Annotated in this window: 57 protein-coding genes (1 of these 57 running past the window's edge); 40 read left to right on the top strand and 17 right to left on the bottom strand. The window is 61.8% G+C overall.

Going from position 1 to position 55,085, the window contains the following annotated elements:
- From pdxA to lptF, 5 genes are all read right to left on the bottom strand, one after another.
- A protein-coding gene (gene pdxA, locus NKI06_RS10250; protein ID WP_031195193.1) for a 4-hydroxythreonine-4-phosphate dehydrogenase PdxA crosses the window boundary here: on the bottom strand, window positions 1-470 show its beginning. Its footprint begins 559 nt before the window's first position; the window shows 470 of its 1,029 coding nt (coding positions 1-470); its start codon is at window positions 468-470; the stop codon falls past the left edge of the window.
- Between the two features lie 12 nt (window positions 471-482).
- The gene (locus tag NKI06_RS10245; RefSeq protein WP_023695593.1) at window positions 483-1,412 is read right to left on the bottom strand and encodes a peptidylprolyl isomerase; all 930 of its coding nucleotides are present in this window, start codon (window positions 1,410-1,412) and stop codon (window positions 483-485) included.
- 91 nt (window positions 1,413-1,503) lie between these two features.
- On the bottom strand, window positions 1,504-3,939 hold the full coding sequence (locus NKI06_RS10240) for an LPS-assembly protein LptD (protein WP_352985134.1): 2,436 nt from the start codon (window positions 3,937-3,939) through the stop codon (window positions 1,504-1,506).
- Complete coding sequence (lptG, locus tag NKI06_RS10235; protein WP_023695591.1) at window positions 3,939-5,021, bottom strand: LPS export ABC transporter permease LptG; 1,083 nt, start codon at window positions 5,019-5,021, stop codon at window positions 3,939-3,941. The genes NKI06_RS10240 and lptG overlap by 1 nt, the downstream gene beginning before the upstream one ends.
- Before the next feature lie 2 nt (window positions 5,022-5,023).
- Window positions 5,024-6,223: an LPS export ABC transporter permease LptF gene (lptF, locus tag NKI06_RS10230; protein ID WP_023672737.1), complete on the bottom strand. Its 1,200-nt coding sequence runs from the start codon at window positions 6,221-6,223 to the stop codon at window positions 5,024-5,026.
- A 32-nt stretch (window positions 6,224-6,255) separates the two neighbouring features.
- Here lptF and NKI06_RS10225 point away from each other — a divergent pair, with 32 nt between their 5' ends.
- From NKI06_RS10225 to NKI06_RS10185, 9 genes are all read left to right on the top strand, one after another.
- Window positions 6,256-6,549 carry a hypothetical protein gene (locus tag NKI06_RS10225; RefSeq protein WP_155923279.1) on the top strand — a complete coding sequence of 98 codons (294 nt, stop codon included), beginning with the start codon at window positions 6,256-6,258 and terminating at the stop codon, window positions 6,547-6,549.
- Window positions 6,550-6,598: 49 nt separating this feature from the next.
- Window positions 6,599-8,089, top strand: coding sequence for a leucyl aminopeptidase (locus NKI06_RS10220; RefSeq protein ID WP_352985132.1), 1,491 nt, complete (start codon window positions 6,599-6,601; stop codon window positions 8,087-8,089).
- 8 nt (window positions 8,090-8,097) lie between these two features.
- Complete coding sequence (locus NKI06_RS10215) at window positions 8,098-8,547, top strand: DNA polymerase III subunit chi (RefSeq protein WP_023805663.1); 450 nt, start codon at window positions 8,098-8,100, stop codon at window positions 8,545-8,547.
- Window positions 8,548-8,689: 142 nt separating this feature from the next.
- A complete protein-coding gene (locus NKI06_RS10210; RefSeq protein ID WP_352985131.1) occupies window positions 8,690-9,631 on the top strand; it encodes a 3-oxoacyl-[acyl-carrier-protein] synthase III C-terminal domain-containing protein in 942 nt (313 codons plus the stop codon).
- On the top strand, window positions 9,628-10,632 hold the full coding sequence (locus NKI06_RS10205; RefSeq protein WP_352654440.1) for an NAD-dependent epimerase/dehydratase family protein: 1,005 nt from the start codon (window positions 9,628-9,630) through the stop codon (window positions 10,630-10,632). Before NKI06_RS10210 ends, NKI06_RS10205 begins: the two co-directional genes overlap by 4 nt.
- Window positions 10,629-11,453 carry an MBL fold metallo-hydrolase gene (locus NKI06_RS10200; protein ID WP_023727343.1) on the top strand — a complete coding sequence of 275 codons (825 nt, stop codon included), beginning with the start codon at window positions 10,629-10,631 and terminating at the stop codon, window positions 11,451-11,453. The genes NKI06_RS10205 and NKI06_RS10200 overlap by 4 nt, the downstream gene beginning before the upstream one ends.
- The gene (locus NKI06_RS10195) at window positions 11,450-12,706 is read left to right on the top strand and encodes a F390 synthetase-related protein (RefSeq protein ID WP_023685700.1); all 1,257 of its coding nucleotides are present in this window, start codon (window positions 11,450-11,452) and stop codon (window positions 12,704-12,706) included. Before NKI06_RS10200 ends, NKI06_RS10195 begins: the two co-directional genes overlap by 4 nt.
- Window positions 12,703-13,836, top strand: coding sequence for a GNAT family N-acetyltransferase (locus tag NKI06_RS10190; RefSeq protein WP_352985128.1), 1,134 nt, complete (start codon window positions 12,703-12,705; stop codon window positions 13,834-13,836). Before NKI06_RS10195 ends, NKI06_RS10190 begins: the two co-directional genes overlap by 4 nt.
- A gap of 44 nt (window positions 13,837-13,880) precedes the next feature.
- The gene (locus NKI06_RS10185; protein ID WP_352654445.1) at window positions 13,881-14,837 is read left to right on the top strand and encodes a Rieske 2Fe-2S domain-containing protein; all 957 of its coding nucleotides are present in this window, start codon (window positions 13,881-13,883) and stop codon (window positions 14,835-14,837) included.
- A 13-nt stretch (window positions 14,838-14,850) separates the two neighbouring features.
- Here NKI06_RS10185 and NKI06_RS10180 read toward each other — a convergent pair whose 3' ends face one another.
- The gene (locus tag NKI06_RS10180) at window positions 14,851-16,008 is read right to left on the bottom strand and encodes an ATP-grasp domain-containing protein (protein ID WP_031198117.1); all 1,158 of its coding nucleotides are present in this window, start codon (window positions 16,006-16,008) and stop codon (window positions 14,851-14,853) included.
- 182 nt (window positions 16,009-16,190) lie between these two features.
- Between NKI06_RS10180 and NKI06_RS10175 the strand changes: the two genes are divergently transcribed.
- The 5 genes from NKI06_RS10175 to NKI06_RS10155 all read left to right on the top strand — a co-directional run bounded on the left by NKI06_RS10175 (window position 16,191) and on the right by NKI06_RS10155 (window position 19,471).
- The gene (locus NKI06_RS10175; RefSeq protein ID WP_352985126.1) at window positions 16,191-16,805 is read left to right on the top strand and encodes a hypothetical protein; all 615 of its coding nucleotides are present in this window, start codon (window positions 16,191-16,193) and stop codon (window positions 16,803-16,805) included.
- Between the two features lie 7 nt (window positions 16,806-16,812).
- A complete protein-coding gene (locus tag NKI06_RS10170) occupies window positions 16,813-17,661 on the top strand; it encodes a 23S rRNA (adenine(2030)-N(6))-methyltransferase RlmJ (RefSeq protein WP_023684716.1) in 849 nt (282 codons plus the stop codon).
- A 192-nt stretch (window positions 17,662-17,853) separates the two neighbouring features.
- A complete protein-coding gene (locus tag NKI06_RS10165; protein WP_352985124.1) occupies window positions 17,854-18,291 on the top strand; it encodes a MarR family winged helix-turn-helix transcriptional regulator in 438 nt (145 codons plus the stop codon).
- 109 nt (window positions 18,292-18,400) lie between these two features.
- The gene (locus NKI06_RS10160) at window positions 18,401-18,823 is read left to right on the top strand and encodes a VOC family protein (RefSeq protein ID WP_352985122.1); all 423 of its coding nucleotides are present in this window, start codon (window positions 18,401-18,403) and stop codon (window positions 18,821-18,823) included.
- Between the two features lie 201 nt (window positions 18,824-19,024).
- Window positions 19,025-19,471 carry a hypothetical protein gene (locus NKI06_RS10155; protein ID WP_352985121.1) on the top strand — a complete coding sequence of 149 codons (447 nt, stop codon included), beginning with the start codon at window positions 19,025-19,027 and terminating at the stop codon, window positions 19,469-19,471.
- A 96-nt stretch (window positions 19,472-19,567) separates the two neighbouring features.
- Here NKI06_RS10155 and NKI06_RS10150 read toward each other — a convergent pair whose 3' ends face one another.
- Complete coding sequence (locus NKI06_RS10150; RefSeq protein WP_031193538.1) at window positions 19,568-20,191, bottom strand: TetR family transcriptional regulator; 624 nt, start codon at window positions 20,189-20,191, stop codon at window positions 19,568-19,570.
- A gap of 62 nt (window positions 20,192-20,253) precedes the next feature.
- Here NKI06_RS10150 and NKI06_RS10145 point away from each other — a divergent pair, with 62 nt between their 5' ends.
- The 3 genes from NKI06_RS10145 (at window position 20,254) to NKI06_RS10135 (ending at window position 22,689) form a co-directional block, all read left to right on the top strand.
- Window positions 20,254-20,781, top strand: a complete 528-nt coding sequence (locus NKI06_RS10145) for a DinB family protein (RefSeq protein ID WP_023711920.1) — start codon at window positions 20,254-20,256, stop codon at window positions 20,779-20,781.
- 580 nt (window positions 20,782-21,361) lie between these two features.
- On the top strand, window positions 21,362-21,751 hold the full coding sequence (locus NKI06_RS10140; protein WP_023673454.1) for a hypothetical protein: 390 nt from the start codon (window positions 21,362-21,364) through the stop codon (window positions 21,749-21,751).
- A gap of 341 nt (window positions 21,752-22,092) precedes the next feature.
- The gene (locus NKI06_RS10135) at window positions 22,093-22,689 is read left to right on the top strand and encodes a glutathione S-transferase family protein (RefSeq protein ID WP_023814925.1); all 597 of its coding nucleotides are present in this window, start codon (window positions 22,093-22,095) and stop codon (window positions 22,687-22,689) included.
- A 63-nt stretch (window positions 22,690-22,752) separates the two neighbouring features.
- Here NKI06_RS10135 and NKI06_RS10130 read toward each other — a convergent pair whose 3' ends face one another.
- Entirely contained in the window at window positions 22,753-23,403 is a 651-nt protein-coding gene (locus tag NKI06_RS10130) for an outer membrane protein (RefSeq protein WP_023673452.1), read from the bottom strand.
- A gap of 411 nt (window positions 23,404-23,814) precedes the next feature.
- On the opposite strand from NKI06_RS10130, the gene NKI06_RS10125 reads away from it, so the two are divergent.
- The 7 genes from NKI06_RS10125 to NKI06_RS10095 all read left to right on the top strand — a co-directional run bounded on the left by NKI06_RS10125 (window position 23,815) and on the right by NKI06_RS10095 (window position 29,474).
- Window positions 23,815-24,579: an SDR family oxidoreductase gene (locus tag NKI06_RS10125; protein ID WP_027048823.1), complete on the top strand. Its 765-nt coding sequence runs from the start codon at window positions 23,815-23,817 to the stop codon at window positions 24,577-24,579.
- On the top strand, window positions 24,576-26,651 hold the full coding sequence (gene uvrC / locus NKI06_RS10120; RefSeq protein WP_352985119.1) for an excinuclease ABC subunit UvrC: 2,076 nt from the start codon (window positions 24,576-24,578) through the stop codon (window positions 26,649-26,651). The genes NKI06_RS10125 and uvrC overlap by 4 nt, the downstream gene beginning before the upstream one ends.
- A gap of 170 nt (window positions 26,652-26,821) precedes the next feature.
- Entirely contained in the window at window positions 26,822-27,418 is a 597-nt protein-coding gene (gene pgsA / locus NKI06_RS10115; protein WP_352985117.1) for a CDP-diacylglycerol--glycerol-3-phosphate 3-phosphatidyltransferase, read from the top strand.
- Window position 27,419: 1 nt separating this feature from the next.
- Window positions 27,420-27,677 carry a molybdopterin converting factor subunit 1 gene (gene moaD / locus NKI06_RS10110; RefSeq protein ID WP_023673448.1) on the top strand — a complete coding sequence of 86 codons (258 nt, stop codon included), beginning with the start codon at window positions 27,420-27,422 and terminating at the stop codon, window positions 27,675-27,677.
- 5 nt (window positions 27,678-27,682) lie between these two features.
- A complete protein-coding gene (locus NKI06_RS10105) occupies window positions 27,683-28,156 on the top strand; it encodes a molybdenum cofactor biosynthesis protein MoaE (protein WP_023733882.1) in 474 nt (157 codons plus the stop codon).
- Between the two features lie 69 nt (window positions 28,157-28,225).
- Window positions 28,226-28,993: a YbaY family lipoprotein gene (locus NKI06_RS10100; protein ID WP_352985116.1), complete on the top strand. Its 768-nt coding sequence runs from the start codon at window positions 28,226-28,228 to the stop codon at window positions 28,991-28,993.
- Between the two features lie 211 nt (window positions 28,994-29,204).
- Window positions 29,205-29,474, top strand: coding sequence for a hypothetical protein (locus NKI06_RS10095; protein WP_352985114.1), 270 nt, complete (start codon window positions 29,205-29,207; stop codon window positions 29,472-29,474).
- Between the two features lie 80 nt (window positions 29,475-29,554).
- Here the strand turns inward: NKI06_RS10095 and NKI06_RS10090 are convergent, their stop codons facing one another.
- A complete protein-coding gene (locus NKI06_RS10090) occupies window positions 29,555-30,025 on the bottom strand; it encodes a cupin domain-containing protein (RefSeq protein ID WP_352985112.1) in 471 nt (156 codons plus the stop codon).
- Between the two features lie 64 nt (window positions 30,026-30,089).
- Here NKI06_RS10090 and NKI06_RS10085 point away from each other — a divergent pair, with 64 nt between their 5' ends.
- Window positions 30,090-30,545 (top strand): MarR family winged helix-turn-helix transcriptional regulator, encoded by a 456-nt coding sequence (locus NKI06_RS10085; protein WP_352985110.1) that lies wholly within the window; start codon window positions 30,090-30,092, stop codon window positions 30,543-30,545.
- 2 nt (window positions 30,546-30,547) lie between these two features.
- On the opposite strand, the gene NKI06_RS10080 is transcribed toward NKI06_RS10085, so the two are convergent.
- The 3 genes from NKI06_RS10080 to bluB all read right to left on the bottom strand — a co-directional run bounded on the left by NKI06_RS10080 (window position 30,548) and on the right by bluB (window position 32,822).
- Window positions 30,548-31,159 carry a class I SAM-dependent methyltransferase gene (locus tag NKI06_RS10080; protein WP_352985109.1) on the bottom strand — a complete coding sequence of 204 codons (612 nt, stop codon included), beginning with the start codon at window positions 31,157-31,159 and terminating at the stop codon, window positions 30,548-30,550.
- A gap of 133 nt (window positions 31,160-31,292) precedes the next feature.
- Complete coding sequence (gene ndk, locus NKI06_RS10075) at window positions 31,293-31,715, bottom strand: nucleoside-diphosphate kinase (RefSeq protein ID WP_023701900.1); 423 nt, start codon at window positions 31,713-31,715, stop codon at window positions 31,293-31,295.
- Window positions 31,716-32,186: 471 nt separating this feature from the next.
- Window positions 32,187-32,822 carry a 5,6-dimethylbenzimidazole synthase gene (gene bluB, locus NKI06_RS10070; RefSeq protein WP_352462883.1) on the bottom strand — a complete coding sequence of 212 codons (636 nt, stop codon included), beginning with the start codon at window positions 32,820-32,822 and terminating at the stop codon, window positions 32,187-32,189.
- Window positions 32,823-33,105: 283 nt separating this feature from the next.
- Here bluB and NKI06_RS10065 point away from each other — a divergent pair, with 283 nt between their 5' ends.
- The 7 genes from NKI06_RS10065 (at window position 33,106) to NKI06_RS10035 (ending at window position 40,781) form a co-directional block, all read left to right on the top strand.
- On the top strand, window positions 33,106-33,618 hold the full coding sequence (locus NKI06_RS10065) for a DinB family protein (RefSeq protein ID WP_023673440.1): 513 nt from the start codon (window positions 33,106-33,108) through the stop codon (window positions 33,616-33,618).
- Window positions 33,619-34,065: 447 nt separating this feature from the next.
- Window positions 34,066-34,725, top strand: coding sequence for a hypothetical protein (locus NKI06_RS10060; protein ID WP_023684735.1), 660 nt, complete (start codon window positions 34,066-34,068; stop codon window positions 34,723-34,725).
- A 393-nt stretch (window positions 34,726-35,118) separates the two neighbouring features.
- The gene (locus NKI06_RS10055) at window positions 35,119-35,904 is read left to right on the top strand and encodes a GGDEF domain-containing protein (RefSeq protein ID WP_352985107.1); all 786 of its coding nucleotides are present in this window, start codon (window positions 35,119-35,121) and stop codon (window positions 35,902-35,904) included.
- A gap of 421 nt (window positions 35,905-36,325) precedes the next feature.
- Entirely contained in the window at window positions 36,326-37,747 is a 1,422-nt protein-coding gene (locus tag NKI06_RS10050; RefSeq protein WP_352985106.1) for an MBOAT family O-acyltransferase, read from the top strand.
- Window positions 37,747-39,258 carry an alginate O-acetyltransferase AlgX-related protein gene (locus NKI06_RS10045; protein ID WP_023754711.1) on the top strand — a complete coding sequence of 504 codons (1,512 nt, stop codon included), beginning with the start codon at window positions 37,747-37,749 and terminating at the stop codon, window positions 39,256-39,258. Before NKI06_RS10050 ends, NKI06_RS10045 begins: the two co-directional genes overlap by 1 nt.
- A gap of 42 nt (window positions 39,259-39,300) precedes the next feature.
- Window positions 39,301-40,050: a class I SAM-dependent methyltransferase gene (locus NKI06_RS10040; RefSeq protein ID WP_352985104.1), complete on the top strand. Its 750-nt coding sequence runs from the start codon at window positions 39,301-39,303 to the stop codon at window positions 40,048-40,050.
- Window positions 40,051-40,109: 59 nt separating this feature from the next.
- The gene (locus NKI06_RS10035) at window positions 40,110-40,781 is read left to right on the top strand and encodes a class I SAM-dependent methyltransferase (RefSeq protein ID WP_023754709.1); all 672 of its coding nucleotides are present in this window, start codon (window positions 40,110-40,112) and stop codon (window positions 40,779-40,781) included.
- 44 nt (window positions 40,782-40,825) lie between these two features.
- Here the strand turns inward: NKI06_RS10035 and NKI06_RS10030 are convergent, their stop codons facing one another.
- Window positions 40,826-43,834, bottom strand: a complete 3,009-nt coding sequence (locus NKI06_RS10030; protein WP_352985103.1) for a rhamnosyltransferase WsaF family glycosyltransferase — start codon at window positions 43,832-43,834, stop codon at window positions 40,826-40,828.
- 564 nt (window positions 43,835-44,398) lie between these two features.
- Here NKI06_RS10030 and NKI06_RS10025 point away from each other — a divergent pair.
- Together NKI06_RS10025 and NKI06_RS10020 are read left to right on the top strand one after the other, a co-directional pair.
- Window positions 44,399-45,520 carry an acyltransferase family protein gene (locus NKI06_RS10025; protein WP_081730968.1) on the top strand — a complete coding sequence of 374 codons (1,122 nt, stop codon included), beginning with the start codon at window positions 44,399-44,401 and terminating at the stop codon, window positions 45,518-45,520.
- Between the two features lie 253 nt (window positions 45,521-45,773).
- Entirely contained in the window at window positions 45,774-45,938 is a 165-nt protein-coding gene (locus NKI06_RS10020) for a hypothetical protein (RefSeq protein WP_352985101.1), read from the top strand.
- 33 nt (window positions 45,939-45,971) lie between these two features.
- On the opposite strand, the gene NKI06_RS10015 is transcribed toward NKI06_RS10020, so the two are convergent.
- The 3 genes from NKI06_RS10015 to NKI06_RS10005 form a co-directional block, all read right to left on the bottom strand.
- Window positions 45,972-46,274, bottom strand: coding sequence for a DUF982 domain-containing protein (locus NKI06_RS10015; RefSeq protein ID WP_023684743.1), 303 nt, complete (start codon window positions 46,272-46,274; stop codon window positions 45,972-45,974).
- Between the two features lie 166 nt (window positions 46,275-46,440).
- Window positions 46,441-48,522, bottom strand: a complete 2,082-nt coding sequence (locus NKI06_RS10010) for an ATP-dependent helicase (RefSeq protein WP_352985099.1) — start codon at window positions 48,520-48,522, stop codon at window positions 46,441-46,443.
- A 47-nt stretch (window positions 48,523-48,569) separates the two neighbouring features.
- Window positions 48,570-48,737, bottom strand: a complete 168-nt coding sequence (locus NKI06_RS10005; protein ID WP_352985098.1) for a hypothetical protein — start codon at window positions 48,735-48,737, stop codon at window positions 48,570-48,572.
- A 135-nt stretch (window positions 48,738-48,872) separates the two neighbouring features.
- Here NKI06_RS10005 and NKI06_RS10000 point away from each other — a divergent pair, with 135 nt between their 5' ends.
- On the top strand, window positions 48,873-49,025 hold the full coding sequence (locus NKI06_RS10000) for a hypothetical protein (protein WP_023693936.1): 153 nt from the start codon (window positions 48,873-48,875) through the stop codon (window positions 49,023-49,025).
- A 240-nt stretch (window positions 49,026-49,265) separates the two neighbouring features.
- On the opposite strand, the gene NKI06_RS09995 is transcribed toward NKI06_RS10000, so the two are convergent.
- On the bottom strand, window positions 49,266-50,234 hold the full coding sequence (locus NKI06_RS09995; protein WP_352985097.1) for a LysR substrate-binding domain-containing protein: 969 nt from the start codon (window positions 50,232-50,234) through the stop codon (window positions 49,266-49,268).
- A 111-nt stretch (window positions 50,235-50,345) separates the two neighbouring features.
- Here NKI06_RS09995 and NKI06_RS09990 point away from each other — a divergent pair, with 111 nt between their 5' ends.
- The 5 genes from NKI06_RS09990 (at window position 50,346) to NKI06_RS09970 (ending at window position 55,014) form a co-directional block, all read left to right on the top strand.
- Complete coding sequence (locus tag NKI06_RS09990) at window positions 50,346-51,179, top strand: hypothetical protein (RefSeq protein WP_023670267.1); 834 nt, start codon at window positions 50,346-50,348, stop codon at window positions 51,177-51,179.
- 43 nt (window positions 51,180-51,222) lie between these two features.
- Window positions 51,223-52,161 carry a DMT family transporter gene (locus NKI06_RS09985; protein WP_502900584.1) on the top strand — a complete coding sequence of 313 codons (939 nt, stop codon included), beginning with the start codon at window positions 51,223-51,225 and terminating at the stop codon, window positions 52,159-52,161.
- Window positions 52,154-52,387 (top strand): hypothetical protein, encoded by a 234-nt coding sequence (locus NKI06_RS09980; protein WP_352985093.1) that lies wholly within the window; start codon window positions 52,154-52,156, stop codon window positions 52,385-52,387. Before NKI06_RS09985 ends, NKI06_RS09980 begins: the two co-directional genes overlap by 8 nt.
- 167 nt (window positions 52,388-52,554) lie before the next feature.
- Complete coding sequence (locus NKI06_RS09975; protein ID WP_023670270.1) at window positions 52,555-53,001, top strand: Ros/MucR family transcriptional regulator; 447 nt, start codon at window positions 52,555-52,557, stop codon at window positions 52,999-53,001.
- A 135-nt stretch (window positions 53,002-53,136) separates the two neighbouring features.
- Window positions 53,137-55,014, top strand: coding sequence for an ABC-F family ATP-binding cassette domain-containing protein (locus NKI06_RS09970; RefSeq protein WP_352985091.1), 1,878 nt, complete (start codon window positions 53,137-53,139; stop codon window positions 55,012-55,014).
- Window positions 55,015-55,085 lie beyond the last annotated feature (71 nt).

Here is a 55,085-nt window from a genome sequence, read left to right as displayed (position 1 = left end):
GGCGTCACCGTGCCGCCGGTGTGGAGCGAGGCCAGATGCGCCAGATATTCGGTGTGACCGGGAAAGCCGAAGCCGGCATCGTAAAGCGGCTTCTTCGCGATCGGACAGGTGACGACCGCGGCCGCGTGACCGGCAAGGCAGTCGGCGACGGCGCGATCGATGGCCTCGATGATGCCGGCGGCATTGGCCGGGTCGGGCCGGCCGGGATCATCGGTGAAGTGGGCCGCCAGCGGCACCACGGGCAAGGCGTGTTGAAAGACACCAGCCGCTTGGGCCGGCACCGTCTCGGCGATTGCCACCGCCGCGCCGAGCCGGCGCGCCCGCGCGGCAATCAGCGCCGGATCGGCGAGAAGATAGAAGGGCGCGGCACCGGAACCGCGGGCGCTCTGCCACGCGGCAATGGCGATTTCCGGACCGACGCCGGATGGATCGCCGACGCTCAGCGCCAGCGGAAGCTCTGTCTCACGCACGGCTGGGCCGGTTCAGCGCGTAACGATCTTGGCTTTCGCCTTCAGCTCTTCTACATATTTGGCCGAGAGCTCGTCGGCGTTCTTGTCGCCGCTGCCTTCGCTCTGGAACACCATCTGGGCCGCCTTGTCGTCGGAAACCTCGCGCGACGAGCAGATGCCGATGAATTCAATGCCGCGATCGGTCTCGCGCACGGCCGTGGCGCCGCCCAGCTTGGTGGCCTTGATCTGCTCGGCCCAGTCCGGCGGCAGTTGCGGCGCCAGCAATCGGGGGAGGTCGCGAACGGTGACGTCGATCAGGCCCTTGGCGAATTCACGCGTGGTGTTGCAGCCATTGAAGCGGGCGCGCATGGCTTCGGCCTCGCGCTTGCGTTTGGCGAGTGTGGCACTGCGCTCGGCCTTCGGCACCACGAAGATCACCTGCTGCAGCATGTACTCGGTGGCGCTTGGCTTGGCGCCGCCTTTTTCGAGCATGCGCTTGACCAGATCCTGTTCGCTCACCTCCCCGCCGCCGCCGCTGTAGCGTGCGCTCAGCGCCTGGTTCCACGCCATCTGGGAGCGGATGAATTCCTTGAAATGCTCCTTGGTCACGCCGGACTGCGCCATGACACCGTCGAGCTGCTTGAGCTGCATCTTGTTGCTCGAGGCAAAGCGCTGATAGGCAGCCTCTACCTGGGCGTCGGAGATGCGGATGCCGAGACGCCTGGCCTCCGCCATACGCAGCGTCTGGTCGATCATTTCCTGACCCGCGTCACCCTTCTTGCGCTGCAGTTTCAGGAAGGCAGCCCGGTGCGCGATGTCGCCGGTGGTGATCGGCATGTTGTTGACGACATACTTGATTTCACTGGCGAAGGCCGGCGGTACCATCATGGTGACAGAGACCGAGGTCGCCGCCAACAGGAGCGCGAATCCTGCCGAAAACAGGTATTTCCTCATCGAAAGCATCCCAATTCTAGCCCGGTTTTGGCCGATTCCAGCCCGATATTGGCGAAATCCGTGCCCGCTTTATGCGGCAAAACGATGTCGTCAGCCGGCTCTACTGGATGGAGTCGATCGAGCTTTGGGACGAGCCGAAATCGCCGAGCGTGCGGAACGACAGGTTGAAGCCGACATTCTGCGACACTTCCTTGGTGTTGATGTCGCGTGATTCCGAGTACGTCATCAGGTAGGTGAAGCAGGAATCATTGTAGGCAAAGCCGACGCCGTCCTTGACCAGCACGCTTTGTTGCAGGTCGTAGGTGCCGGTGCCGAAGACGCGCCAGTTTTCGGCCAGGTGTGTCGAGGCGCCGAGCGTGACTTCGTGGCGGTCGGTGGTGAAACCATAGAGCGGCTGCGCCTGGATGAAGGCGTATTTGGCGCTCAGCGAAACCGGCAGCCCGGAATAGGCGGCCTTCACCTCGGCACGGCGAACTTCGAAGGTCTGCTCGTCGAAGCGGCCGCTGAGCGAACCGGAGAAGCCGCTCGGGCTGCTGAAGCCGACAAGGCCGACATAGTCGGAGGTCGAAGTCTCCAGGCCGGAATCGGCGCCCGCATTGACCAGATCCGGTGAATCGAACGAGTTGCGCCCGCCCAACTGGTAGGATTGGCCGAAGATCGCGTTGGTGCCCCAGCCATTGTCGTAGGCGCCGGAATAGCGGAACCCGACATTGGCGCGGCTGCCGCCTTCGACGCGGTCGTAGCCGGAGAACTTGTCGCGCTCGAACAGGGTCGTGGCGTCGAAGACGAAGCTCTGTGCATCCTCGTTGGGAACGGCGAGCCCGCCGACATACTGCTCATTCGGGCGCATGAAGAGCTGCGCCATCGGCTCGACGATATGGCTGGAGCCGGTCATCGAGAACAGCACCGGCCAGCGCATTTCAAGTCCGGCGGTCGCCATGTACCGGGCGAAGGAGGACCGCATGTCGTCGGACGCATTAATTCGCGGATCGGTAGCCATCTGATTGATGGCGGCGAGCGAGCCGGAGGAGGCGTTGAGATAGTCGACGTCACCTTGCAAAGCCAGAAGCGGCGTCAGCTGCAGTCCGCCATCGGTGGTGAAGGTGCGCTTCCATTCGGTTTCGGCGGTGAGGCGCCCAGATTCGCCCTCGATGCCGCGCACGCGCTGAACGCCCGGCGGATCGGGGGGGAGGAAAAAGGCCTGATCGAGGTCGTCGCGGCGGATGACACGCACGTTGACGTTCAACGACAGCTGGCCACCGGCCACAGACATGTCGGGTATATATGCGTAATCGAGCGAGGGCAGCACCCAGGGCTGCTTGTCACTGCGCGCGAAGGGATTGCTGTCGGGCGTATTTTCCTGAACCTGGAAGCGCATGGCGCGCACATCGAAATAATTGCGGTCGTTTAGGCCGGTCAGGTAGACCGACGATTGATGCACGGCGTCGTTGTAGCCTTCGATCGTATAGGTACGCGAAAAATTCTTGTCGGTCTGAAGCAGGATATCCCAGCCGAAGTCCCAGCGCGGATTGATGGCGAACTGGCCCTTGGTGCCCATCATGCCGCGGAACTTGTTCGGATCGCCTGCTGGCCCCGAATTGACATTGTAGCCGCCGGGGAAAGCCGCGAAATCACGGAAAGCGCCAGGGTCCTGCTGGTTGATTCCGGCAAGCTTCAGCGTGTATTGGCCATTGTTGAAGCGCTGGCGCCACTCGGCCTCGCCGAGGAAACCCTGCTTGGTGTAGCCGCTGCCAGTAACGGTGAGGTCGTAGGTCGGCGACAAAGCGAAGTAGTAGGGGACTTTGACGCCGACGCCGAGACGATTGTTGTAGCCGATGCTGGGGATCAGGAAGCCGCTTTTGCGCTTGACCGTCGGGTCGGCGATCTCGAACGCCGGCAGATAAGCCAGCGGGAAACCGAAGAATTCGAAATTCGCGTTCTCGAAGCGAACCGTTTTCTTTTCGCCGTTCCAGATGATCTTCCTGGCTTTGATCCGCCAGGTCGGCGCCTTGTCCGGCTTGTCTTCGCAAGGCTCGCAGGCCGTATAGACGCCGTTGTGGAACGTCGTCATCACGCCGCCCATGCGCTCGGCGCTTTCGGCGGCGAAATAGGCCTTTTCGGGCGTTTCGACGCGCAGCGCATTAACGAAACCGTCAGCGAAATCGTCGGTAATGTCGATATGCTGCGAGTTGATCTTGGTGCCGTCGCTGTTGACGATCTCGACATTGCCGCTGGCAACCAGCCGCTTGGTGTTTCGATCATAGACGACGCGCTGGGCGACGAGCTTGTTGCCGCCATAGTCGATCTGGACGCCGCCGATGGCGGTGACCGTCTGGTTGTCGTTGTTATAGACGAGCGTGTCGGCCGCCAGCAGCATCTGGGAGCCGGAGGGAACCTTCGTTGCCACGTCGGTAACGTCCTGCGCCAGCGCAGGGGCCGTCAGCACGCCGCAGGCGAGCAGGCATGCCAAGGCGCTCGCCGAATAGAGGCGCGCCAAACCGGCCTGCCTATGGCTGCGCAAAGCCGCCTCCCTCACTAGCCGTCTTCCTTGTATAGCAGGAATGTCACCCCAAAGAACATAGCCACGACAACCGGAACCCATGCAGCCACGGCTGTGGGCACGAATCCCGCAACGCCGAATGCCTTGACCAATACCGAAACGACATAAAGCAGAAAGCCGGCGAGGACGCCACCCAGAATCATCGTTGCCGACTGCCCCATCCTCGCAAATCGCATTGAAACTGTTGCCGCAATCAGCGTCATGGCCACAAGCAGGAACGGTAACGCCACCAGCGAATCGAACTGCATGGCGAAGGCATTTGCCTTGAGGCCGAAGGAGCGGGCAACCTCAATCTTGCCGGGAAGGTCGTAAAACGGGATGGTTTCGGGGCGCGCCAGCCGTTCCTGCACGAATTCCGGCTTGAGGTTGGTCGGCAACTGGTCGGTCGTTTCGGAACGGATGTTGCCGTCCTTGAACACCTTGACGTCCTGCAATTCCCAGTAGCCGTCGCGCAGAAAGGCCCGGGCCGCGTCCTTGCGCTCGACGATATTGCCCTGCGGATCGAGGACGAAGAACACGGTGTCGGCCATTTCCAGGCCCTGGTTCAGGATGGCGCGGGCGCCGATGATGGTATCGCCGGAGTTGGTTTTCTGGCGGATCCACGGCGTGGCATCGGCCGCCACCGCGTTCGAATTGCCGGATCGCAGCTGGTTTTCCATCTGCTCCGACCATGAGAAGCCATGCGCGGCGATCGGATTGAGCACGCCGACCGACAATATGCCGAATAACAGCGCACCGATGCAGCAGGGCAACAGAAACTGCCAGGCCGACACTCCGGCCGAGCGCGCAATCACCAGCTCGTATTTTCGGTTGAGCGAGACCAGCGTCGCCATCGCCGAGAACAGGCCGACGAACGGCACCGTCTGCAGCATGATCATCGGCATCCTCAGCGCCGAGATGGCGACCGCCGTGCCGTAGGTGAAGCCCGGCAGGCCGGTGATGCGGCCGGACAGCTCGGTGAAGTCGATCAGGAACACCAGCGCCAGAAGGCCGATGAAGAACCAGATCGTGATCGACACGTAGCGAAAGAAGAAGTAGCGGCCCAGGGTCCAGCCCATCGTCAGGCTCCCTGGCCGGATGTGTAGCGCCGATTGAGGCGCAGCTTGAGCGCCGTCCAGCCATCGCTGACGCGGCCGGCGAAATTCGTCATCCAGTCGGCCCAGCTGCCGGGCAGTTCCATGCTTCGCGAGGTGACGATGAACCAGATGGCGACCGCCGAGGCGATGACCGGCACGCCATAGACCATATAGGCGTATTGCGGGATCTTGTCGGCCTTGCCGGCGGCAAAGAAGCCCAGCCAGCGCACGAACAGCGCAATGGCGATGGCTGTGATCAGCGGGTGGATGCGCGCCTCGCGGTGTGAGCGCGCATCGCCTGCGACCGCCAGCGCGATCAGCGCGAACACCAGCGAATAGGACCATTCGGAAAAACGCTGGTCGAGCTCGGCCTTGTAGGCGCCGGGCCTGCGCTGGAAGATCTTGTCGTTCGGATCCGGGTTGAGCAGGTATTGCGTCGTTCGGTCCTTGGGCAGGAGCATGATATCGTTCGCCGCCGACATGAAGGCGGAAAGGTCGAAGGCGTAGGACGTGAAGCGGATAACCGACAGATCGCCGGTCAGCGTCTTGCGATGAATGACGCCGTCATTCATCATCAGCACCTTCTCATCACCCTTTTCGACGACGCTACCACTCTTGGCATAATAGATCAGATTGGCGCCTTCCTCGCGCGAATCGGCCACGAAGATGCCGCCGAGCCGGTTGTCCGGCAGCCGCTCGCCTATCTGCAGGAACAGCCCGTCGTCGATCTTGCGGAACGTGCCTTCCTGGATGATCAGCGACAAGAGATCGGCGCGCGAGGACGCGATCAGCTGGCGGTTCTTCTGCCTGGCATAGGGTTCGACGCCATTGTCGACCGCGAAGGAAAAGACGCTGGCCGCCAGCGCGATCAGCAGGACCGGCCGCACAATCGTCCAGCGCGAGGCGCCGGCGGCGTTGATGACGGCCAATTCCGAATCGGAGTTCATGACGCTGAGCGTCTGGGCCACCGCCACCACCAGGGCGAATGGCACCACGATCGGGATGATGGTGGGGATGATGAGGCCCGCGACCTCGAAAAAAGTCAGCGCCGATTGGCCACTATCGGTGACCAGGTCGATGCGGGCAAGCACCTGCGTCGTCCAGACAATGGCCAGCGTCCAGATCAGCGCAGCGAGAAACACCGCCAGTGCGCGACGCATGATGTAGCGTTCAACGACCTTCATGTAAGGCTTTTCTCGATTTGCCGAACGGCATCATGCCCGCCGACAAGGTAGTCGTCCGGCTGCGGCTGTACAACTGGGTGCGTTTGGCCATTTCTTTCAGGCGGTTCGATCCGATTCTCCGTCCCACATCGCCCGTCCCGCAGGCCGGAGTGTCGGCGGCAATGGATAAGAAAGGGAGAACATCAATGGTTAACAACAGGTTGCGGCAGGAAAGCGGAGCCGTGCCGCGACGAATCGTTATCGATTCCGCTGCGCATATGAGCCCTGATTCCGGCAAAGTCTTGCCAAATCAAGGAAAACGACCAAATGTCGCGCATCTTCCCTGAGAATGCATTTTTCCTGAAAATCTGAGCCGTTTCCCGAAAGCAGGACCTGATGACTTTGAGACCATTGATCGCCTTCGCCAAATTTGCCGCACCCAAAAAGGGCAGCATCTTCGTGCTGGCGGCCGACGATGGTGGTCTTGGCGAACCGGCAAAGGCCTGCGACCCCTCAGGAACGCTGGCGCGGGCGTTTCCGGTGGCGGAGTTTTCCGGAAAATTCGCCGGTGTCGTCGAAGTGCTGGCGCCGCAGGGAACATCGCTCGACCGACTGGTGGCGGTCGGCGCCGGCAAGGTCACCGGCCTCGATGACTTTGCCTGGCTGAAGCTTGGCGGCACCATCGCCGCGTCCCTGCGCAAGGCAGCGGAGGTGGCCGTCATCCTCGATGTGCCGGGCGCAAAGATTGGCGGCAGGCAAGCGGCGAACCTTGCCGCCGGCATCATTCTTCGCAGCTACTCCTTCGACAAATACAAGACCAGGAAAGACAAGGACGATGCCGAGCCGAAGAAACCGGTCAAGGTGACCATCCACACCGCCGATCCCGCCGCGGCGAAAAAGGCCTTCGCCGACGAGGTTGCGGTCATCGACGGCGTGCTTCTGGCGCGCGACCTTGTCAACGAACCGGCCAATACGCTCGGCCCGATCGAATTCGCCGCCCGCGCCAAGGAACTGGAAGCGCTCGGCGTCGAGGTCGAGATCCTCACCGAGAAGGAAATGAAGAAGCTCGGCATGGGCTCGCTCCTCGGTGTCGCGCAGGGTTCGCCGCGCGGCGCCCGGATGGCTGTCATGCAATGGAAGGGCGGCAAGGCCAAGGACGCACCGGTCGCCTTCGTCGGCAAGGGCGTCACCTTCGACACCGGCGGCAATTCTATGAAGCCGGCCTCCGGCATGGAAGACATGAAGGGCGACATGGGCGGTGCCGCGGCCGTCATCGGGCTCATCCAGGCGCTGGCCGCGCGAAAGGCCAAGGCCAATGTCGTCGGCATCGTCGGGCTGGTGGAAAATGCCGTCGACGGCCATGCCCAGCGCCCCGGCGACATCGTCACCTCGATGTCGGGTCAGACCATCGAGGTGCTCAACACCGATGCCGAAGGACGCCTCGTTCTGGCCGACGCGCTGTGGTATTGCAACGACCGCTTCCAGCCGAAATTCATGGTCAATCTGGCGACGCTGACCGGCGCCATCATGGTCGCGCTCGGCCAGCATTATGCCGGCCTGTTCTCCAACAATGACGAACTTTCGGACAGGTTGACGGCGGCCGGCCAGGCGAGTCAGGAGCGGCTCTGGCGCATGCCGCTTGGGCCCGAATACGACAAGCTGATCGATTCCAAGAACGCCGACATGAAGAACATCGGCGGCCGCTATGGTGGCGCCATCATCGCCGCGCAGTTCCTGCACCGGTTCGTCAAGGAAACGCCGTGGGCGCATCTCGACATCGCCGGCACCGCGATGGGCTCGCCGCCGAGCGAGATCAACCAGTCCTGGGGCTCGGGTTTCGGCGTCAGGCTGCTCGACCGGCTGGTGCGCGACAATTACGAGGGATAAGGCAGGGAATGGCCGATGTCCTGTTCTACCACCTGACCGAATCGACGCTGGAGGATGCGCTGCCGGGCCTGCTCGAGCGCAGCATCGATCGCGGCTGGCGAGCCGTGGTGCAGACCGGCACCGAAGAGCGGCGCGACGCGCTCGACCAGCATCTGTGGACGTTCAGGGACGATTCGTTCCTCGCGCACGCGACCGACCGTGAAGCCCATCCGGCCGAACAGCCAATCCTTCTCACCACAAGCGACGCCAACCCCAACCAGGCGCAGATACGCTTCCTCGTCGATGGCGCCGCACCCGCGGATCTCGCCGGCTATGAACGCGCCGTGTTCCTTTTCGACGGTCACGACACGGCCCAGGTAGAAGGTGCGCGGATGCATTGGAAGGTGCTGAAGGAGGCTGGCCACGCGGTCACCTACTGGCAGCAGACGCCGGACCGGCGCTGGGAGCGCAAGGCGTAAGCGCTTTGCCGGCGCGTCTTGAAAACGACGCTGTTATCGCCGAACGATCCGATCTAAGGATTGCGAAAAGCGCAACTCAAGCGGCGGGCTGAGAATGCGGATCAGGATCATCGGAACGGGGCGGGCCGTGCCGGCTCGATGCGTGACGTCGCGCGCCCTCGATGCGCGGCTGGGGTTTGGCGATGGACATTTCGAGGCCGCGACCGGCATCATCGAACGCTATGTCTGCGAGGCCGAATCGCAGGTCGACCTTGCTTGTGCCGCAGCCCGTCTGGCGCTTGCCGATGCCGAACTTGAGACAGGCAGTGTCGATCTGGTCATCGGCGGTTGCGGCGTGCCTTACCAGCCGGCGCCGTCGACGGCGCCGCTGGTCATGCAGCGCCTCGGCCTTGCCGATGGGTCGGCGGCCGCTTTCGACGTCAACAGCACCTGCCTCGGCTTCCTCACAGCCTTCGAGACCGCGTCGCGCCTGATCGAGGCCGGGCAATGCCGGACGGCGCTGGTGTTCTCGTCTGAAATCGCCTCGCGCGCCCTGCCGTGGCAGGACCAGCCGGAAATTGCGGCCCTCTTCGGCGATGGCGCGGCGGCCGCCGTGCTGCAACAGGCAGCCCCTGGCGAAGGTGGGGTGGCGGCCAACCTGATGCGCACCTACCCTTCCGCCTATGAGGCCTGCAGCATCGGCTCCGGTGGCACCCGGTTCGACTTTCATCGTGAGCCTGAGGAATTCGCCCGCCACAGCCTGTTCCACATGGAGGGTAAGGAACTGTTTCGCGTCACGTCACGCCATTTCAACGGCTTTGTAGCGGAGTTGCTCGATCGCGCCGGCTGGCGGCACGACGATGTCGACCTCGTCGTGCCGCATCAGGCGAGCCCTTTGGCGCTCGCCCACATGGCGCGCCAGACCGGCTTCGCCAGGGAAAAGCTGGTCGACATCGCGGCGCGCTACGGCAATCAGATCGCCGCTTCCATCCCCTTTGCGCTCGACGTCGCGCGCCGCGAACAACGCATTGTGCCCGGCGCCAAAGTGCTGTTCCTCGGCACCTCGGCCGGCGTGTCGTTCGGCGGCATGGCGCTGGAAGCATGACCGTGGGACGCGTCCTCGTCACCGGCGCCAGCGGCTTCCTCGGCGCGCATGTCATGGCGCGGCTGGCTGCACTGGGTACACCGGCGCTGGGTCTTGGCAGGGACGCCAAACGCTGCGCGGCGCTCGAAGCCGCTGGTCATCGGGTCGTTCGGCTCGATTTGTCTCAACCATTCGATGCAGCTGCCGCGCGCGCTCTCGACGGCGTCGATGCGATCATCCACTGCGCGGCACTTTCCGCGCCCTTCGGCAGGTTGGCGGATTTCCAGACGGCAAATGTCACAGCTACCCGCAACCTCAGCGATTTCGCGCGCGGGCAAGGCGTGCGCCGCTTCGTCCATATCTCCAGCCCGACGGTCTGTTTCGCCTATCGCGACCAGCTCGGAGTTTCCGAGAATGCGGCCTTGCCCCCTCCGGTCAACCACTATGCCCGCACCAAGCGGCAGGCCGAGGAGATCGTGCTGGCGGCGCCTGAGATCAGCCCGGTGGTGCTGCGGCCGCGCGGCCTCTACGGTCCCGGCGACCGCACGCTGCTGCCGCGCCTGCTGCAGGTGGCACGGCAGCGCCCGCTGCCGCTTTTTCGCGACGGCAAGGCGCGCATCGATCTCACTTATGTAGAGGATGTCGTCGATGCCGTGCTTGCCGCGCTCTCCGCTGGCAGCGCTGCCGAGGGACAGATATTCAACGTCTCCGGCGGCGAAGTGGTGCCGGTCCGCCGCATTGCCGAGGCGGCCTGCGCCCGCGCCGGCGTGCAGCCGCGCTGGCGCAGAATGCCGCTCTGGCCCGCCATGCTGGCGGCCGGGATAGCGGAGACGGTAGCGAATATATTGCCCGGCCGCCCGGAACCGCCGGTGACGCGCTACGGTCTTGGCCTGTTCGCCTATGCGCAGAGCCTCGATCTTTCCAAGGCAGGCCGCATCCTCGGCTGGGCGCCGAAAGTGTCGTTCGAGGAAGGGCTCGATCGCACATTCGGCAAGGCGACGGAAAGCAGGGAGGCTGCGTGAAGATCGTCTTCGCCAACAGCGCCTCTGTCAGCGCAGCCGAGCGCCTGATCCTGCGCGGCGGCAGCTGGGCGAAGGTCAGGCTACGTGTCCGCTACGGCCTGATCATGCATCCGCAGGCCGGCCCCGTACTGATCGATACCGGCTACACGCCGCATGTGACACAAGGCAGCGAGCGCAGCACGGCGCTGCGTCTTTACAGTGCGATCCTCCGGCCCCAGCTCAACGAAGCCGAGCAGCCGCTCGCGGTACTGGCGCGCTTCGGCCTGTCTTTGCAGGATGTGCGCACCGTCATTGTCACGCATTTCCATGCCGACCACATGTCGGGCCTGTCGCTGTTTCCCAACGCTCGGCTTATCGCCAATGACACCGCCTGGGCGCGGGCGAAGGCCAAGACTTCCCGGCAGAATCTGCGCCATGGCGTCTTCAAGGAACTGTTCCCGCCCGATTTCGAGAGCCGGCTCGACGGGCTGTCGTCGAAGCGGCGGATCGAACCTCGCGGCGGCGTGCCAGGCGGCGCCGATCTGTTCGGCGACGGCAGCGTCATCGCAGTCGATCTGCCCGGCCATGCCGATGGCCAGTTCGGCCTTTCGTTCCCAAATCTGGAGCGGCCGCTGCTCTACGCCGTCGACGCGCAATGGTTGTTCGCGGCCCTTGTCGAAAACCGAACTCCCGGTCTGCCGGCAACCCTGCTGGCCGAGGATGCCGCCGCGATCGAGCCGACCAGCGTAATGTTGCGCCGGTTTCTGGCGACCGGCGGCGAGGTTGTTCTTTGTCATGATCCGGCGGTGACGGCCTACGATCTTGCCGGAGAGAGCGCATGAACGGGCCGACGGAAGCGGCCCGTTCGTTTGTGTTGACGCAATGGCTCTCGCGCAAGAGCCGTGAGAATTTCGAACGCTGGCAAGGTCATGCCTTGCGCCGCTTTCTCGACCGCGACCTGCCGCGCGCGCCGTTCTACGGCAAGACGCCGCGTCATCTCGGCGATCTGCCGGTGACCGACAAGGCGACGCTGATGGGCAATTTCGAGCGCTTCAACATCCGCGGCGTCTCGGCCGCCGAGGCCTGGAAGGCGCAGGCAGGCGATGGCCGCATTGGTGAACTGACAGTCGGCGCCAGCACCGGCACGTCGGGCAATCGTGGCCTGTTCATCATTTCCGAAGCGGAAAAATACCGCTGGCTGGGCACCATCCTGGCCAAGGCAGTGCCCGATCTGCTCTGGCGCCGGCAGCGCGTTGCGGTGATCCTGCCGCAAAACACCGGGCTCTACGATAGCGCGCGCAAATCGCGGCGTATCGACCTGCGCTTCTTCGATCTGACGCGCGGTCCGGAGAGCTGGCGCGGCGCTCTCGAAGGTTTCGCGCCGACGGTGATCATCGCGCCGCCGAAGATGCTGCGGCACTTCGCGGCCGAGGGCTTTAGGCTCAAGCCGCAGCGTGTCTTCAGCGCCGCCGAAACGCTCGACCCGGTTGACCGGCCGGTCATCCAGGCATTCTTTGGTCGTCAGCTCGACCAGATCTACATGGCGACGGAAGGGCTGTTCGCCGTCACCTGCCCCCAGGGCGGGCTGCATCTGGCCGAGGATTCGGTGTTCTTCGAGTTCGAACCGGCCGGCGACGGCCTGGTCATGCCGCTGATCACCGCCTTTCGCCGCCGGACCCAGATCATGGCGCGCTACCGGATGAACGATCTGCTGCGGCTGTCCGAAAAGCCATGCCGCTGCGGCTCGCCGCTGCGCACGCTGGACGAGATCGTCGGCCGCATGGACGACGCTTTCCGGCTCGCCTCGCCGCACGGGCAGCTCCTCGTCACGCCCGACATACTACGCAATGCGGTGCTCAAGGCCGACCGGCGCATCGACGATTTCCGCCTGGTCCAGACCGCTGCCGACGTCATCGAACTTAGCCTTGCGCCCGAGCTCGCCGACGAAGCCGCCACTGCCGCGCATGCAGCCGTGCGAACGCTACTGGCCGCGCGCCAGGCGACGGTGAGAGTCAGCCTCCTGCGCAAGAGCCTGCCGCTGGAGACCAGCCGTAAACTGCGCCGTGTAGAATGCCGACTGGGGATGAGGACGTGAATCGGCCTGCCGCATTGCCAGTCGCTCAACTGGACCAGGTTGAAAACAACCCGCGTGAGGTCGAAGCCTTCGTTCAGCTATTCAACGAGGTGCCGGTGCGCGACCTCGTGCGAAATCTGACGGTCGCCGTCGAGGCCCTCGAGATCGCTGGCCGCTTCTTTCCACTGACGCTGAACGACAGAAGCGAGGCGCCGAACTGCTATGTCTGCTGCCCGTCCAGCGCCTATATCGACTACGCCATCGACGAGACCCGCAATTTCGTCTCGTCGCCCATGCTGCAAAGAGCGATCCGCATGTTGATTGGCCTGTGCGCGCCGCTGGTCAGGATGAGCGGCCTCGACCATCAGGTTCAGGTCAACAACTGGCTCTATTCGACCAATCCGGTGCCGCTGCTCGATCGCAACGCGGTCGCTGCGATCCGCGACGATCTCACGGCGCGTTTTCCCGATCGCGCTGTTCTCATCCGCTCCCTGAACGAGATCGCCGATCCCTCGACAATCGCAGCGCTGAAGGCGGAGGGTTTTCGAATGCTGGCGGCGCGGCAGATCTACATCTTCGCCGGCCGCGGTTCGGCCATGACCAACGACATGAAGCGCGACCGCAAGCGGCTGCCCACGACGCCTTTCGAGCAGGTCGGCAATGGCGACTTCACCGAGGCCGACTATGCGCGCGCCGAAGCGCTCTACCGGATGCTCTATCTCGACAAATACACGCCGCTCAACCCGCACTACACCGCCCGCTATATCGGCGAGACGCACCGTCGCGGCATCCTGCAACTGGCAGGCCTGCGTCGTCCCGGCGGTGAACTGGTCGCCGTCGCCGCTTTGTCTCAGAACGGCAGGACACTGACGCAGCCCATCGTCGGCTACGACACCGGCCTCCCGGTGAGCGAAGGCCTTTACCGCATGATGATGGCGCTGGCTCAGGATCATGCGATGGTGCACGGCCTGTTCTTCAACATGAGCGCCGGTGCCGCCGCCTTCAAACGCTTGCGCGGCGCCGTGGCAACAGTGGAGTACAACGCCGTCTATGCCGGCCATCTTCGGCGCCGCCAGCGCGCTGCAGTGCGTATCATGGAATCTGTGCTCGCGAAGATCGGCATCCCTCTGCTTAGGAGATTTGAACTTTGAGCGAAGCCCGGCAGCAAAAAGACAAAGACTATTGGCAGGCGGTAGTGCGGTCAGTCGATATCAAAGGCAAGCCGAAGCGCATCCTGTTCGATGGCACGCCGCTGGTGCTGTTCCGCTCGGCGCAGGGGATTGCAGCCCTCTTCGACCGCTGCGCTCACCGCCAGGTCGAACTCTCGACAGGCAAGGTCGTCGGTGGCGAGATCGAATGTCCCTATCATGGCTGGCGCTACAATGGGGAAGGGCGCTGCACCGCCATTCCCGGCCATGTCGGCGACGTCCCGCATTACCGTGTCCGCCGCTACAGCGCGATCGAGCGCGACGGCGTCGTCTTCGTCTCGGCAGGCACGCCTGAGGGCGAGCCCTATCTCCATTGCATGCAAGGCAAGGATGTCGTCGTGAAGCGGGTGCGAAGCTCGGCGCGATCGACGGTGCTCGACGCCGCCGAGAACATTCTCGACGCCACTCACACCCACTTCACCCACAAGGGTGTGCTGCGCGGCCTGACCGCAAAGCGCCATCTCGTGCGCGTCGAGGTGACCGGCGGCAAGGGCTGGGTCGAAAGCTGCTACACCGGCGAGGACCGCCAACAGGGGCTGGTCAGCCGGCTGCTGGAAGGCGAGCGCGCCAGGACCATCGGCCGCTACCGCCATCCCGGCATCGTCGAACTCGAATATTGGGGCAAGGGCGGCTTGGCGCTGGCGACCACTTTCCATTTGCGTCAGGCGGACGAACGGACCGTCGAAGGCGTCGGCTGGCTGATCGGCCCGCGACAGGGCCTGTTCGGCGAACTCAAGGCGCTTGCTTTCCGGCCGCTCTTTGCCTTTGCCCTGCAGCAGGATCGCCGTGTGCTGAAATCGGCCAGCGACAACGCCCGTATATCGCCGCAGGTTCAGCCGGCGATCGGCCCGCTGGATTTCCTGCGCCGCGACATAGCGGCGATCATCGACGGCAAGATGCCACCGGCGGCGGCAGAGCCGCGGGTGCACCAGATCGAGCTGTAGGAAAGCGCTCTATTCAGTCCTGCTCCGGCCCATTCCACTCGATATCGCGCGTCGACGCAGCCTGAAGGCTGATACGCTGGCGCAGTGCTGTGCCGGCGATCTCGGCCAGCGTGCGCCACTGCGCCCGCTTCGGCGCGGGGTCGCCCGGCCAGTCGAGCAGCTCATCGGCATCGTGCATCGCCTGGCGAAAGCTGCCGAGACCACCGGAGCGCAGTGCCGCCGGCATCCCGTAGATCCACATCGCAAGCCTCACCGTCTGCGGCGCCGTCACGTCGGGCTTCACCTCGGCGCCATCCTCCAGTACCGCGTCGGCGAAGCGCCGCGGATCGCGAAAGAAGTGCAGGCCGCTCACGGCGCGCGGATTGCACTCCAGTGGCAGCACCGTGCCGTTATTCTCGCGCATCAGGTCGAAGGAGATCTGGCCGGTCCAGCCGGCGCCGGCGACGAAGGTTTCGACGAAGCGCCGGGCAGCCGCATCCCCGACTGGCTCGAAACAGATGCCGGCGCCCATGCCGGCGCGATAGAGCGAACTGTAGAGCGCCAGCGCTTTGAGTTCACCCTCGACCGCCACCGCATAGGCGCTGATCTCTTCACCTGCGATGTAGCGCTGCGCCACCCAAGGAGCGGCGGGCGAGGGGCGGACGGCGTCGAGTTCGTCCGGCGATGGCCGCAGCAGTACGTCACGGGCAAAACGTGACCACACAGGTTTGAACACCAATTCGCGCGATTGGCCACGAACGCCGTCGAGATCGGCCTCGCTTTGCAGCAGTATCGTTTCCGGCACGTCGAGCCCAAGGCTCTGCGCCAGCCGGATGAAGGCATGCTTGTCGTGAACGCGGGCGAGCATCGCCATCTCGGGTGCGAAGAGGCGGGCCGGCATGGCGCGGTGCTGCCAGAGACGACCGAGATAAAAGACTTCCTCGCAGGTCGGGATAACGAGTTCGATGCCTTCCGCGCGGACAAGCGCTTCCACCGCCTTGGCATAGGCGTCGGCGGCAAAGCGCGGCGGCGGCAGGCGATTGTAGGCGGCGCAGGCCGTGCTCGCTGCGGCGATCGGCCGGGCCGGGCTGTCGGCCAGGATCACCCGGCAACCGGCGCCATGCAGCAGCCGCGCCAGGTGCAGCGCCACCGGCGCGCGGGCACCGGTGATCAGCACGGTGCTATTGGGCATGAGCCACCGGCATCGGTTGGAAAAGACGAGTCGATGCTTCTGCGGAAGGCTTCATTCGCCATAAGTGCCACATGGCTTGCGTGCCGCCAACGGACTCCACAAAGGTGGCTCCGCTGCGTCAGCCATCGCTTTTTGGCCTTCAGGGCGTTATTGGCAATCTGTCGAACACCCGGATCTCCTCAATGCGCTTTCTGTTTGTCCTGATACTGCTTGCCGGCGCCGCCATTGGCTTCGTCTATCCCTGGGCCATGAGCAATTTCTCCGGCCACGAGATCGGCGCCTGGCGCGTCTACGACCAGGGACGGTTTAGGCCTGTGACGGTGACGCTGAAAGCTGGCGACGCGCCGGTCAGAGTGCTGGTCGACCTGACGGCAAAGGCCGAGCGCATTGTCTCGCAGCAGCGCACCGTGCTGACGCTGACTGCCGCCACAGCCGGCCGCACGGTGCTTGCCTCGACGCTGCAATTCAACCACGCCGACAATCCGCGCCAGGTCAGCCCACAACTGCCCGACAAGATCTTTCGCGACGAGGCCGGCGTGATCGAAACCGTCAGTCCCGGCGCCTATCTCTTCACCGCCGGCCTGGGCGACGCCGACGATATCCCGATACGCGCAGTGGATCTGATACTGCGCTCCGGCGCCGGTGAGATCGATCAACGCGCACGGCCGGTTGGCTATGGGCTGATGGCCGTCGGCCTGATCGGCTTCCTGCTTGCTCTGGCTTTCGGCGGTCGCCGGCCGGAGAACCCGAACTCGAAGCCGCCACCGCCGCGTTGGGGCAGAGGCTCCTCGACATGAGCGCGGCATGAACTACCGTCACGCCTATCACGCCGGCAATTTCGCCGACGTCGTCAAGCATGTCGTGCTCAGCCTTCTGCTCGACTATCTGAAGCAGAAGGACAAGGCGTTCCGTGTCGTCGACACTCATGCCGGCATTGGCCGCTACGATCTTTCGTCGGCGGAAGCGCAAAAGACCGGCGAATGGCAAGGCGGCATCGGCCGCCTCATCCACGCCCCGATCGAAAAATCGGCGGCTGCGCTGCTTGCCCCCTATCTTGAAGCGGTGCGTTCGCTCAATCCCGATGGCGGGGTGAAGAAATATCCGGGCTCGCCATTGATCGCCAGGCACCTCATGCGAAAGCAGGACCGGTTGTCGGCGATCGAACTGCACGGCGCAGATGCCGCCAGGCTGAAGACGCTGTTTGCCGGCGATTTCCAGACAAGGGTGATCGAACTCGACGGCTGGCTGGCGCTTGGCGCGCATCTGCCGCCGAAGGAAAAGCGCGGCCTGGTTTTGATCGATCCGCCGTTCGAGGAAGCCGGCGAATTCGACCGCCTGGTCGATGGCATGCAGAAAGCGCACAGGCGCTGGCCGGGTGGCATCTACGCGCTGTGGTATCCGATCAAGGACCGCAAAGCGATCATCGCCTTCCGCAAGGCGCTCAAGCAATCCGGCGTTCCAAAACTGCTCGACATCGAGTTCGAGATCCGGCCGGCATCGCGTGAACCAAGCCTCGACGGCAGCGGCATGGTGGTGGTCAACCCGCCCTTCACGCTGGAGCGCGAACTGCGCATCGTGCTGCCGGTCCTGCACAGATTGCTGGCGGTCGAAAAGCCGGCGCACTGGTCGCTGGAATGGCTGGCCGGGGAGTAGCGACGCTTCGCAGCGGGCGACGCCCGCGGCAAAGACACAAAGTCGCTAGAAGATTTGACGGTGGCGCCATCCGCCAATGCTCAGCTGTGTTCAACGAACCGAAACCATGGAGATGCACATCTAATCGGCTCGGCGTTGACGTTAATCCCAGAATCAGATAGATAGATATCTAATTATTAGATTTCGAATCGAATGCCAAGATCGACAGAAGAGGAACTGGTCAACGCGATAGGCTTCGCGATGTCGCGCTGGCAGGATGCCGTCGAAACGTTCGATGGGACCGTCGCCGAAATCTATGTGCTGAGCGCTGCCGAGCGCCGCTGTCTCGGCGCGATCAGTCACGGCCCGCGGCCGGCAAACGTCGTAGCGAGCGAGACAAATCTCACGCCGGCGGCGGTCACGACGTTGATTGACCGGCTGGAAAAGCGCGGCTTCGTCAGCCGCCAGCCGGATCCCGATGACAGGCGCAAGGTCATGGCAGCGGCGGGCAAGAAGACCGAGGAACTCGTCCGGCGCTGCTACCATCCGATCTTCGAGGCAGGTGCCGCATTGCTGGAGAAATACTCGGTCGCCGAGATGCAGTTTTTGCTCGGCTTCATCGAAGAGGTCGAAGAGATGCAGAAGGCGTAGACCGAGAGGCTGCGCGGCAAAGCAAAACCGGTGCCTTGAGAGAAGGCATCGGAGGATGGTCCGGCGCAACGCCGGTCCGGTTTCAACTGTGTACTGTCAAGGAGACCCTATGCCCCGTATGATCTTCGTCAACCTGCCCGTCGCCGACCTCGCTGCGTCGATGGCCTTCTACAAAGCTCTCGGTTTCGACAACAACCCGCACTTCACCGACGACACCGCAGCCTGCATGGTGCTGAGCGAAACGATCAACGTCATGCTGCTCACCCATGCCAAATGGCGTCAGTTCACCGATCGCCCCATCCCACCGGCCACCTCGAGCGAGGTCATGCTTGCCGTGTCCTGCGACAGCCGCGCGGCGGTCGATGCGATGAATGAGGCGGCGGCTAAAAATGGCGGCGCCGCCGACATCAACGCCCAGCAGGACTATGGCTTCATGTACAATCGCAGCCTGGCCGATCGTGACGGCCACGTCTGGGAAGCGATGTGGATGGACCCGGCCGCCGTACCGCAGGGCGACGCCAAGCAAAGCTGAACCGGGTTTCGGCGCCCCGCCGGCCATGGCAGGCCGCTTCCTAAATGGGCAAGGCGAGCTTTTTCAAAGGCTCAGAACGTGGTTTCACAGCTTCGCACCGGCAAAACCGGTTGCGGAGCGGGAAACCATCGTGAGCGCGACCGCTTGACCGCGCGCCGCCGAATCCGCAAAGTGGGCGCAGTCGACCTTTGAGAGGCTGCCATGACTCGCTTTGCCAAATCCGCTGTTGCTGCCCTGATTTCGCTTTGCACGCCGCTGGCCGCACCCCTTGGCCAGCCAGCGCAGGCCGCCGATCTTTCCGTCTATTCCGACGAGGACAGCGGCGTTTGCGGCGAGGCCTGGGTGCTAAGCAAAATCTCCAGCCGCTTCTCCTACCAGGTGCATCACGTGCCGCATCTGCCGGATGTTTCGATCACCGATTTCCAACGCATCCACCAGCATCGCTATCTCCCGGCCAGCGAAGAATGGCCGATCGGCCGCCGCTATTGCGGCGCCACCGTCAGCCTTTCCGACGGCCGCGCCCGCACCATCTGGTACTTGATCGAGGAAGGCCAGGGTTTTGCCTCGATCGGCGACAATGTCGAATTCTGCGTCTCGGGCTTCGACCGCTGGATGGTCTACAACGGCCGCTGCCGCGTCCTGCGCTAAGGTCGGATAAGAACCGCCGTTGCACCTGCCATCTCCTGCAAGGGGGAGATCTGATGTCGCTCCGGTTTCGCCAATCTCCGAACTGCTGCCGCTGCCTCACATCGCCTTCCCACCAGATACGTAAGCGCAGATCAGCTCGACCAACTGCTTCTGCAGTTCCGGCGCGTCGAGCATGTCTCGCCGCGCGGCATTGTGGATGACGCCCTCGACCGCTGAGGACAGCACCCGGGCCACGGTCTCATTGTCCTTTCTGCGCCTGCGATATTGCGCCACCGCCGCCGTGTAGTGATCCAGATAGCGCGACTGGAACGAGGCATGGGCGGCGCGTGAGCCGCGATCGCCCGGCGCCTCGTCGAGCAGCACCTGATGCAGCGTCGGATGGATGCTGTGCGCATCGATCATGCCGCGCACCAGCTCCTGCGCGAATCGCTTGAGCGGCTTGTCGCCTTCTGCTGATTCGGCGATCACCGACAGCACCTGATCGAAATGTCGCCGGCGAATTGCTTCGACCAGCGACAGCTTGTCGGGAAAATATTGATAGAGCGAGCCGATGCTGACGCCGGCCGCATCGGCCACCTTGTTGGTGGTGAAGCCGGCCCAGCCGAGCGCGCTCAGAACATGAGCACCGGCTTCGATGAGCGCCTCGACCGTCGCTCTCGAACGCGCCTGGCGCGGCTGCTTGCGCATGCGTGAGCGCGGCTTTGCAATGCGAGTAGACATGTCTGCTCCAGCAGCCAAGAATATAGATAACATACTCACATTTTTTGCAAAGGATATAGACCATGGACGCGCTGGATTTGCTCCGCAACCTCTTCGTTTATCAAGCCTGGGCGAATGGTGAATTGCTGGAGAAGCTTGCGGGCCTCGACCAGCAGGAGCATATCGATCAGCGCCACACGGCGACCCGTCTCATCAACCACAACCTTGTCGTATCGAAGATATTCGCCGCGCATCTTTCCGGCACGCGTCATGGCTATGCGTCCGACAACACCGAGGACACACCGGCACTCGATGAATTGAGCGCTGATGTCGCTGCGATGGATCGTTGGTATCTCGACTATATCGAAGCCGTCTCGCCAAAGCTCATGTCAGAGTCTGTGCCTTTCACCTTCACCGACGGCGACAGGGCGATGATGTCACGCCAGGAAATGCTGACACATGTCGTCACGCATGGCGGCTATCACCGCGGCGAGATCGGGCGGATCCTGATGCAGATCGGAATTGCGCCGCCGTGGGATACGTTTGCCGTCCACCTCCACCACGCCGAGCCTTCGCGCCGGCTGCAGGTGCGCGAGCGGGTTGGCGCTTAGGGGCCTGCACCCCTTGGCTTCCAAGGGATCGCGGCTTCCTGGGAGGAGGATTCCCCGATCTTCGTTTCCCATTTCCGTTAGGCATCTCTTGCGCCGAAGCTGGCGATCCCCCTTCTCGTCTGGGAGACGTCCGACACACAACAGGCTGTCTTCAAGTGCTGTCTTTCCTGGCTTTCATCCAACCACTTTCGATATACGAGTAAAAAGCTCGCGTCTAGTTTAGTGCTGTTCCTGCAACCGTTGGGATGAAGCAAGATCAGCCTCTGCGGTGCGATGATTGTTGCCATCCAATAGGCCGCCGATGACCGCGTGAGATCGACGGCGTTGCAAGAGAATGTGAGCTTGACGAGAAGAACGTGTGAGTCGCGATATCAGAGATTTCTCTCGCAACAGTTCGCTGCGAAGCGGGAAGATTTCTTGCCGATTTCTGTGCCGATCATTGCGATCATGCTCTCAGCGTAACCGAAACTTAATCTGCGAAATTCTATGTAATGCTTCGCTGGCTAGATACGCACGAGTCAGATATGCATTAGCTCGCCGGGTCACTCACGGCCATCGGCACAAACGCAAGGGGCATCGCATGGCAAAGACCACGACGAAGGCGCCGGCGGCGAAAGCGCCGGCAAAGAAAGCGGCACCGAAAGCTGCCGCGAAACCTGCAGCAGTAAAGAAGGCAGCACCGAAGGCAGCGGCAAAGCCGGCCGCCAAGGCAGCGGCAAAGCCGGCAGCTAAGGCAGTAGCAAAACCCGCCGCCAAGGCAGCAGCGAAACCCGCCGCCAAGAAGCCGGCCGCCAAGGCTGTGGCGAAGCCTGCTGCGAAGGCAGCAGCCAAGCCCGCCGCCAAGAAGCCGGCAGCCAAGGCAGCGGCAAAACCCGCCGCCAAGGCTCCGATGAAGGCCGCCGCCGCCAAGTCGACGGCAGCTGTGAAGAAGGCTGCACCGGCCAAAAAGCCAGCCGCCAAGAAGAAGTAACAGCGGACCATCTCAAAGCTCCCGGGAACTTTGCCGACTGGCAGATTCCCGGGAGCTTTTTTGCGGTGATTTAGGTCTTGTTTTGATGCATGTCGTTCTCTCGAAATTGACGCCACTTCTGTGAGACATGCATTGGCGATTTCATTGTCGGCGGATTGGCCGCCTGGTTTTGCCCTTCTGGCAGTTGCTCCCTCAGGGAAGATCGGCCAACACTAAGGCGGTCGCATCCGATGGGGTTCAGGCGACGCGCTCTAGACCTTTGTTTTACGCGCGTCGTTCTCAAGACCGGAGCCGCATTGTTGAGCGACATGCACTGGCCGTCCGAAAACAGGGAACCGATCATGCCGAAGCTGCTCTACGCGTCCTCATCCCCCTACAGTTCCAAGGTGCGCATGGCAGCACTCCATGCCGGCATTGCCGTCGAGCTGGTGCTGGTCAAGACCGAGGACAAGCCTGCTGAACTGATGTCAGCCAATCCCCTCGGCAAGATTCCGGTGCTGGTGCTCGACGACGGCCGCTCGATCCACGACAGCCGCGCGATCACTCAGCATCTCAACCGCGCTTCCAAGAGCCTGTTGTTGCCGCGCAATGCCGACAAGCGCCTCAAGGCCGAAGTGCTGGAGGCGCTGGCCGACGGCATATGCGACTGCGCGCTGTCGATGGTCTATGAGCGGCGCACGCGTCCGGAGGAGATGGTCTATCAACCCTGGCTCGATCGCCAGTGGACCAAGATCACCGCCGCACTCGATTTCCTCAACGCCAATCCGCCGAAGCTGCCGAAGAAGATCACGCTTGGCCAGCTGGCGTTGCGTGCCTGCCTCGGCTACCTCTCTCTGCGCTTCGCCGGCAAATGGGAAAAGGGCCGCGGCCGCCTGACCCGCTGGGCAGCGCGTTTCGATGAGAAGTTTCCGGGGCTGAAGGTGGCTGTGCCGGCCTGACGGGCGAAACAAAAAAAGCCGGGCGCGAGGCCCGGCTTTCTTGTGTCGTGGCTTGAACGACAGTTAGAACTTCATACCGACGCCGAAGGTGACGCGGTTGTCGCTCTCTTTGACCTTGGTGCCGACACTGTCGAAGCTCTTGGAACCGAAGTCGGTGTAGCGGTACTCGACACGGCCGAACACATTGTCGGTGATCTTGATGTCGGTGCCGACGCCGGCCGTCCAGCCGAGCATGGTGTTGCTGTCGCTGTCGCCGGGGACCGAGACCTTCTGGTTCTTCAGGGCGCCGCCGCCGGTGCCGTAGAGCAGGATTTCCGGGGTCACGGCGTAACCCAGACGGGCGCGCAGCGAGCCTTCGAAGCCGCCCTTGGAATTGACGCCGCCGCTGTCACCCTTGACGCCATTGTAGCCGAGATCGGCTTCAGCACCGTACACGAAGTTTTCCTGCTGCCACTGGTAGCCGCCGAAAACGCCGCCGACAAAGCCCTTGGTCTTGATGTCGGGGCCGCCGTCCTGGACTTTGGCATGACCGCTGAAGCCGTAGCCGGCGCTGAGACCGGCATACGGGCCGGCCCAGGAAGCGACGGGGAGCTCGGCGATCGGGGCCGGCGCCGGGGGCTCTTCCGAGACGACATCGGCAGCAAAAGCGGTACCGCTGAGGGCGAAGAGCCCGAGCGCAACCGCGAGCGGCGCGAATTTGAGATTGGTTTGCATTGTTGTTTACTCCTTAAGCCACAAGACACGTAGGCCTGTTTGTCCTGAGCGCCATCAACCCGTCCGGGGGGTGAAACGGATCTGGCACTCAACGGTTCCGAATGTCGTGTCAAAATGCGGCGGCAGCGAACCTGAAAATGGGTCATTCCCCGGCACGAATGAGGCCGAAGCTTGACGTTGCATCTTCGCAACAGCGAAATGTCAGTACGCAGGCGATGCTGCACTGCACTCGGCTTGGTGCAACGGGTTCAGCGTCCTATATTGCGGTCCTGCCGACCCGAATCCGGGGCGGTGCCGGCGGCGAAAAAGCCGTTTCGCCACATTCCTGCCCCAGGTGGAAACGGCATTTAACCCCTGGACGCGTCACAATGTGCCGCCAGCCGAATTGAGGCGCAGATTGAGGATTGACAGATGATCGAAGCCGCCGGAACGGCGCTGGTGACGGGCGGGGGGAAGCGGATCGGCAAGGCGATCGTCGAGGATCTGGCCGCGCACGGTTTTGCCGTCGCCATCCACGCCAACCGCTCGACCGCCGAGGCCGACGCGCTGGCTGCGAACATCAGGGACGGAGGCGGCCGCGCCGGCGTGGTAGCCGCCGATCTGACCGACATGGATGCGGTTGGCGATCTCGTCGGCCGCGCCGCGGCAGCGCTCGGCCCGGTCACGCTTCTTGTCAACAATGCGTCGCTGTTCGTCGACGATAGCGTCGAGGACTTCGACTGGGCGGCATGGGACCTTCACTTCGCCATCCATGTGAAGACGCCGGCGCTGTTGGCGCAAAACTTCGCCCGCGCCTTGCCGCCAGGGCAGGAGGGGCTGATCGTCAACATCATCGACCAGCGCGTCTGGCGGCCGACGCCGCGCTATTTCTCTTATGCGCTGTCGAAGTCGGCCTTGTGGACGCAGACCGAAATGCTGGCACAGGCGCTCGGTCCGCGCATCCGCGTCAACGCCATCGGTCCCGGTCCGACGCTGAAGAATACGCGCCAGGAAGATCATGATTTCCAGAAGCAGGTCGATGGCCTGATTCTGGAGCGCGGCCCGCAATTGGCCGAATTCGGCGCCACCATCCGCTATCTCTGGGATGCGCGCTCGGTGACCGGCCAGATGATCGCGCTTGACGGCGGCCAGCATCTTGCATGGCAGACGCCGGATGTGACAGGCATGGTGGAATGAGTCCCGCAGACCAGAAACACAAGACGCGCGCCGGCGCCGCCGACGATATGCCGCCCGAGATCAACCTTCAGGATGAAGCGGTCGAGGAGATCGTCGAGCCCGAGGCCACCGGGCCCGATGTCGCCTTCACAGCGATAGACTGGGCGCCGCATGCCGGCGACGCCGACGGCATGGTCGGCGCCGAGGTCATCCAGACATTGGTCAAGCGGCTGCCCAATGCGCCCGGCGTCTACCGCATGATGAACGCTGCCGGCGACGTGCTTTATGTCGGCAAGGCGCGCAGCCTGAAGAAGCGGGTGACCAACTACGCGCAAGGCCGGTTCCACACCGCCCGCATCGGCCGCATGGTGCGCGAGACATCGACGATGGAGTTCGTCGTCACCCGCACCGAAATCGAAGCGCTGCTGCTCGAGGCCAATCTCATCAAGCGTTTGCGGCCGCGTTTCAATGTGCTGATGCGGGACGACAAGTCGTTCCCTTACATCCTGTTGACCGGCGATCACGTCTCGCCCGGCATCTACAAGCATCGCGGTGCGCGCTCGCGCAAGGGCGACTATTTCGGACCTTTTGCGTCGGCCGGCGCGGTCGGGCGCACCATCAATTCGCTGCAGCGCGCCTTCCTGCTCAGGAGCTGCACCAACTCCTTTTACGAAAACCGCACCCGGCCGTGCCTGCTCTACCAGATCAAGCGCTGTGCCGGTCCATGTACCGGGGAGATCTCGCATAGCGACTATGCCGAGCTGGTCAGCGAGGCGAAGGATTTTCTGTCGGGCCGCAGCCAGAAGGTGAAGACCGAAATCTCTGCCGCCATGCAGCAGGCCTCGCAGGAGCTCGATTTCGAACGCGCCGCCATTTATCGCGACCGGTTGGCTGCACTGTCCCATGTGCAGAGCCATCAGGGCATCAACCCGGCCACGGTCGACGAGGCCGATGTCTTTGCCATCCATCAGGAGGGCGGCCAGGTCTGTATCCAGGTGTTTTTCTTCCGCACCGGCCAGAACTGGGGCAACCGCGCCTATTTCCCCAAGGCCGATCCGGCACTGGAGGGGGCGGAAGTGCTGGGCTCGTTCCTGGCGCAGTTCTATGACGACAAGCCGACGCCACGGAACATCCTTCTGTCGCGAGGCGTCCAGGATCAGGAACTGTTGGCCGAAGCGCTGTCCACCCGCGCCGGCCGTAAAGTGTCGATCTCGGTGCCGCAGCGCGGCGAGAAGAAGGATTTGACCGACAACGCGCTGCAGAATGCCCGCGAGGCGCTCGGCCGCCGCCTGGCCGAAACCTCCACGCAAGGCCGGCTGCTCGCCGGCTTTGCCGAGACCTTCGGCCTGCCGAAGCCGCCGGTGCGCATCGAGGTCTATGACAATTCGCATATTATGGGCACCAGCGCCGTTGGCGCCATGGTCGTCGCTGGGCCGGAAGGGTTTGTGAAGAACCAGTACCGCAAATTCAACATCCGCTCGACCGAGATCACGCCTGGTGACGATTTCGGCATGATGCGCGAGGTGATGGAACGGCGCTTTTCGCGGCTGCTGAAGGAACATGGCGATGTCGTTCCCGACGACGCGGCAGCCGGTGGAGCAGGCGACGACATCGAAGAAGACATCTCCGGCAGCTTCCCGGCCTGGCCCGACGTCATCCTGATCGATGGCGGCCAGGGCCAGATGAGCGCGGTGCGCAAGATCCTCGCCGACCTCGGCATCGAGGATCGCGTGGCGGCCATCGGCATCGCCAAGGGCCAGGACCGCGATGCCGGCCGCGAGCGTTTCTTCGTCAGAGGCAGGGACTCGTTTTCGCTCCCCGTCCGAGACCCCGTGCTCTATTTCGTTCAGCGGCTGCGCGACGAGGTCCATCGTTTCGCCATCGGTTCGCACCGCACGCGGCGCAAGAAGGAATTGGTCAAGAGCCCGCTCGACGAGATCGCCGGCATCGGTCCCGGTCGCAAGCGCGCGCTGCTGCTGGCCTTCGGCACTGCCAAGGCGGTCAGCCGCGCGGCAGTCGAGGATCTGGTCAAGGTCGACGGTATTTCAGAGCAGGTCGCCAAGCTCGTCTACAATCATTTCCATGAGAGCTGAGCGCCGGTGACGCCGCTGTCCCGATCAAATGGCAGCAGCCGTTCTTTTCTCGCAGGCCACGCGAATCCCGGCAATCGCGCGCTATTTTCGTCTGGCCAATCGAATCTCGCCTGTTGACCCCCTACATCCGGTTCTGATTTGAGTACGCAGGCAGAAAGAGTCCCTGAGATATGGCCAAGCACGCGTTCAACCTTCCCAACATGCTTACCTACGCCCGCATCGTCGCGGTGCCGCTGGTGGTGCTGTGCTTTTTTCTCGAGGGGCATCTGAAATCGAGCGACTTCGCCCGCTGGTCGGCGTTGATCATCTTCCTGCTGGCTTCGATCACCGACTATCTCGACGGCTATCTGGCGCGCGCCTGGCAGCAGACGTCCAACATCGGCAAGATGCTGGACCCGATCGCCGATAAACTGCTGGTCGCCACCTGCCTGCTGCTGCTCGCCGCCGACACCGACCGCCATGCCGGCATCGCAGGCTGGTCGCTGTGGGCGGCAATCATCATCCTGTGCCGCGAAATCCTGGTTTCGGGGCTGCGCGAATATCTGGCGGCATTGAAAGTCTCGGTGCCGGTGACGCAGCTGGCCAAATGGAAGACCGCCATCCAGATGGTCGCCATCGCCTTCCTGCTGGCCGGGCCTGCCGGCGACAAGATCTTCCCGCTGACCACGCAGACCGGACTGGTGCTGCTGTGGATCGCAGCCCTCGTCACGCTCTACACCGGCTACGACTATTTCCGCGCCGGCCTCAAGCACATCATGGACGAGTGAGATGATCACCCGGCTCATTTATTTCGCCTGGGTGCGCGAACGGATCGGCAAGCCTGAGGAAGACGTCGAATTGCCCGCGGGCATCGAGACGGTCGCCGACCTCCTGCGCTGGCTGAAATCGCGCGGCGAGGAATATGAGCACGCGCTGCAATATCCTGATGTGATCCGCGTCGCCATCAACCAGGAACATGTCGAGCATCGCGAGAAGATAGCCGGCGCGCGCGAGATCGCGCTGTTTCCGCCGATGACCGGGGGCTGACACCAATGTCCGGCGCGCCGACGGTGCGCATTCAGCGCGACGATTTCGACGTTGCCGCTGAGATCGCGAAACTGACCGAGGGTCGCGCCGACATCGGCGCCGTGGTGTCCTTCTCAGGACTTTGCCGCGACGAGCAGGGCCAGCTGTCGGCCCTGGAACTCGAGCACTATCCCGGCATGGCCGAGGCCGAAATCACCCGCATCGCCCGCGAGGCACTTCAGCGTTGGCCGCTGCAAGGGCTGACCGTCATCCATCGCCACGGCAAGATCGCACCGGGCGAAAACATCGTGCTGGTGGTGGCGGCGTCCTCGCACCGGCAGGCGGCGTTCGAAGCGGCGAATTTCCTGATGGATTTCCTGAAATCGCGTGCACCCTTCTGGAAGAAGGAGCACCGCGTGGACGGCACCGATGGCGGCTGGGTCGAGGCCAAGGACGCCGACGACCAGGCTGCGGCGCGCTGGAAGGCGCGGCCCGAATAAATCTCGGCGCAGCCATGTATTGACCGCATTCCCTTGGCCAAATCGCATCGGCAAAAAGGGAGCAAGGGAATGCTGGACAGGATCGCCGAGTTCTTCATTTTCGGCTTTGTGCCGCTGATTATCGGCGTTCTGGCCGTTCCCGAGCCTTCCGTCGCCGCCGAGAAAACGCTGAAGGGCGAGGTCATGTATCGCGAGCGCATTGCGCTGCCGCCCAACGCCGTGCTCTCGGTTCAACTTGCCGATGTATCGCTGGCCGATGCGCCGGCTGCCATTGTCGGCGAGCGCAAGGTAGCGCCGGCCGGCCAGGTGCCGATCAAGTTCGAGATCAGCTTCGATCCAACGGTGATCCGGCCCAACATGACCTATGCGCTGCAGGCGCGCATCACCGCCGACGACAAGCTGCTGTTCGTCACGGACTCGCGCGATCAGGTCGATCCGCTCAGCGACGCGCCGCAGGCCATCGTGCTGAAAATGGTGGCGCCGAGCGACAAGCCGACCTCGGCCTCGCTGTTCGGCCAGAGCTGGCTGGTCGAATATATCGACGGTATCGGCGTGATTTCGGAGCCGCAGGCGACGTTCCGGGTCAGCGAAGCCGGCAAGGCGGGCGGCAGCGGCCCGTGCAACGCCTATTTCGCCACCGCCGAGGTCGATGGCGAGACCATCGTCATCAGCGACATCGGCTCGACCTACAAAGCCTGCGCGCCGGAGATCATGGCCGAGGAAAAGGCGCTGTTCGAGGCGCTCGCCAAGGCGGCGTCATACCATGTCGACGCGGGCAAATTGACCATCGTCGACAAGGACGGCAGCGATGTTTTGCGGTTCAACGCCGCGAGCTAGCGCATATTTCGATCGTCAACGATTTTCCGGAATAATTCGGGCAAGAGAAGCGTTTGTCAGACAGGCGGGTGAGGCAAAGGGATGTTTCCTGGCGCCTGATCATCCCGAAGGTATCGGAATCTTCTTCGGGATCAGCTCTGGCGAATATCCCTCCATTGAAGCGGCCATACCGGCTGCGGTTCGTTCTGGCCTTGACTCAAGAGGAGTCAAGATGAAGACGCACGCACTTATCCTTGCTGCCACTGGCGCAATGCTCATAGGTCTTACCGGCCTTGCGAACGCGGACGACCACCTGTTCAATGCGCTTCAGCATGGCCTCAGCCCGGACAGCCAACCTTTCCATACCAACAAGGCCGGCCATAGTGGCGACCTCGCGCCGGGGCAGGGCAGTCCGTTTGTTGGCGCCGATACCAAAACACCGGCCACCGACATGGAAGCAGCGAACGCCCATGCGAACGTGAAAGAGCGCCAGGCGAAGTAGTGCACGACCCGCCGCGAGGGGCGGCGGGATTCCTCGTCTATCCGATAGGCCGCGCTGGGCGTTGACCAACCTGGAGACGGTCAGCCCTGCGGCGGTGCCGGCGTCAGGCCGAACCGGCGCATCAGGTCCATGAGCCTGGCGCGGTCGGGCGGGCCACCGGTGCTGAAGATGGCGAAGGCCTCGCGGAAATACTCAGGCCCGATCGCTGCCGGCGTCACCACGCAGAGCACCTTGGCGGTCTCAGCGGTGTCGTTGTCGAAGCGGTGAACGGCGCCCCGCGGAATACACAGCGCCTGACCGGGCCCGATATCGTGCTGGTGTCCGTCGACGGTCAGCGTCAGCACGCCTTCGATCCCATACATGGTTTCCTCGTAGTGGTCGTGGCTGTGCGCCGGGGCGAGCAGGCGCTGCGAACCGGGGACCGTCAGTTCGAAGGCGGCGATGCTGCCGTTCGATTGGTCGCCGGTCAGCAGGAAGCGCACGGTCAGGCCGCCATGGCTGATTGTTTCGTCAGCGGGATTGACGCTGATCTGGCTGGCTTTGTCTAGCATTTCATCCTCCCATGTGGTAAATCGAGTTTACCGATTTAAGTAAACTCAATTTACCAAGGTGTCAATGCCGTCCTCCACCGAAGATCCGCCGAAGAAGCCGCCGCTGATCGGTGCGTTGCTGCGCGTGCCGGCGTTGGCCATTCATCGCAAGCTGATCAGGGAACTCAGAGCATCGGGTTTCGACGATCTCAGCCCGCCGCATATGGCGGTAATCCAATATCCCGGCCCGGACGGCTACCGGCCGAGCGCGCTTGCAGAGCGCGCCGCGATGAGCAAGCAGGCCATGAACCAGCTGCTGAAGACGCTGGAAGCGACGGGCTACATCACCCGCTCGGCGGCACCCGATGAGAGCGGCGGGACGGTCGTCCACTTCACCGACCGCGGGCGCGCCGCCTACCAGAAGATGACCGACATCCTGCTCGACGTCGAACGCGAATGGGCCGAGGAGCTGGGGCAGAAGCGCTTCACCGAGCTGAAAGCGCTGCTCGGCGATCTCTGGGACACGCCGCTCATTGGTTGAGCTCAGACCGGCTTCGCCTTCTCGAACATCGCCCCATAGTGATAGGGCGGCACCTCGACCAGTTTAACAAGCTTCAGGCCGCCGGCTTCGGCATCCGCGATGGTCTGTTGCGGTGACAACCTGAGTTCGGTTCGCGGGCCACGCGGCTCGCCCAGCACTGTCGTCGTCTCGCGAGGCTGCCGGTGCCAGTTGACGATCGCAAAATGTCCGCCGGGGACGAGTGCTTCGCGCACGGCACGTACCAGCCGCGGCCGGTCTGGCACGCCGTGGAAGGCGTTGGCCAGGAAGACGAAGTCGACGGGCCGGGACACGAGACTCGCGAGTTCGTAGGCGTCGCCGGCGACGAATTCGCAATTGGTCGCGCCGGCGCCGATCAGACGTCGTTGCGCGGCCTCCAGCAGGTCGGCGTCGATATCGTTGGCGATGACACGGCGGGCGACCGTGGCGATCGGCAGCGTAAACCAGCCGTCGCCGCAGCAGAGGTCGACCACCTCCATGCCCGGCTTCAGCCCGGTTGCCGCAAGCACGCCGGCGGGATCAGGCCACAGCGCCTCCCACCAGCCGCTCGACGGCATCTCGGTGCCCTGGAAGAAACCGGGGATGGCGCTGGTCATGGTCGGGTCGGTTCCGCTGGTGCCTGGGCCGACTTTAGCTGAGACCGATCTTCGCGGGGAGTGCAGGGAGGTCCGACGCCAAGAAAAAGGCCGGCGAAGTGCCGGCCTCTTGCATACATTGGTTCGCGTCGGCTCAGCCGACGATCTCGGTGTCGGAGAACCAGTACTTGATCTCCTGCGCGGCGGTTTCCGGCGCGTCGGAGCCGTGCACGGAATTCTCGCCGATCGACAGCGCGTGCACCTTGCGGATGGTGCCTTCGGCGGCGTTGGCGGGGTTGGTCGCGCCCATAACTTCGCGGTTCCTGGCAATGGCGTTTTCGCCTTCCAGCACCTGCACGATGGTCGGCGCCGACGACATGAATTCCACCAGTTCGCCGAAGAACGGACGATCCTTGTGGACGGCGTAAAAGCCTTCGGCCTCGCGGCGGCTCATCCATACCCGACGTGAGGCAATGACGCGCAGGCCGGCCTCTTCCAGCATCCTGGTGATGGCGCCGGTAAGATTGCGCCGGGTCGCGTCCGGCTTGATCATGGAAAAGGTGCGTTCGAGCGCCATGGGGTCGTCCTTGTCTTGAGATGGAAAGTCTTGAGATCGGAATGTGGAGTGGCGGGCTCTATACAAGCCGCCCGGCCCATTGCCAAGGGGACGCGCCCCGGCAGCGTTATTCGGCCGCGACCGCCCGCATGGCTGTTCGCAACGCTCTGGTCAAAGGCAAGGCTTGCGGGAAAATGGTGATTGCGCAGGCACGCACGGTTTCGAACGGAAATCAGCGGAACGGAAAGACATCGGACCATGTTTGACGGGACGCGCTGGCCCCACCTCCACCTCAGACCGGGCGACATAAAAGGGAGCCTTTGGATTATCGGCATCTTGGCTGCCGTGGGCCTTGTTCTGCTGCTCTTTTCGGGTCGCCGCACAGATACGAATTTCGGTTTCGGGCCTGGATGGCAGTGCACTCCGATGCCGAAGGGCGACCCGATCTGCGTCAAGCTCATCGCCAAGGAAGAGACGAAGTGATGGGCAGCTTTACCGCCTGATCACCACCGGCTGCCGCCGCCGCTCCCAGCCTTCGCGTTCCAGTGTCGGCAGATCATGCTCCTCGCTGGCATAGCCGAGGCAGAAATAGCCGATCAGCGTCCACTCAGGCGGGGTGTCCAGGATTGCGGCCATCTCGGCGGCGTCGAGGATCGACACCCAGCCCATGCCGATGCCTTCCGCCCGCGCCGCCAGCCACAGCGTGTGCACCGCCATGACGGCCGAATAGTCGATGGTTGCCGGCATCGTCATGCGGCCGAGCCCATGGCCCTGTTGCGTCGTGCGGTCGGCGAAAACCGCGAACTGGCAGGGCGCTTCATTGAGACCGGCGAGCTTCAGCCGGGCATAGAGAGCGGCGCGCTCGCCTGAAAAGCATTCAAGAGCTTCGGCATTGCACCGCTCGAAACAGTCTCTCACCGCGCCCCGCCGCTCGGCGCTCTCGACCACCACGAAGCGCCACGGCTGGCTGAGACCGACGGACGGCGCGATGCTGGCAAGCTCCAGCAGCCGCTCCAGCGTACCCTCGGGCAAAGCCGTCCGCTCGAAGCGCCGCACATCCCGGCGCCAGCGCAGCAGCGTGACCAGCCCGGCGCGAAAATCATCGGTGAAATCGGGGGGTGGTGGCATGGCGATCAGGAGACTTGTGTGGGGAAGAGGCAGTAGGCAGTAGGCAGTAGGCAGTAGGCAGTAGGCAGTAGGCAGTAGGCAGTAGGCAGTACAGCCCTCAGACCCTATTGCCTACTGCCTATTCCCTAAGCTGCGGCCGCCGCCTCGTTCCAGCAAGGCGGGCTGAACGGACGGGTCGCGTCGTGTCCGGCGAGTTCATAGAACAGAATGGTCATTGGCGGCTGCGTCCTCGCGGTCTAATTAGGCGCCTGCGGCTGAAGCGGAACTCGTCGGCGGGAAAAAGATGAAACAGCATTTCATGATGTTCGCGGCCTACAATCAATGGGCCAATGGCCGCATCTACGATGCCGTCGCCGCACTTGACGAAGAAGAGTTCAATCGCGATGTCGGCGCATTTTTCGGCTCGATGATGGGCACGCTCAACCATCTGCTGGCCACCGACCGCATCTGGATGAAACGCTTCACCGGCGAGGGCGACGCGCCGGCAAAGCTCGACGCCATCCTGCACCGCGCATTGCCTGGTCTAAAGCTGGCGCGTGAGGCCGAGGACAGGCGGATCGTCGACTGGGTCGGCGGTTTGACCGAAAAGGCTTTGTCCGGCCGCTTCTCCTACATGACCGTTTCCGACATGCGCACCGTCTCGCAGCGGCTGGCGCCGGCGCTGGGACACGTCTTCAACCACCAGACCCATCACCGCGGCCAGGCGCATACCATCCTGACCATTCTCGGCCGGCCTTCGGTGCAGCTCGACCTGGCGTTTTTCCAACGCACCGACGAAGGCCGCGCCTACGCCTGATCTCCTGACCGCGCTTCCCGTTTAAACGCACGGGAGCGTTAACCGGTGCATTTGCGCGGCCGTCGATGCCCGGCACCAGCTCTGGATCCAAGCCGGGTTTGAGGACCCTGTCGGCACAACGCTGCCCGGTGACTGGGCCAGATGGCTGGGCTGTCAGTGGCCCGCCTTTTGTGGGCCTTCGGCTCCAGGCCGCCGCAGCCACAACCCGCTCCAACTCCGGTGGAATTTCTGTCGAGAGAATTAAACAGAGTTTAAATATTGAAGCAAAAACATATTTTTTTTTAGCAGATCAATGCACGCCTTGAGAACTACAATCCTTATTCTTGGAAAAAATAAAGAAACTATAAGGAAGACTCGTGCGTAGCTGTGAGTGCATAAGCATATTGTCTGCTTTGGTTTGCTGGCATGTTGCAATGCACAAAGCAGAACGGCAACAAGGAGAGTGTCATGGTTAATATCACTCAAAAAATCGCTAGAACACTGGCGGCGGGTGCAATTATCGTCATTTTTGCCGCTCCCGCGAATGCAGGCGGCGGAATTGGCGTCGGTGTCGGCGCATCTATCGGCGGTGCTGGCGGCATCAATGCCGGTGTTGGCGCTTCGATCGGCGGCAGCGGCGGGGTCAAGGCCGGTGCCGGCGCTTCGGTTGGCGGCAGCGGCGGTATCAAGGCGGGTGCTGGCGCTACGGTCGGCGGCAATAGCGGCGTTACTGCGGGCCTCGGCGCCTCAGTCGGCGGTAGCAGCGGCATCAAGGCCGGCGCTGGCGCGACGGTCGGCGGAGCCGGTGGCATCAAGGCCGGTGTTGGGGCCACGGTCGGCGGCAGCGGAGGTATCAATGCCGGTGTCGGCGTCAACGTCGGCAGCGGCATCAACGTCGGTGTCGGCGTCGGCATTGGCGGAACGCCGGGCACGCCCGGTACGCCCGGTACCCCCGGCACTCCAGGAACTCCTGGAACACCAGGCACCCCTGGGACACCCGGTGTCGTCGCCAGCATGTCGAACAGCCAGCTGACACGTATGAAGAAGCGCTGCGTCGATGTGCTCGCCAGCGAGGGCACCTACGACAGCGATCTGCGGCAGCTATGCCTTATGATCTCGCGTCGCTGAGACAGGTTTCGCCGGGAGTGTCGAGCCAGCCGTGAGGCTTTACGGCACTCTCCTACCGCATGGCCCAGACTTCCCGAGGGACATGCGCTGACGAGAAGCCTCCGGCCAGTCGGAAAGCCCGCCGCGCAAGTGGCGGGCTTTTTGTCGCCACTCACAAGGCAACCGATCGCGCCTTTCGATTGCCGGAGCGTTTTATCGTTTAACGGAAACGGTGAAACGCGCTATCCCTTTGTCTTGGTAATTCTCAGGGAAAGCGCCCACGCGCTTCTCCCGGGAAAGCTGCTCACACTTTCCTGGAATTGTTCTGGTTAACCACATTCGAATTGCAGGTAAGATTTTAGGGTTTCATTTGTGTTCCCGCTGCAAAATGGCGAACACAGTGGGAGAAATGGCATGCGGGTCGATCTGTCGCCCACGAGCTGGGGCAGGGTCATAGCAGTCACGGTTGTCGGCACGGCGATCTGTATCGCGGCGGCCTTCCTTGTCGATTCCTACAATTTTCCGTCGCTGTCGCCCGATGCGCTGCGCTGGGCAATGCTCACCGACCTGTTGCTGCCGCTCGTGCTGGGTGGGTCGTTCTTCTCTTTCCTTATGTACAAGATGCGCCAGCTGGCGATCGCCCAGAAGAATCTGAGCATTGTCGCGGCGACCGACAGCCTGACCGCGGTGTTCAACCGCGGCGCGTTTTCGATGCTGGTCGAGGCCTATCTCGAACAGGCGCGCAGCCAGGCCGTCGTCGATGCCGGCGCCCTGCTGATCGTCGACGCCGATCATTTCAAGACTATCAACGATCGATTGGGCCACGATTGCGGCGATCAAGCGCTCAAGCTGATCGCGCAGACGATCAAGGCTCAGCTGCGCGGCGCCGACATCGTTGGACGCATCGGCGGCGAGGAGTTCGCCATCTTCCTGCCTGGCGCCGACCCGTCGCAGTCCTGGCTGGTTGCTGAGGGGATCCGGCGGCGCATCCGCGAGGTCGAGTTTGCCCCGGATGGACGGCCCTGTCAGCTCTCGGTGAGCATCGGTGGCGTCGCCTTCAGCGGACCCACCACCTATGCCGACATGTTCCTGACGGCCGACCGGCACCTCTACAAGGCCAAGTCCAACGGCCGCGACCAGGTCAGTTTCGAAACGACCGGGCCGCGCAGCCTGCTGGCCGGTGATCCGACGTTGCATTGAGGGCTGGGACCGGTGCGCCGACAGCTCGGCGTAGCGCCTTAGAGCAATTCCAAGAAAAGTGTGTGTTCCCAGGAAAGCGCTTAGCGCTTTCCTTCGGAATTGCGTCAGAACAAGAGATAGAGTGTTTCGCCGTTTCCCTAAACGATGAAACGCTCTAGCGGCTTGGGCGCGTTATCAACAACCTGTGCATAGAGATAAGCATTTACAGATCAGGCGAGGCGTCTACTATCTCAGCAGGGATGATTCAGAGAGAATTGCCGAATGCTCATTCATTTTGTCGATATTTTCGCCATTGGGACATGTTTTTGTATTTTGGCCGATCCTTGCGCTCTATATTCGATATAGATGGTGAGGTCTTGGGTGGCAAATTTGGCTCTTAGAGCTGAGGTGGTCACCGAGCGTGGGCGTGGTTGGAGGCAGGATGGTATTTTCGGCAAGTAATTTTCTTTTCTTCTTCCTGCCTATCGCACTTGCCATAGCTCTTTTTGCCAAGCCCTCTGCCTTTCGGCCAAGCCTGCTCGTTCTGAGCCTGGCATTCTACTACTGGTCGTCAGGGTCCTATGTAATCATACTCATTGCGGATGTAGTCATCGCCTATTTCGGCGCGCTGGCTGTCGACCTTTGCAAAAGCGCGAGATTGAGAAATGCAGTTGTCGGGGCGGCAATCGTGCTGCTGGTCGGCATTCTCGTGTTCTTCAAATATCTCGACTTCATAGCGGTGAACGTTGACCTCACTTCAGGCAGCAATCTGTCGGCGACATTCGCCGGCATAATCCTCCCGATCGGCATATCCTTTTTTACCTTTCAGGCATTGTCTTACCTGATCGACGTCTACCGTCGTGAAATTCCTGCAGAGCGCAATGTCGTGCTCTTCAGTACGTACTTCACATTTTTTCCGCACCTGATTGCCGGCCCGATTGTGCGGTTCCGGGACGTCGTGGATGATTTTCGAGCGCCGAGAATATCTCTCGAGAACTTCTCCACCGGGGCCACCCGCTTCGCTCACGGCCTGGTGAAAAAGGTGATCATAGCCGATGGCATTGCGCCGATCCCCGATGCCATTTTCGCCGCACCCCACGACACCATAGGTTTTGCCACGGCATGGCTGGCGGCCGCGACGTATGGCATCCAGTTGTATTTCGACTTCTCCGGTTATTCCGACATGGCCATCGGGCTTGCCCGCATGTTCGGCATCCGCTTTGCCGAGAATTTTCAGAGGCCCTACGCCAGCCGTTCGATCACCGAATTCTGGCGACGCTGGCACATCTCGCTTTCAAGCTGGTTTCGCGACTATCTCTACATCCCGCTGGGAGGAAGCCGGCATGGCAGGATCGCGACCTATCGAAACCTGTTGATCGTCTTCGCGGTAACCGGCCTCTGGCATGGCGCCTCCTGGACGTTTTTCTGCTGGGGTATGTTCCACGGGCTTTTCATCCTGGTCGAGCGCGTGGCCACCGGCACTTGGCCGAAAGTGCTGGAGAAGGGGTGGCTGCGATATGCCTATTTCCTGCCGGTCGTGACGCTGAGCTGGCCGCTGTTCCGCTCGACGTCGCTTGAACAGGCAATGTCTTTGTGGAAGGCGATGGCTTCGCCCGTCGCCGCTGGTGCATTCAGCCTCGATGCGGCTGCGCCGATAGCCACGACCAGCCTGATCGCCCTTGTGGCCGGTGCGGCAATTTACGTTTTGCCCGGCCGGCTTTCGTTCGGCCAGTTGCTGACAAGCGAGACCAGAGGCGATAAGCTGTATGTCGCCGGCGCCTGCTACACGGTTGTTGCCCTGATGGTATGTCAGGTGTTGGCGCTGAGCGGTGGCTACACTCCGTTCCTGTATTTCCAATTCTGATGAAAACAGCCAGAAAAATATGCAGCGCAATAGTCACCGCAGCCTTCGTGGTCATCATCGCGTCGCCGCTGTTGGTGCTGGCTGTTCGCGGCGCCGTTGAACCTTATGGCCGAATACCGTTCACCGCATTTCCGCCGGTAGAAGCTCTGTCCACCAGTTCGAGCGGTGCGTTCGATCAACTGGCTTCAGCTCTTCTTGAACGCTCGCAACTGAAGAAAACGGCCATTACCGTTCGAAACACCGCCTTGCTGAGAATTGTGCGCCAGTATGACCATAACAATGTAGCCAGCGGAAAGGACGGCTGGCTGTTCTGGAAGGACGACTGGTTCGGGGGGGAATGTCAAAAGCAATATGATGTGGAAATGGCCGTGTCCCGCATTGGCGCCATGCTTGATGTCGCCAAGGCCTCGGGAATTGATATGTATTTTGCAATAGCGCCCGATAAATCCACACTTTATCCGGAATTTCTGGACCCTCATTTCAAAAAGATCTGGGGCTGCAAACAGCAAAGTGCCGAACTTTTGCGATCGGCGATTAGGGTCGAGGCGCCCCAGATCGTCGATCACCTTACCGCGCTGCGGAGCGAAAAGGGCAATCCCGCCGGCAACATTCTGTATGGCAAGGCGGACACCCACTGGACCAACTTTGGTGCGGCCATAGCCTTCCGCCAATTGCTCGCGGCGATGTTTCGGGACACCAGGGCGATGTCGCCACCTGCACTAACCGGAAAATTGGCCCAGCCTCCAGCCGATATGGAAACGACAATGCTGCTGGTTGGCAATGGCTACCCGGAAAGCGAGATCGACATTCCTGCGGAAAAAAAGGCACTGGCTTCAGTCGCAGAATTCGACCAGGCGAAGTCCACCCTCGTTTTGCACGATTCGTTCTACAATAAAGTAATCGGGTTGACGGACCCGTTCCGGCACGGCGCCGAATTGAATTTCGATGCCGATCCCCAAGAGATCACCAAAGCGGTGCAGGCCAGCGACCGCTTGGTGGTAAGCCGCGTCGAGCGAGCGGTCGTCAATTCTGTGTTGAACTTTCCTCTTTCTTGGCCGAACACGCTGGGCAAGGCCCTCGTCGCACGTGATGAACTGGCGGCCAGGGAATGCAGGGATTTTGCGCCCGCATCCGGTTCGCCGAGGCTCCAAGCTATGGCTGCGGACGCAAACGGTTATCTCACCACCGCCCCCGATCCCCAAATGGTCGCCACCGTGCCCGTCTCTGGCGGCGTTGGAAAGATCCCCTGCATACGACTGCGGTTGACATTGAAAGTCCCCGATACATTCGAAATCTTTTTTTCACCCCACTCCGGCCAGGACGGAGCTTTTGTGGCTGGTCGCTCGATTCAAGTGCCGCTCGACGTTGGCGACCACACGATTGCGCTGGTTCTTCCCGACTATCTGGCTGGGCGTTCCATTCGTATCGACCCAGGCGATTCCGGCCAGCAAACGACCCTCAGGGATGTAGAGTTTGGCTGGCGCGCCGCTCATGATGAGGCGGCCAAATGAAGCCAGCAAACACTCGTGAAACAGAATAGCGGAAAGGGTGACATGGCAACCTTAGCTGTTGGAGAATTCGAATCGACGGCGAAGCGATTTGCGGAGGCCTATGGGGTAAGCCCAGCGCTTCACTCCGAAGATCTGATGTTGGCGCATTTCCTGAAATTGAACGCCGAAACCGGTCTGCAATTCTACTTCAAGGGCGGCCTGGCTGACGCGGAACAACTGATGCGGACAATCGGGAGCCTCGGCGCCGATTCGAGCAATCCGAGGGTTCTCGAATTCGCCGCCGGCTATGGGCGGGTCACCCGCCATCTACGGAAATTATGCGACCTGACGGTCAGTGATATCCATCCTGAAGCGGTGGAGTTCGTGAGAAAACATTTCGGATGCCCGGCCTTCCTGTCGTCGAAAGATCCTGAGCACCTCGATATCCCCGGACAGTTCGATGTCATCGCCGTAATTTCGCTTTTTTCCCATCTTCCGAATCGCACTTTTGGCAGATGGCTTTCGGCGCTCTACTCGCTGCTGGCGCCAGGCGGTTATCTGATCTTCACGACCATCGGCGAATCCGCCCGCGCCATCAATCCGCATATCCCGACACCTGGCCCTGATGGCATCGCATTCGAGGCTGAATCGGAACAAATTGACCTCGACAAGCAGGATTACGGCAGTTCGACCGTTCATCCGCAATATGTCGGCTTTCAGATCGGCCGGCTGCCGGGATCGCGGTTGATATCCTACGAAGCCGGCGCATGGTGGAAATACCAGGACCAATACATCGTGCAAAAATCTGCCTAGAGGCAACGACGACTGGAAGTTGCTTTTGTCGCTCAATCCAAAAACAAAGACGAAGAGCCATGGCTGAATATCATTTTGTTGAGAACTATGAGCGCCACGTTGCCGATCTTCTGGCGAAATACCCGCTTGACGAGGCGATGAGCCTCGCTGTTGGAGGCAACTACGAAGGCATCGGCAAGATTGCCGCGGATGTTCTGGCCTATGCCGGCATTCGAGATGGAGATGCCGTGTTCGACTTTGGCTGTGGCAGCGGAAGAGTGGCTCACGCCCTGGCCAAGAGGGTTAATATCAGCCGCTATCTGGGAACCGATATCGTCCAATCCATGCTCGACTACGCGAAAACCAAAACACCCAAGCACTTCGAATATAGACTGCACCGGCAATTGAGCTTTCCGTGCGGCGATGGTGAATTTGACGTGGTGTACGCCTTCAGCGTTTTCACGCATCTATTGCAGACAGAATGCTATACGTATCTTTTGGAAGTATCCCGCGCGCTGAAGCCGGGTGGCACGGCGGTCATATCGTTTCTTGAACTGGCTGAGCCCACTCAATGGCCGGTCTTTGAAGGATCGCTGGGGGTGTACTACCTCAACACATTCATCGAGCGTAACCAGTGGGAAGTGTGGGCCGGACACGCCAACCTGTCGATCAAGGAGTTCGTCGATGGCCCGAAAGCGCCATGGGGTGGAGCTTCTCTTGGGCAATCGGTCATGATCATGAAAAAACCTTGACGGGCCGGTCGCGCCCTAACAAGATTTTGTTCTTCAAACCCTTACTACCCGCGGGCCGAGCCCGCGGCTAGGCGACGCGCTTTAAACGCCGGCGCCCGAATGCTGTGCGTCCCTTTTCGAGGCGAATGGATCGCGACGGGAAGGATCGGCGCATCAGACAGAAAGTCGACGATCTTTTTCATCGTCGCCTGGGAGAAGGCGTCGTTCCAGTCGGTCGGCCAATCGAAGCGCGAGCCTTGCAGCCGCTTATCGTATTGATCGACGCGCGAGATGGCGTCCTTGAGCCCGGCGACAACGCCCTCCAGCGTCGGCTCCACAGCGATCAGGTTGGTCGAGATATCCCGCAGGCTCTTAGCCGTCTTGTTCTCGAACGTGTTGGTCACGGTCCACATACCGGCCGAAGCCATTTCCAGCGGCACCAGGCTGGGATGCGGCGTCAGCATCAGCGAGAGGCCGACATCATGGTGCGGTAGCCGTTCGGTATAGGTCTGCAAATCGGTCTTCGGCAGCATCTCCATGACCACATTTTTCGCCAGCCTGATCTTGCTGGCGCCGCCGATCGAGCCCATCCCGTAGCACTTCCACTTGTCTGCGTCGAAACCCGGGGAACGGGCCAGCTCGGCAAGCGCCATTATGCCGAGTTCGAACATATTGCGCGCGGCATGTGCTTCCGGGCGGGCGTAGAAAAGAATCCGCCGCTCGCGATCGCGCATGTCGTCTATCGACGGTTTGAATTTTTGGATGGCGTTGCGGAACACAGCGTGGTTTTCCTTCGCACCCGGTTGCGAGAACACGCCGATCTTGTTCAGCTTGAAAAAGTCGCGCAGCAAGGGTGTCGAGAAAAGCTGGAACTGCGGGAAGCGGTAGGATTGCTGGAACAGTGCGGCAATCGTGTTCATGGGTAGGAAATAGGGTTCATATTCCTGGACCATGAACATGAAACGGTCCTGTCCCAGTTTCCGGCTGGCGTGGTGCGCGACATGGGCCGCCCAGCCATTGGTGGCAATGAAGCGATCATTGGGATTAACGAACAATTCGTCATCGCGATCATACCGATGTTCGATTTCGATCTCGTCAAACAATTGTTCGACGCCGGGATAACCTTTGATGCGCTCGCGAGCGAGCGCCATGTCCAGTTCCGTATGTTCCAACGTCACGATCCGGACGAGAAAACCTTCCCGACGCAGGCGCAGCGCCAGGCTGAACATGCCGATATAGCCTCCGAAAATATATTTGAAATCGATCGTTGCCAGGAGGATGTTGACGCGCTTTGGGTCGCGCTTCGACACCCGCAGCGTCAACGGCTGGATATTGTGAATAATCCAGCTGGCATTTGTATCCGCGACGCTCGGTATCCCTCCGGAGGCCGCAGCTTTTGGCAGAGCGTCGGATCCCGTGGCGATCTTGCGGACATACTGCAAATATTTGGCTTTCTTCAACCGATAGGCAAGATTTCTTGCCCTGACACCTAAGGCCGCGTTCATCATCTGTCCTTCGACGTTCAATGTCGAACGGCGCCGTAGCGCGGCTGAAAACCTCAGAAGGATCACTTCGGCCAAGCTGGTGGTCAGGCGCGACATGCGGTTGACTATTTTGCCCAGCCTTCCCGGCATCCCGGGGTTTCGCAACCGAAGCGTCTCGGCGAATATGGCCTTTTCCAGCGTCCCAACAAAATCTCTGCGTGCCTGGTGCAGCAAAGCTCGACCTGCCTCAACCAAGGCACGCTTGTTTCCGACGCCTTTCAGGAGAAACCCTATTGAATGGGAAACGCCGGCGTAGGGCACGACGACTTGCCCCACCACGTTGGCTCCATGCTGATGATAATCGTACAGAGGCTCGTGGGTGTAGGAAATCCCGCCCGCAACCTGGGCAGTAAGTGCAATCCACTGATCGTGGTAGGCATCCACCAGCCTTTGCGGAAACGGCAGTATCCGGTCGAGAATGTCGCTGCGAAATAGGCTGGCGGCGCCACTCACGCTATTGCCGAGGAATAGCGAAAGAAAATCCGTATATTCGTTTTTGCGATGGCTCCAATACGTGTCGGAGACGACCTCATCGGCGGCCACGATACGACAGTCGCTGAATGCGAGTTTCTTGTTCTCCGGCAAAGCCTGGACGAGCTTGGTTAGTTTGTCCGCACGCCAACGATCATCCTGATCTGCCAGCGCGACGAACTCTGCACCGACCGGTACCAGCGAAAGGCACTCTTCGAAATTCTTGTAGAAACCCTTCCGTTCCCTGTTTCTAACGTAAATAAATCGTTTATCATTCTCTACCAAATCAAGAATATCGCGACGGGAAGAGGAATTTGAGCTGTCATCAGTGATGATGCAGATCCAGTTCTTGTGGTCTTGACCGATGATTGACGCGATCTGTTGCTCCAGAAGTTCCTGTGGCGGATTGTATGCCGCCATGCAGATGGCAATCTTGGGACCAGTGGCCGGCCATTTCACCTTCACCGGTCGCCGGTTGGTCCCAGGTTGGAGCCTGAAGGCGGCAAGAGACTGCTCGATCATGTCTCCGGATTTAAGCTCGGCAAGAAGTCGCAGTTCGCGGGTCTCCGGTTCCGCAATCTCCTCGATCGGCAATATGGTGGTGAATTCGGAGAACAGGCTGCCGCCAGTTGAATCCTGCGCGGGATAGAAGCAGTGCACGACATCGGGCCGAGCCCAGGAATGGTTCTTGATTTCATGCTGCCTGGTTCCGTCCAGGACATAGAGCCGTCTGATCGCGTTGCCGGGACAGAAAGCCCAGCCCTGCAGGTACAGCGCAAGCCCCTTGCCGACGTGAAATGAGCGGCTCGAAGGAACGTCGAGTGCGCACATAAGCTTGGGAAGCTGGCTTGCTTTCTCTTTTGTGAGCGTTTCGTCAATCAGCGCTTTGGAAGATGGTGCATTGACCTTCTCGACGGCGGGATCTTTGCGGAAGTCAAAAAACTGCTGGATACCGAATTGTCCAACCGTCGCGAACAGAGCGCCAATGTTGGGTTTATTCCACCGGTGACTCGGCCTGTTCGACAATACATCTCGTGTATTCACCAAGATTTCACCCATCTGTATGCTGATATTATTTCTTAACTTAGCCCCGTGACATGTTTTTGCAAAAAATAGCGCATCACTTCCCACTCTGCCAAGTAGGTTAGCCGTCAGAGCTTCATTCCACAATATGCATTCAAAGATTATCGGCATGTTTTGTTTCCTGCTTTTAGTAGAACCGCGATATCATCTTAGAAATATAAGAATCTTACAGATATCGTGTCATGCTTATAGAAAAATCTTATTTTACGATTGTAGGGCGAGATGTCGAATCTGCTCATTGATTCCAATTCATCACGAAATTTCGCCTGCTAACCTAAAAATATCGTTTTTTGCGGAAGTAGCCGTGCGGAGCAGCTAAGTGCCACGGCACCTTGCTTTGCCGGTCGGCCGGCCCGAATGCCAGGAACAGTTCGTGGCTCTCGCGCTGTCTAAACTCGCGGAAACAGTTAGCTTCCGGGCTTTTGACATCAGCCTGTGGAGCGATGAAAGGAGTGAATCGACAATCTTAAGAGAGATGATAGGTTAATCAAGAAATGCCCGCAATATGCCAAAGAAAATATCGTTTTTTCTGGGTGAGATATGAATCTTCGCTCGAAATCACTTTCAATACAAGCGTTAAGAGGTATTGCTGCAACTTTAGTTGTTTTTTTGCATATTTGTACGGTCTCATCATTTGGCAAGAACCAATGGGGAGCTACGGCCTACAACTTTTTCTTGCATTTCGGAGCGTTCGGGGTCGACATTTTTTTCGTCGTCAGTGGCGTAATCATCGCAGGTCTCCTGCAGCAGCAGAACGCGGGTCACCCTTTTTATTCCCTGCAATTCCTTATGCGGCGCTTTGTCAGGATCTATCCGATCTATTGGCTTTCCCTCGGCGCGACAATCGTCGTGCTGCTCAGCAGCGGGGGTCTCTATCCCGTCGATTTTTCACAATTGACGCCGAAAACCCTCGGCTTGGTGACGACGAATTTTCTGCATCCGGTCAGTTGGACGCTTTGCTTCGAAATTCAATTTTACCTTGTCGCGGGTTTGGCCATGCTGTTCGGTCGAAGGTCGGGAGCGGTGATCGCTGTCTGGGGCGTAGCCCATATTGTGGCTGTGACTGCAGCAGAGCGCGGCTGGGGTCATGGATTGTATTTTGCCGCCCCTATCACAGTGGAGTTCCTGCCGGGATTGCTGATCGGTTATGTCGCGAGCCGCCGATCGCTGCCATTTCCGAGAGTCTGCATAGTTCTGGGCTGTGTCATTGTGGCTGTAGCCGGTTATTACGCTGGGCCGATGCTCGGGACCACGACCGGCCTGCTTCGCCTCGCCATCTATGGAACGGCTGCGTCGCTGATCGTATGGGGCGCGCTGTCATTGGAGGGCGCCGGCTCGCGCCCAGCCAAGTGGGTCACATTTCTGGGCGATATTTCATACTCGACCTATATGTGGCATTGGCCGACCATGATCGCAGTGTCGCTGTTGTTCGGTGCCTGGTTGAGCCATTCAGCGGGTGTCCTCTCCTACATCGTTACCACAGGCGTTTGTGTCCTGATGGTAAGCTGGGCAAGCTATCGATGGATCGAGCGCCCGTCCACGCGGTGGGCAGGCGGGCTGTTCAAAAGGCCGCCGCGATCCGGGCAGATGGCGGCAAGCTCTCCAGTCGCCGCAGTGCCGCTGCCTGCGCTGTCGGAACGGTTGGCGATTCGCCAAACCTGAGACTTGGTTTGGCCAGGCATGCGGCCCCTGCCGGCAAATGGCAGCAATCCGTGGCCAGCCGCGATTCGTTCATCCCTTGGCATTAATCTCTGGCGAGCCGATCTTCGGCCGCAACGGCCTTTGAAATGGCTGCTGGCGTCACCGCGATTTCATCACTGGCATCATGCCAATGAGCGCGAAGCCTGGGACAAGAATTTCGCCGGGCAGCTGCCTTTGCTCGACATGCTGGGAGGCACATTGTTCATGCCCGAGGATGCCGCAGAAATACGGCACCGATCACCCGGTTCCCTCGCTCTATCATCGGCAGCTTGCCTATCCCTTTGTCGGCAATCAACTCTTTGTCGGCAACACCGAACAGACCGCCCCGCCGGCAAGGCTGGCAGAGGCCTCGCCGACGTCTGCCGGCAAGTCCGAGTGATCTTTTTGCTGGGCAGACCTGGTCCCGGCCGTCTCAGACGGCGTAGCCGCCATAACCGTGTGCGACCGGCTTGACCGAGACGGCCGGCTGGACCGCGGGCCAGAGGATGCCTGCCGTGACCGCAAAGGTGATCAGGGCATCGCGTGCGGCCTCGGTCGAGATTTCGCCGGCGCGTGCCGCCTCGCAGGCCCTCACCGCCGCGCCATAGCTCAGGCGCCGGCGTGACGGCGGAAATTCGGTCAGGAAATCATGCATGTCGAACAGCGAGGCGAGCATGCGTTTGTGGCCGGCGCCAACGCTAACGGCAACCGGGGTGAAGAACATCGCGTCGTGCATTCTGGCCTCTCTGGATGGGCGGAAAGGCGGCGGTCGCCGCTCTCCGATCGCGGGTTGGACGCCAGAAAACGCGGCCGGCGGCCCGAGGTTCCCTGAGAGATGCCATGACAGGACGATTTGCTTCTTGAGGTCGCTCCCCGGCCGGCATCCGCGGTTGCGGCGGCTTCTATTTCCACATGCCGCGCATGCGGGCGCCGAGGTCGACGCGGACTTCAGGTCTGTGGCGCGGATCGTCCTTTGCGTGGACGCTCGCCCAAGAGGTCTGCTCGAAAGCGCCGAGAATCGAGGCCGGGATGAAACGGGTTCGCGAGGCATAGACGTGGCGGTCGCCGCGCGCTGCCTGGCCGTGAGTGAAGAAGCGCTGCGGCGTCACCAGATGCAGGCCGTCCTTGGCCCGCGTCATGGCGACGTAAAGCAGCCGGCGCTCCTCCTCGATCTCTTCCTTGGTGCCGACGCCGAGATCGGCCGGGATGCAGCCATCGACGGTGTTGAGCACGAAGACGTTCTTCCATTCCTGGCCCTTGGCCGAATGAATGGTCGACAGGATCAGATAGTCCTCGTCGCGGTGCGGCGGCCCGGCCTGGTCGCTGGTCGCATCCGGTGGATCCAGCGTCAGCTCGGTCAGGAAGCGCTCGCGCGAAGCATAGCCGGAACCGATCTGCTCGAGCTGCATGAGGTCGGCCCGCCGCGTCGTTGCATCATCGTGCATGCGCTCAAGATGCGGCTCGTACCACAGCCTGACCTGTTCGAGATCGGCCGGCCATTTCCCCGACCGCGCGCGCAGGCCGGAATAAAGCGCAACGAAGGCTGGCCAGTCCTCAGCCGCGCGTTGCGGCGGCCGGTAGCGGGCCAGCCCCATTTCCTCGTCGAGCGATGTCGCCATGGCCTCGACGATGGTGCTCGCCGCCGAAGGGCCGATACCGGGCAGGAGCTGCAGCACGCGGAAGCCGGCGACGCGGTCGCGCGGGTTCTCGGCAAAACGCAGCACCGAAAGCACGTCCTTGACATGGGCGGCGTCGAGGAATTTGAGCCCGCCGAACTTGACGAAGGGGATGTTGCGGCGCGTCAGTTCGATCTCCAGCGGCCCGCTGTGGTGCGAGGCGCGAAACAGCACCGCCTGCGACTTCAGCACCGTGCCGGCCTCGCGCTCGGCAAGGATGGCCTGGCAGACATAGTTCGCCTGCTCCGCCTCGTCGCGCACGCTGACCAGTTTCGGCTTTTGCGAGGATTTGCGCTCCGACCAGAGGTTCTTGGTGAAGCGCTCCGACGCCTCCGAGATGACCGCATTGGCTGCCGCCAAAATAGTCTCGGTCGAGCGGTAATTGCGCTCCAGCATGATGACATCGGCGGCTCGCGCGAATTGTTGCGGGAAATCGAGGATGTTGCGCACTTCCGCGGCGCGAAACGAATAGATCGACTGCGCGTCGTCGCCCACCACCGTCAGTCCGGCGCCGTCCGGCTTCAGCGCCGAAAGGATCGAGGCCTGCAGCCGGTTGGTGTCCTGGTATTCGTCGACCAGCACATGGTCGAAACGGGAGCCGAGATGCGCCGCGATCTCCGGCTCGGCGGCCATCTGCGCCCAGTAGAGCAGGAGGTCGTCGTAATCGAGCACGTTCTGCGCCTGCTTGGCCTCGACATATCGGGCGAACAGAGCCTTCAGTTGTTCGGCCCAGCCGGCACACCACGGAAAGGCCGAACCCAGCACCTCGCCGAGCGGCGCCTGCGCGTTGACCGCGCGCGAATAGATCGCCAGGCAGGTGCCCTTGGTCGGAAAACGGCTTTCGGTCTTCGAGAATCCAAGTTCATGCCGGGCAAGATTCATCAGGTCGGCGGAATCCTCGCGGTCATGGATGGTAAAGGCGGGGTCGAGGCCGATCGTCAGCGCATAGTCACGCAGCAGCCTGGCGCCGATGCCGTGAAACGTACCGGCCCAGCTCAGCGCGTCGGCGATGACGGACGCGTCTCGGCCCAGCACCTCGCCGGCGATGCGTTCGACCCGCCTGGCCATTTCGGTGGCGGCGCGGCGCGAGAATGTCATAAGCAGAATGCGTCTGGGATCAGCCCCCTTGACGATCAGATGCGCAACCCGGTGGGCGAGCGTGTTGGTCTTGCCGGAGCCGGCGCCGGCGATCACCAGCAGCGGCCCGGCGACCTGGCCGTCGCCATGTTCGACGGCGAGCCGCTGCTCGGCGTTGAGCTTCGCCAGATAGGCGGGCTGCAAGGACGAATCATTGATGGCGATGGTCATCGCCTATCAAGCATCGTTTCCGCTTTGTTCGCAACGGGCGGAAGCCCTTATCGCTGTGGCGCGACACCCGTTGCCGCCGACTGGCGCCGCAAGGTGGCGCGTTCGTCGCCAGGCACCGGCAACGGATCGAAATTGTCGGGCACGTCCTTGATGATCTCCTTGGCGATGCGATAGGTCGCGTAAGCGAAAAGGCCGGTAATGAGCAGACGGATCATGGCGCGATCTCCTTTGGGCAACCAACCCCAGAGCCGCCGTTTGGTTCCAGCCGACGCGCGTCGTTTGCGAGCGTGCAACCAAAGCCGAACCACCTCGTTGCCTTACCAAGGAGAGGGCAGACTTAGGAGGTCGCCATGAAGAGGCTTCTGATTCTGTTGGCCGCCAGCTTGGCGCTCGCCGCCTGCGACGGCGACATCCAGCCAACCAAAGCCCCGGTGCTCGATCAAACCCCCCAGACGGATTCGGCGCCAAAGCCGGCGGCCAGCGGCGATCAGCCGGCGCAATGATCGTTTTAGCGGGACGACAACGCTGAAGGTAGCCTTCGGGAGAAGAAGGCCGGCGCCGCTTGGGAGGTGAGCTGATAGCGCCGGCCAGGCGGATATCAGGTCCGCCGCAACAACCGAAGATAGCTGAGTCTCTCGCCTGCGTCATGAGGTGGGCCGCATCGACCTGCTTCATGACGGCGCTTCTGCACAAAACAACTTCGATGTCAGATGGCGTGCGGAACGAAACTCCACGGGAGGACCTCAGGCAATGGCCTTGCGCAGCACCGGGCCGCCGGCAATCCCGGCGTCCAGCTGGCACTGCGTCAGCGCCGCCTCGGCCATGATCCACTGCTTGAACAATTCCACCTTGCGCGTGTACGGCGCGGTGAACGGGCAGACGAAATACCAGCCGGCGGTGTTGGGGTGATGCACGGCAAACGGCGCCACCAGCCGCTCTGCGCGGATCTCGCTCGCCATATAGGCGCGGTTGGCGACTGCAAAGCCCATGCCTGCATTGGCCGCCTCATAGGACATCATGCAGGAATCGAAATAGATGCTCTTGGTCTCGCCGAGCACGGAACTCGCGCCGGCAAAACCCAGCCACGACTGCCAGTTCTGCGTGCAGGTGTCGGAATGCAGCAGCGTGAAATGCCTGAGGTCGTCGGGCGTCACCTGTGACGGCGGCCTGTCGCCGAGAACTTCGTGGAACAGCTTCCTGCTGCACACCGGCGTCAAATCCTCCTTGAACAGCAGGTCCGCCTTGAGGTCGGGAAAGCTGCCGTCGCCATAGCGGATCTCGAGGTCGAACTCGGAGGTGGCGAACTCATTGGTGGCGTAGGAGGTCGAGACCCGCATTTCGATTTCGGGATATTGCCGCTGGAACAGCGGCAGGCGGGCAAACAGCCAGCGCGCCGCGAACGTCGGCAGCACCGAAATCTTCAGCACATGCGCCTGCGACTGTCCGGTCGCCTCCATGCTGGCCGCCACGATGCGCTCCAGCGCCTCGCGAACGCGCGACACATAGGTCTCGCCTTCGGGTGTCAGCGACACCGCATTGCCACCGCGCTGGAAGATCTTGAAGCGCAGCTGGTCCTCGAGGCTTTTGACGCGCTGGCTGACGGCGGAAGCAGTAATAAACTGCTCTTCGCCGGCGCGCGTGAAGTTACGGTGCCGGGCGGCACTTTCGACAATCTTCAGCGAATTGAGGTTGACCTGACTGAGCAGACGCACGCGTTTCGACCTTAAGCTGGGCTTACACTAGCACCAGCATTCCTAATTTTACAGGGGTGGGGAAATTAATCGACAGTTTACCAAGTGATGCCCCCATCCTGGAGAAGTAGAATGAACGCCCATACCATACCTGAACTGCGCTACGCGATGAGCCGAGAAGCCATTATCGGTCATGAGACGGCCTGGAAAGTGTCGGGTTTCGGCGTTGCGCAGTATCTGCATGGCTACGACCCGGCGCTGCTGGCGGCGATCGAAGAGGCGGCGTTGAAGCTCAAGGCCAGCCACGCCGTGCACAAGCACCTCGACCTGACCTTCATCACCGGCGCCGACCGCTTCATCCCGGAGATCAAGGAACTGCTGCATGACAAGCTGCGGCTGGAACGTCTGTCCGACATGATGGGCACCAAGCTCGAGCCCTATCCGCTGTCGATCGTCGGCTCGACCGTCACTTTCATGAATCCCAAGGACGGCGCCGTCGATTGGCATTGCGACGGTGTCCCGGTCACCGAACTCATTCCGCTGTCGATCAGCAATCCGCTGGTCGGCGGCCATCTCGAAATCTACTGCGACGATTCCGAGACCGGCCGCGCCATCCTTGAATCCGGCCGCGAGATTCCGCGCAACCAGGTCATGCGCATCGACCACAAGATGAACTACGCCACACTCGGCCAGTTTCTCGGTGTGCTGCACCGCACCGCGCCGATCCAGCTCGGCTCGCGCGTCACGCTGGTCCTCAACCAGCGCTCTGTGGCCAAGCCCTATGTCGACGACAATCGCATGTTCTATCTCGCAGCCGATAATGATCACGATCGCGAATGGGTCAACGAACTGGCCGAAGACGTCTGGACGAACCAGCTGCCGGCCTATCGGCGCTTCGAGGAAGAACGTCCGGTTGCGGCGGCGGCCGATGCGCCGGTCCCGGGCGGGTCAAGGGAATCATGGTAGCCAGGGCATAGAAGTGGACGCCTGTTTGGCCGTCGGTAACATCATGGTCGGCGATAATGACAAGGCACCGTCTCGGCGATTCCGGGATGGATCGGGCTCGCCATCGGCCCTGGTCTTCGCCGCCGGCGCGGTCGCCCTGTGGTCGACCAACGCGCTGGTCGGCAAATCGCTGCTGGCCAGCCATCCGGTGTCGCTGGTGCAGTTGCTGCAATTTTGTGGAGCGGCTCTGGTGTTCGCCGTCCTCCATCTGGCGAGCCGGAAGGGGGACACGCAAGACGCAGCCTTTGCCAAGGGTGCTGACGGCACCCTGGCGCCGGTCGCGGTCGGCTTTATTGGCCTGGTCGGCACCATGGTGCTGCAATACATCGCCTTTGCCTCCATGCCGGTGATCGAGGCCAATCTCGTCGCCTACACCTGGCCGCTGATGGTCGCGGCGGCGGTCATCGTGCTGGGCAAGCGGCAACGCCCCGTGCTGCTGGGTTTGACTGCCGTGTTCGGCTTTGTCGGCGTGGCGCTGGTGATCTCGGGTGGTCGCGGCCAGCCTTTTCTCCAAGGCAGCATCGTCGGCTATCTCGCTGCATTCGGCTCGGCGCTGTGCATGGCCTTCTATTCGATTGCGGTCGCCCGCCTGGCCACACCGTCGGAGCGTTTGCTTTTGCCTTCGGCATTGGTCGGCGTCGGCCTGACCTTGCTATGGTGTATTCACGACGGCGCAGCCTGGCCATCCAGCGAGCACCTCCTGCTTGGCCTCTATCTCGGCGCCGGCCCGATGGGGCTGGGATATTATTTCTGGTCGCGCGCCTTGAAGCTTGAAGGCGGCGGCAAGGTTGCGGTCATCGCCTATCTGACGCCGATCGCATCGACGCTGCTGCTGACACTTTCGGGCGAAAGGCTGACGCTGACCGCGATAGCCGGTGCGGTCCTCGTCATCGGCAGCTGTATTGCGGTGGGCATAGAACACTCGGAGGCTGAACATGCTTGACGACGATGAACGCCTCGCCAGACAGGAAGCATTCTGGCTGCTCAAGGAGTTCGGCGCCGAGGCGCCGCTCTACGCCGCCAGGAAGGCCGAAAAGGCGATAGAGCAAAAAGATTTCGGCCGGTGCGCCCGCTGGAAGCGCATTCTGGACATACTGGCCGACTCTAAACCTGCGGCGTCCGTGCAGTTGAAATCTGCTGGCGCGAAGTGGGCCGTTTCTAAGTATTAGATTTTCTAATTTGCAACGTTGCAACCTGTTGTGGAAACATCCTCCTGTTCCGATTCTTGATCGTTTATTGAGACTTTAGCGACCCGTTGGGGGGTGCAGCTAGGTCGATACATCAAGAGAAGTCTTAAAAAAAGCCGGCAACTTCATGACCGGCGGGAGAAACAGAATTGCACACCATCGACAGCAAGACCGCTATTGAACTGACTGCTGACATCGTCTCAGCCTATGTCGGCAACAATCCTCTCCCTGCGTCTGGCCTGCCGGATCTGATCGCCAGCGTCAGCGCATCGGTGCGCAAGCTGGGCAGCATTGCCGCCGTGGAAAGCCCCGCGCTGAACCCGGCTGTCAATCCGAAGCGGTCGGTGTTTCCCGACCACATCGTCTGTCTGGAAGATGGCAAGAAATTCAAGTCGCTGAAGCGCCACTTGATGACCGACCATGGTCTCAGCCCGGAGGAATATCGTGGCAAATGGGGCTTGCCGTCGGACTATCCGATGGTGGCGCCGAACTACTCCGCGACCCGTTCGGCACTGGCCAAGTCTTCGGGCCTCGGCCGCAAGCCGGCCGTTCCGGCCGCCGCGGCCAAGGTGACGAAGCGCAAACCTAAAGCCTGAACCAGGCAGCCTCTGAAAAGTCAGTCTGCTGTTTGCAATGGACGGCGCGCTTAAGGCGCGCCGTTTTCATGCCTTACGCCCCCGCCGGCGCCCAGGCCCTTGCGAAGCGCCGCCCTCCCGTGCAAAAGCCCCGGCATGCTTATCATCAACGATCTTTCGCTCCGCATGGCCGGACGCTTGCTTCTCGATCATGCCTCGCTGACCTTGCCGGCCGGCACAAAGGCCGGCCTCGTCGGCCGCAACGGCACCGGCAAGACGACGCTGTTCAAGGCCATCACCGGCGACTTTCCCTCCGAGACCGGCTCGATAAGCCTGCCCAAGAACACCCGCATCGGCCAGGTGGCGCAGGAAGCACCCGGCACCGAGGAGCCGCTGATCGAGATCGTGCTCAAGGCCGATCTCGAGCGCACCGCGCTGCTCGAGGAGGAAAAGACCGCCACCGACGCGCACCGCATTGCCGACATCCATATGCGGCTGGCGGATATCGATGCGCATTCGGCGGAATCCCGCGCGGCCACCATCCTCGCCGGCCTTGGCTTCGACGACGCCGCGCAGCGCCGCCCGGCCTCGTCCTTCTCCGGCGGCTGGCGCATGCGTGTGGCGCTCGCCGCGGTGCTGTTTGCCGAGCCCGACCTTCTGCTGCTCGACGAGCCGACCAACTATCTCGATCTCGAAGGCACGCTTTGGTTGGAAAACTACGTGTCGAAATATCCGCACACGGTGCTTCTGATCTCGCACGATCGCGACCTGCTCAACCGCGCCGTCAATTCCATCGTTCATCTCGACCAGAAGAAGCTGACCTTCTGGCGCGGCGGCTACGACCAGTTCGAGCGCCAGTACACCGAGCAGAAGGAATTGCAGGAGAAGGGCCGCGTCAAGCAGGAAGCCGCGCGCAAACACATGGAGTCCTTCGTCGAACGCTTCCGCGCCAAGGCTTCGAAGGCGAGACAGGCGCAGTCGCGCATCAAGGCGCTGGAGAAGATGAAGCCGATTGCCGCGATCGTGAACGACACGGTGCGGCCGTTCTCTTTCCCCGAACCGGTGAAAACGGTGGCGTCGCCGATCATTGCCTTGAACAACGTCAATGTCGGCTACACCGAGGGCCAGCCGATCCTCAAGAAGATGACGTTGCGCATCGATGCCGACGACCGCATCGCCCTGCTCGGCGCCAACGGCAACGGCAAGTCGACCTTCGCCAAGCTTCTGTCGGGCCGGTTGAAGCAGGAGAGCGGCACCATGACGGTGGCGCCGGGCCTGAAAGTGGCGATCTTCGCCCAGCACCAACTCGACGACCTACGCCCGGATGAAAACGCCTATGAGCATGTCCGCCGGCTGATGCCGGAAGCGCCGGAATCCAAGGTGCGCGGCCGCGTCGCCCAGTTCGGTCTGACCACCGAAAAGATGAACACCGCCGCCAAGGACCTGTCCGGCGGCGAGAAGGCGCGCCTGCTCATGGGCCTGTCGGCCTTCGAGGGTCCAAACCTGTTCATCCTCGACGAACCGACCAACCATTTGGACATCGACAGCCGCGAGTCCTTGATCCATGCGCTGAACGAGTTTCCCGGCGCCGTCATCCTGATCTCGCATGACCGGCATCTGCTGGAAGCGACCGCCGACCGCCTGTGGCTGGTCAAGGATGGTGCGGTCAACCCGTATGACGGCGACCTAGAGGACTACAAGACGCTCGTCACCGGCGTGTCCGGCGATCGACGCGGCAAGCGCGAGGCCGAGAAGGCATCAAAGGCCGATCGCCGCCGCGATGCCGCGGCGCGCCGCGCTGCCTTCGAGCCGCTGGCCAAGGAAATCCGCGCCACCGAAGCGCTGATGGACCGCATCCGCAAACGCATCGACCTGATCGAGGATGAACTCGCCAATCCGGCGGTGTACGAAAAGGATCCGTCGACCGCGACCCGGCTCGCCAAGGAGCGCTCGCAGCTGGCACAGCAGCTTGCCGGTCACGAGGAGAAGTGGCTAACCATGTCGGCCGAGTATGAGGAAGGCACGGTGGAGTGATTACCCTCCCCCGTTGTGGGGAGGGTCGATCCGCGAAGCGGAGCGGGGTGGGGGTCCGCGCCGCGGGGCGG

This window comes from Mesorhizobium sp. M0772, assembly GCF_040320135.1.
GTDB lineage: Bacteria > Pseudomonadota > Alphaproteobacteria > Rhizobiales > Rhizobiaceae > Mesorhizobium.
The sequence above is the reverse complement of the archived record's forward strand: the minus strand, read 5'-3'. Positions and strand labels throughout refer to the sequence as shown.

Excerpts from the sequence above, each read along its gene's own strand:
- NKI06_RS10245 (WP_023695593.1), bottom strand. The coding sequence starts at position 1,412 with ATGCTTTCGATGAGGAAATACCTGTTTTCGGCAGGATTCGCGCTCCTG.
- lptG (WP_023695591.1), bottom strand. The coding sequence starts at position 5,021 with ATGGGCTGGACCCTGGGCCGCTACTTCTTCTTTCGCTACGTGTCGATC.
- lptF (WP_023672737.1), bottom strand. The coding sequence starts at position 6,223 with ATGAAGGTCGTTGAACGCTACATCATGCGTCGCGCACTGGCGGTGTTT.
- NKI06_RS10225 (WP_155923279.1), top strand. The coding sequence starts at position 6,256 with ATGCCCGCCGACAAGGTAGTCGTCCGGCTGCGGCTGTACAACTGGGTG.
- NKI06_RS10220 (WP_352985132.1), top strand. The coding sequence starts at position 6,599 with ATGACTTTGAGACCATTGATCGCCTTCGCCAAATTTGCCGCACCCAAA.
- NKI06_RS10215 (WP_023805663.1), top strand. The coding sequence starts at position 8,098 with ATGGCCGATGTCCTGTTCTACCACCTGACCGAATCGACGCTGGAGGAT.
- NKI06_RS10205 (WP_352654440.1), top strand. The coding sequence starts at position 9,628 with ATGACCGTGGGACGCGTCCTCGTCACCGGCGCCAGCGGCTTCCTCGGC.
- NKI06_RS10195 (WP_023685700.1), top strand. The coding sequence starts at position 11,450 with ATGAACGGGCCGACGGAAGCGGCCCGTTCGTTTGTGTTGACGCAATGG.
- NKI06_RS10180 (WP_031198117.1), bottom strand. The coding sequence starts at position 16,008 with ATGCCCAATAGCACCGTGCTGATCACCGGTGCCCGCGCGCCGGTGGCG.
- NKI06_RS10175 (WP_352985126.1), top strand. The coding sequence starts at position 16,191 with ATGCGCTTTCTGTTTGTCCTGATACTGCTTGCCGGCGCCGCCATTGGC.
- NKI06_RS10170 (WP_023684716.1), top strand. The coding sequence starts at position 16,813 with ATGAACTACCGTCACGCCTATCACGCCGGCAATTTCGCCGACGTCGTC.
- NKI06_RS10165 (WP_352985124.1), top strand. The coding sequence starts at position 17,854 with ATGCCAAGATCGACAGAAGAGGAACTGGTCAACGCGATAGGCTTCGCG.
- NKI06_RS10160 (WP_352985122.1), top strand. The coding sequence starts at position 18,401 with ATGCCCCGTATGATCTTCGTCAACCTGCCCGTCGCCGACCTCGCTGCG.
- NKI06_RS10155 (WP_352985121.1), top strand. The coding sequence starts at position 19,025 with ATGACTCGCTTTGCCAAATCCGCTGTTGCTGCCCTGATTTCGCTTTGC.
- NKI06_RS10150 (WP_031193538.1), bottom strand. The coding sequence starts at position 20,191 with ATGTCTACTCGCATTGCAAAGCCGCGCTCACGCATGCGCAAGCAGCCG.
- NKI06_RS10145 (WP_023711920.1), top strand. The coding sequence starts at position 20,254 with ATGGACGCGCTGGATTTGCTCCGCAACCTCTTCGTTTATCAAGCCTGG.
- NKI06_RS10140 (WP_023673454.1), top strand. The coding sequence starts at position 21,362 with ATGGCAAAGACCACGACGAAGGCGCCGGCGGCGAAAGCGCCGGCAAAG.
- NKI06_RS10135 (WP_023814925.1), top strand. The coding sequence starts at position 22,093 with ATGCCGAAGCTGCTCTACGCGTCCTCATCCCCCTACAGTTCCAAGGTG.
- NKI06_RS10130 (WP_023673452.1), bottom strand. The coding sequence starts at position 23,403 with ATGCAAACCAATCTCAAATTCGCGCCGCTCGCGGTTGCGCTCGGGCTC.
- NKI06_RS10125 (WP_027048823.1), top strand. The coding sequence starts at position 23,815 with ATGATCGAAGCCGCCGGAACGGCGCTGGTGACGGGCGGGGGGAAGCGG.
- uvrC (WP_352985119.1), top strand. The coding sequence starts at position 24,576 with ATGAGTCCCGCAGACCAGAAACACAAGACGCGCGCCGGCGCCGCCGAC.
- pgsA (WP_352985117.1), top strand. The coding sequence starts at position 26,822 with ATGGCCAAGCACGCGTTCAACCTTCCCAACATGCTTACCTACGCCCGC.
- moaD (WP_023673448.1), top strand. The coding sequence starts at position 27,420 with ATGATCACCCGGCTCATTTATTTCGCCTGGGTGCGCGAACGGATCGGC.
- NKI06_RS10105 (WP_023733882.1), top strand. The coding sequence starts at position 27,683 with ATGTCCGGCGCGCCGACGGTGCGCATTCAGCGCGACGATTTCGACGTT.
- NKI06_RS10100 (WP_352985116.1), top strand. The coding sequence starts at position 28,226 with ATGCTGGACAGGATCGCCGAGTTCTTCATTTTCGGCTTTGTGCCGCTG.
- NKI06_RS10095 (WP_352985114.1), top strand. The coding sequence starts at position 29,205 with ATGAAGACGCACGCACTTATCCTTGCTGCCACTGGCGCAATGCTCATA.
- NKI06_RS10090 (WP_352985112.1), bottom strand. The coding sequence starts at position 30,025 with ATGCTAGACAAAGCCAGCCAGATCAGCGTCAATCCCGCTGACGAAACA.
- NKI06_RS10085 (WP_352985110.1), top strand. The coding sequence starts at position 30,090 with ATGCCGTCCTCCACCGAAGATCCGCCGAAGAAGCCGCCGCTGATCGGT.
- NKI06_RS10080 (WP_352985109.1), bottom strand. The coding sequence starts at position 31,159 with ATGACCAGCGCCATCCCCGGTTTCTTCCAGGGCACCGAGATGCCGTCG.
- ndk (WP_023701900.1), bottom strand. The coding sequence starts at position 31,715 with ATGGCGCTCGAACGCACCTTTTCCATGATCAAGCCGGACGCGACCCGG.
- bluB (WP_352462883.1), bottom strand. The coding sequence starts at position 32,822 with ATGCCACCACCCCCCGATTTCACCGATGATTTTCGCGCCGGGCTGGTC.
- NKI06_RS10065 (WP_023673440.1), top strand. The coding sequence starts at position 33,106 with ATGAAACAGCATTTCATGATGTTCGCGGCCTACAATCAATGGGCCAAT.
- NKI06_RS10060 (WP_023684735.1), top strand. The coding sequence starts at position 34,066 with ATGGTTAATATCACTCAAAAAATCGCTAGAACACTGGCGGCGGGTGCA.
- NKI06_RS10055 (WP_352985107.1), top strand. The coding sequence starts at position 35,119 with ATGCGGGTCGATCTGTCGCCCACGAGCTGGGGCAGGGTCATAGCAGTC.
- NKI06_RS10050 (WP_352985106.1), top strand. The coding sequence starts at position 36,326 with ATGGTATTTTCGGCAAGTAATTTTCTTTTCTTCTTCCTGCCTATCGCA.
- NKI06_RS10045 (WP_023754711.1), top strand. The coding sequence starts at position 37,747 with ATGAAAACAGCCAGAAAAATATGCAGCGCAATAGTCACCGCAGCCTTC.
- NKI06_RS10040 (WP_352985104.1), top strand. The coding sequence starts at position 39,301 with ATGGCAACCTTAGCTGTTGGAGAATTCGAATCGACGGCGAAGCGATTT.
- NKI06_RS10035 (WP_023754709.1), top strand. The coding sequence starts at position 40,110 with ATGGCTGAATATCATTTTGTTGAGAACTATGAGCGCCACGTTGCCGAT.
- NKI06_RS10030 (WP_352985103.1), bottom strand. The coding sequence starts at position 43,834 with ATGGGTGAAATCTTGGTGAATACACGAGATGTATTGTCGAACAGGCCG.
- NKI06_RS10025 (WP_081730968.1), top strand. The coding sequence starts at position 44,399 with ATGAATCTTCGCTCGAAATCACTTTCAATACAAGCGTTAAGAGGTATT.
- NKI06_RS10020 (WP_352985101.1), top strand. The coding sequence starts at position 45,774 with ATGCCGCAGAAATACGGCACCGATCACCCGGTTCCCTCGCTCTATCAT.
- NKI06_RS10015 (WP_023684743.1), bottom strand. The coding sequence starts at position 46,274 with ATGCACGACGCGATGTTCTTCACCCCGGTTGCCGTTAGCGTTGGCGCC.
- NKI06_RS10010 (WP_352985099.1), bottom strand. The coding sequence starts at position 48,522 with ATGACCATCGCCATCAATGATTCGTCCTTGCAGCCCGCCTATCTGGCG.
- NKI06_RS10005 (WP_352985098.1), bottom strand. The coding sequence starts at position 48,737 with ATGATCCGTCTGCTCATTACCGGCCTTTTCGCTTACGCGACCTATCGC.
- NKI06_RS10000 (WP_023693936.1), top strand. The coding sequence starts at position 48,873 with ATGAAGAGGCTTCTGATTCTGTTGGCCGCCAGCTTGGCGCTCGCCGCC.
- NKI06_RS09990 (WP_023670267.1), top strand. The coding sequence starts at position 50,346 with ATGAACGCCCATACCATACCTGAACTGCGCTACGCGATGAGCCGAGAA.
- NKI06_RS09985 (WP_502900584.1), top strand. The coding sequence starts at position 51,223 with ATGGTCGGCGATAATGACAAGGCACCGTCTCGGCGATTCCGGGATGGA.
- NKI06_RS09980 (WP_352985093.1), top strand. The coding sequence starts at position 52,154 with ATGCTTGACGACGATGAACGCCTCGCCAGACAGGAAGCATTCTGGCTG.
- NKI06_RS09970 (WP_352985091.1), top strand. The coding sequence starts at position 53,137 with ATGCTTATCATCAACGATCTTTCGCTCCGCATGGCCGGACGCTTGCTT.